The organism is Sphingomonas sp. SUN039 (genome assembly GCF_024758725.1).
GTDB lineage: Bacteria > Pseudomonadota > Alphaproteobacteria > Sphingomonadales > Sphingomonadaceae > Sphingomonas_O.
In genome coordinates this window covers 3,462,702-3,520,372 of sequence record NZ_CP096972.1, presented here as the reverse complement: position 1 = coordinate 3,520,372, position 57,671 = coordinate 3,462,702, and the positions used below count along the sequence as shown (strand labels likewise).

Sequence of the window (57,671 nt, the reverse complement as noted above, 5' to 3'; positions counted from 1 at the left end):
GCTCGAATTGACGATAATCGAAGTCGGAGTGATCAGCTGGGTCAGCGACAGGCTGCCTGCGGTGCTACCCGTGAACTCGTTCACCGTCGCCGTGATCGTGATCGCCTGCCCGACAGTCACCGTCGGCGCAGAACTGGTGAACACGAGGATTCCGTCGGATGTCGCAATGTTGCCGTCGCCGGTCGGGTCCTGCAGGTAGAACGCATTGGTGTCGACCGCTGTCACGATGCCCGATGTCGTCACGACCAAGCCGTTGAACGACGAGCGATGGCCCGCGCCCTGAATGTCATAGATCGCGACTGGACCATTATCGTCGTTGACGATGGTCGCGATCGACTGCGGCGAGGGCAGTGCCACGCCGACCGGGTTCGACAGGTTGAGGAAAAACGTCTCGTTCGCCTCGTTCGCAGTGTCGCCGTTGACGAGCACGGTCACGGTGCGTGCGGTTTCGCCCGGCGCGAAAGTGACAGTGCCCGAGGTGGCAACATAATCGACGCCCGCAATCCCGGTGCCGTTGGCGGTCGCATAGCTGACGCTCGCGCTGCCCGCGCCGTTCGATCGCGTGATCGTGAAGACGGCGTTCGTCGTGCCCGAATTGCCCTCGTTGAAGCTGATATTGGCCGCGTTTGCCGTGACCACGCTGCTGAGGTTCGCATCCACGGTGACATTGTCGATACCGACTTCGTCGCGGTTGCCCGACCCGCCATTGTCGGCATGCTGCCAGCGCAGGTAGAGATAGCCGCCGTCGGCGACCAGCAGGCTGCCGATATTCACCGACCGGGGCGTGTAGGTGAACACCGTCGAATCGGCAGTCAGCGGCGTCGAGAAGGCTGCGCCCGCGACAGCGGTGAAGTTCACGCCGTCGGTCGAATAGAGCAACGAGAGGGCGCTCGAACGCGGCTCGTTATTGCGGGTTGCCCAGTCGAACGTCACGTCGAAACTGGTGGCCGACGCGCCGCTGTTGTTCTGGATGCGCGCCTCGATATATCCATTGGCGGAAAAGTCGGTGCCCGTCGGCTGGACGATGATCGCGCCATTGCCCGTGACCGAATAGATGCCCCCGCCGGTCGGGTTGGCTGCGATAAGGCCCCGCCCGAAGTCGGTGGCCGCTGCGCCGGTAAAGCCATAGGCGGGCGCAGGGTTGTCGCTGAAGCCGACCGGACGCCATATATCCGAATCGAGCTGTCCGGCGGTCGGTGTCGGCGCGAAGCCGCCCGCCGTAAAGCCGGTGAAACTCTCGCTGAAGATGCGGGCCGACGCGGGGATTGCGTCGTCGTTCGAAATGGTGCCGGTCCCCTGCGCGACGGCAATCGTCGCGTTGGTCGGGCTGGACAGGTTGACCAGCACGGTCTCGTCGCGTTCGAATACGGTATCGCCGTTGACGGTGACGCTGAACGTCGTGCTGGTCGCACCTTCCGCAATCGTGCCGGTCGTCGATTGCGCGACATAGTCGGTGCCCGCCGTCGCGGTGCCGTCCGCCGTCGCGATCGAGAAACCGATGCCGCCCGCCGGGGCCACACCATCCGCCGTGATCGTGTAGACGAGCGTGACCGTGCCCGCATCGCCCTCGATCACCGTCGCATTGCCGATCGACAGCGCGGGCAGCGGATCGTCATTGGTGATCGTGCCAATCCCTTGCGCGTCGCCGATGGTCGCGACGCCGACGCTGCTGACGAGGTTCGACAGGTTGACCAGAACGGTCTCGTTGCCCTCGTAAACCACATCGCCGGTAAGCGGCACGGTCACTGTCTGCGTCAGCGCGCCGCCAGCCGTGAAGGTCAGCGTGCCCGAAGCGGACGTGTAGTCGCCCGACGTCGCCGTGCCGTTCGCGGTCGCATAATCGATCGTGAAGGTCCCGTCGTTGGTCGAGCGGGTCACGGTGAAGGTCAGCACATTGGTGCCGCCCGCATTCCCTTCGGCTACCGACACATCGTTGATTGTTACGACGGCGGCGGCGACATCGTCGTTGGTAATGTTGCCGTTGCCGGTCGCGGTCGTAATCGACGCGCCGCCGGTCGCATTGGCGAGGACAATCGAGAAGCTATCGTCGCCCTCGAGCACATAGTCGCCGTTGACGAGCACAGTGATCGTCTTCGTCGTCTCGCCATTGAGGAAGGTGAGCGTCCCGCTGACGGGCGTCAGATCGCCCGCGTCGGCCGTGCCGAGCGTCGTCGCGTAATCGACCGCCACCGTGCCGTCGCTGCCGCCCGACCGCGTCACGGTAAAGGTAAAGGCGGTCGTCCCGGTGTTACCCTCCGCCAGCGTGACATTGTCGATGGCAAGCGTGCCGGGGACGGCGGGATCGTCGTTGGTGATCGTGCCGGTGCCGGTCGCGGTCGTAATCGACCCGCCGCCGGTTGCATTGCTCAGCACGACACTGAATGCCTCGTCGCTCTCGAACGCGGTATCGCCGTTGACCTGCACCGTGATCGTTTTCGAGGTTTCGCCGTCGAGGAAGGTTAGCGTCCCGCTCGCCGCCGTCAGGTCTACGGCATTGGCGTTGGTCGCGCTCGCGGTGCCGAGGCTGGTCGCATAGTCGACCGTCACCGTGCCACTGCTGCCCCCCGTCCGCGTGACGGTGAACGTAAAGGCGGTCGTCCCCGCATTGCCCTCCGCCAAAGTCACGTTGTCGATAGCGAGCGTGCCCGGTGTCGCGACATCGTCGTTGGTGATTGTGCCCACGCCTTGCGCGTCGGCAATCGTCGCGCCCGACGGCGCGGTCAGGTTGACCAGCACCGTCTCATTGCCTTCGACCGTCGTATCGCCGTTGACGACAACGCTGATCGTCGTCGAATTGCTGCCCGCCGCAATCGTGCCTGTGCCGCTCTGCGATACATAGTCGCTGCCTGTCGTTGCCGAGCCGTCAGCGGTCGCAAAGCTGAAACCGATGCCGCCGACGCCCGCAAGCGCACTCGACGTGACCGTGTAGACCAACGTGGTGGTGCCGCTGTTGCCTTCGACCACAGTCGGGTCGCTGATGACGAGCGTCGGCAGGGCGTTCTGCGGCGCGAAGGCGACCCCGCGGAAGGCGGTGTTGGTGGCAGCGGTCGCGATCTGTGTCGCGGCACCGATCGAGATCGTCGCGTTGTACCCGGCCGTATCGGTCAGCGAAAACAGTGCGGCCGCCGATGTCGCGAACAGCGAAACACTCGTCCCCGAAGTCGATCCGGTCAGGCCGCGCACGGTGGACGCCGTCGTCGCGGTGCCGTTGGACACCCAGCTTCCGGCCACGAGCGAGTATTTCTGGATGCCGACGCCCGCGCCGTCGTCGGCGATGTACAACGTGTCCACGCCCGCCACTGCCGCCGTCAGATCGGCCAGATAGAATTGATAGGGCGAGCCTGTCGACACCGGCAGTCCCGGCAGCGTCGTGATGGTCTGGCCGCCCGTCGTCGGTAGTCCGGTCCCGACTGCGCCGATCCGCACGGTAGTACCCGAGCCGGTGCTGACGTAAAGCTGGCTGTCGAAGATTTCGATGGTCCTGAGATTCGCAATGGTCGAGCTCACCAAGGTCGAAGTCGTCGCGCCGAAGGTCGCATAGCGGACGCCGCCTACGGCAGCGTCCACCCAGAACGATGAACCGTCGACACTCACGACCCCGCGCGGACTATTTCCGCTGGAGAAATCCGCAAGTGCCGTAGTCGTGTCGATCGCACCATCGGCGGCGACACGTCCGATAACGCGATTGACCGCACTTCCTGTCGTTCCCGAAACAGTCGCCGTGCCCGGCGCTGCGTCATACCCGCTGAGCACAAGGTAACGCCCATCGACGCTGCGTGTCAGCATTCCTTCTGACGTCGAACTGCCTGCTGCCGTCAGCGTCTGGTTCGGGCCCGAATCCGCCGTCGGCAGCGCGATCGACTGCACCAGCACGCCAGCGGGCGTATATTCGTCGAGGAACACCGCAGTCGCCGCAGAGGAGAGCGCCGCCGAACCGTTTCCGACGCGGTAGATAACAATATTTCCAGGCGTGAAGGCGGCCATTTATGAAACTCCCTGAGCGGCTCGACGCTGTCGCGCCCGACAGATGCCGGTCGCGTCGGTCCTGTGCCGATTCGATACGTCCAACTTGTGACGGTTTCCGGTCTCAGGGCAATGGCGCGGCGACCCTGGCGGCGCAGATCGTTTACGCCGTGACCGTTCGGCCACACAGGCGATGCCACGTGCCCCGATGCGCGCGGCGATATGGCTTTTTGCGCCAGCGGCTCTAGGGACGCTGGCGATGGTTCGATGCGGTATCAGTTTGCCAAAATTGACAATTGTCGCGACCAGCCTGGTCGCGGCAGGCACCGCCATCGCGCAGGTGCCGTCGCGCGCTGCGCCCGACCTGACCGACCGCAGCCCCGTCGCCGCCCTGCCCGCGCCCACCATCGATCCGCTGGCGATCGTCGCTGCGAACGATCCCGTGCTCGGCCTGTCGCGTTCGTCGGTTGCGCCACAGGCCTTTCGCGACACGGTCGGCGCGGCTGTCCGCCGCGCGCCGCTGCTGGGCGAATCGATCGCGCAGCGTCAGGAAAGCGAGGCCGCGCGCAACGAGGCACGGGCGCGGCAATATCCGACGGTCGACCTGTCGCTGACCCATTTCGAGGTCGTCTCACGCGCGTTCTCGAACGATCCGCAGAACATCCTCGAGCGACAGCGCCCGCAATACCGCACCGACGGCTCGTTGCGCCTCACTCAGCCGCTATTCGATTTCGGCGCGAGCAGCGACCGCATTCGCGCGGGCAATGCCCGGCTGCAGGCCGCCAACGCCAATATCGAAGACACCGGCAGCCGCGTCGCGATGCAGGCGATTGCCGTCTGGTACAATGTCTTTGCCTATCGCACGCTGGTTCGCCTCGGCGAAAGCTTTGCCGCGGGACAAGTCCGCATCCGCGAAGATGTCGAGACACGCATTCGCCAGGGCGCGACGGCGCGCGGCGATGCGGCACAGGTCGACAGCTCGATTGCGTCGTCACAAGCGCAGCTTGCCGATTTCCGCCGCGCGCTGGCATCGGCCGAAGCGCAGTTCACCCAGCTGACGGGCGCGCAGCCCCCGCCTTCGCTCGGTCGCGCGCCCACCCCCGATCTCGGCGGGCTGAATGCGGCGAACCTGTCCGAACGGATCGATGCGCTCCCCGCCGTGCGCGCGGCAAAGGCGCTGGCACGGGCGGCAGACGAGGATGCCAAGGCAGTCCGCGCCGACGCTTTCCCCACCGTGTCGGCAGGGGTCGATGCCGGTCGTTACGGCATCCTCCAGAACGCGCGCGATTACGATGTCCGGGCGAGCGTCTCGATGAACTGGCGGCTGTTCGGCGGCGCGACCCAGCGTATCGATCAGGCCGAGGCGCGCGCGTCTGCCGCTGGTGCGCGGCTGCAACGCGCCCGCGAAGAAAGCGAGCGCGACGCGCGGATCGCCCTGGCCGACGTCGGGGCGCTTGAGGATTCGGCGGCGTCGCTGGGCAGTGCTTATCTGGCGAGCCGCCAGTCGCGCGACGTCCTGATCGAGCGTTTCCGGGTCTCGCGCGGGGCGCTTACCGATGTCCTGACCGCCCAGAGCAACTATTTCGGCGTTGCCGCGCGCTATGTTCAGGCGGTGATCGAGCTTGACACCGCACGCTACACGCTCTTGGCGCGGACCGGCAAACTGCTCGAAGCCCTGGCAATCCCGCCTGCCGCACTGGACCCGCGATGAGTGCAGCCAATCTGGTGGAAGAACCGAGACCCCGTTTCGCGGCGTGGCTGATGGAGCCGATGCGGCGCAACCGCGCGACCTATACCAAGGTCGCGCTGGCCGCTGCGATGATCAACATTTTCGGGCTGGTGACGTCGCTGTTCACGATGACCGTGTACGACCGCGTCGTCCCCAACAACGCACTGTCGTCGCTCGTCGCGCTGTCGATCGGGCTGGCGGTGGTCGTCGTGTTCGATTTCGTCCTCCGCATTTTGCGGGCCTATTTCGTCGATCTGGCCGGTGCCGATATCGACCATGACATCGGCGAACGGGTGTTCGACCGGCTCGTCCGGATCAGGCTCGACCTGAAAAGGGGATCGACCGGTGGCCTTGCGAGCATGATGCGCGAGCTGGAAACGCTGCGCGACTTCTTTGCCTCCGCAACGATGACGGCGGTGGTCGATGTGCCCTTCATCCTCGTGACCCTGGTCTTCATCGCGATCATCGGGGGTGCCGTGGTGTGGGTGCCGATAGCCGCGATCCCGCTTGTCGTCGGCGCGGGCTGGCTGACCCGGCCCGCGCTCGACCGCTTGTCGGCACGGTCGATGAACCAGGGCCAACTCAAGCAGACCGTGCTGGTCGAGGCCATCGGCGCGCTCGAAATGGTCAAGGCATCGGGTGCCGCGCCCTTGCTCGGGCGACGCTGGCGGGCAGCCAGCGAAGCGCATACAGACAGCTCGCTCCGCCAGCGACTGGTTTCAACCGTCGCGGTGACAGTTGCGGCCTCGGCCAACACCCTCGCCTATGCCGGTGTCGTCATCGTCGGGGTGCTCCTGATCGCCGACCACAAAATGACGACAGGTGCATTGGTCGCCTGCTCGATCCTTGCGGGGCGCGCCGTGCAACCGCTGGGACAGATCGCCAGCCTACTCGCCCGCCTGTCGGCGACGCAGGCCGCGTATAAGCAGCTCGACGCCATGATGGACCTGCCGCCCGAAGGACCGTCGGGCGATGGGTTGATGCCAGCGCGCTTCGACGGACGGATCGAGCTGCGCGGCATCGAATTCGCCTATCCGGGCGCGGCAGAAAAAACGCTCGACGGGCTGAGTCTCGCTATTCCCGCCGGACAGCGCGTCGCGCTGATCGGGCCGGTCGGCTCGGGCAAATCGACGATCGCGCGGCTGATCCTGGGCCTGTACCCGCCGCAGGAGGGACTCGTCATGATCGACGGGACCGACATCCGCCAGTTCGACCCGCCTGCCATGCGCGCGAAGATCGGGGCGGCGCTTCAGGAAAGTACGCTGTTGAGCGGTACGGTGCGCGAGAACATCGTGCTGGCGCGTGCCGCCGTCGATGACGCCGAGCTGCTGCGCGTCGCCGAACTGTCGGGCACTCATAGCTTCATGGGGCAGATCGCCAACGGCTACGACCTGATCCTTGCCGACCGTGGCGAAGGCCTGTCGGGCGGGCAGCGTCAGTCGATCTCCATCGCCCGCGCGCTCGCTGGCAGCCCGCAGATCGTCGTGTTCGACGAGCCGACGAGTGCCATGGACGCAGGAACCGAGGCACAGCTGATCGACCGGCTCGAACGCGAACTCAAGGGCCGGACCTTCGTGCTAATCACGCATCGCCCCGCGCTGCTCCGCCTGGTCGAGCGCGTCGTGATCATCGAAGCCGGCAAGATCAGCGCCGACGGCCCGCGCGACGCGGTGCTCAAGCAACTCCAGCGCCCGAGGGTCGCCGCATGAGGATGACCCCATGAGTCTGGCCGACCCGCATCTCGAAGATCTGGCCGACCGGATCGAGCCGCGTTCGGCCTCGAGCGTCCTGCTGTGGACGATTCTCGGCTTCTTCATCGCGTTCATCCTGTGGGCGAGCTTCGTCCAGATCGACCGCACGGTCCGCGCGCCCGGCCGCATCGTGCCGAGCGCGCGGTTGCAGGTCGTCTCGCATCTGGAAGGCGGCATCGTCGCCGCCATTCTCGTGCGAGCAGGCGATCTGGTCCGGCAGGGGCAGGCATTGGTGAAGCTCGACCCGACACAAAGCGGTGCGGAGCTGGGCAGCAGCGAAGTGCAGGTCGTGGCACTGCAAGCCAAGATCGCGCGGCTCGAAGCCGAAGTGGCGGGACGCGAACCGATGTACCCGGTGCCGCGCGATGCGGCCGGTGCCGATCAGGTCGCCATCGAACGCGCGCTGCACCAGTCGCGGATGAGCGACCTCGCCGCGCTGGTCTCGGCCAACAGTGCGCGCGAGGGTCAGGCGATGTCGGCAGTTGCCGAAGCGCAGGCGGCATACCGTGCCCGTGTTTCCGCCCGCGATGCCGCCGCGCGCCAGCTGGCAATGATGCGTCCGCTGGTCGAACGCGGGATCGAACCGCAGATGACATTGGTCCAGCTTCAGAACAGCGCATCGGTCGCCGCCAGCGAAGCCGCGCAGGCCGCCGCTTCCATCGGTCGCGCCCAGTCCGCCGTTGCCGAAGCGCGCGCCACGGCGTCGCAGGTCCGCCAGAACTGGCGCGCGCAGGCCGGTACCGAACTCGCCGCGGCACAGGCGGAGATGGCGGCGCGTAGCCGCACGGTGCCCGCGCTTGCCGCACGCCTCGGCCGCTCGACCGTTGCCGCACCCGTCACCGGTCGCGTCAATCGTGTGCTCGTCTCGACCGTTGGCAGCAGCATCGCCCCCGGCCAGCCCATTGTCGAAGTCGTACCCAGCAACGACACGCTGACTGTCGAGGCGCTGGTGACCCCCAAAGACATCGGCTTCGTCCGCATCGGTCAAAAGGCGAAGGTCAACGTGTCTGCCTATGACTCCGCGATCTACGGTGGCATGGACGGCGAAGTCGTGACGATCTCCCCCGATGCGACCGTCGAGGAACGCACCGGGGAGAGCCATTACACCGTCCGCATCCGCGCCGACGCCAAAAGCCTGCGCGACAGCAATGGCAAACCGCTGACCATCGGCCCCGGCATGACCACCGACGTCAGCCTGCTCGGCGACAAGCGCTCGATCATGGCCTATATCCTGACTCCGATCGCGCGGCTCGGCGAGACCGCGTTCCGCGAGTGAACGCGACCGGTTTTTCGCCCGAATTTCTGCTGGTGGCGGCCTGTTGCCGACTCCGGACCTTTGCCGATTTCGACGAGGCCGTCAGGCGCGCCGCATCGGACCGCTGGGATGCGACTGCCGTCGTAACGAGTGCACGCGCACACCGGGTCGAAGGGTCCGTCGATGAAGGACTGAAGCGCGCGGGACTTCCCTCGAACTTCACACCTCATTGATCGAGGCCAACGGGCTGCTACGCGGCGTCGGGGCGGAATCTCCGAGACAGATGTGGCGGTTGCGAGGGAGAGCACTATCGCCACGCTCGCCGCTGAACAGTTGCTGGCCAATGAAACCCCCGAATCGATGTCGGGCCTGACGGTCGCGCAGCTGGTCGACAGGTTCCGGGCGCAATGGCTGCAAGCCGATGGCCTGCGCGCGCGCCTGTCGGTGATCGGGAGCCTACTCGACTATTCGCCGACCGCCGCGCGCCTTGCCGTACCGGATTGGGCAGTGCGCGCCCACATGCTGGTGTGGCTGCCGTGGCGTCTGCTCAAGCGCCGGTGGCGCTACCCGTCGTCGCGTCCCGGGAACGCCGCCAGCAAGCCATAGGCTTCCACGTCCTCGCAACCGATCACATCCGCATTACCCGACCGTACCCAGACATGCGCAACCAGCTTGCCATTTTCGTCATGGCGCGCGCCGTAATAGAGCGTGGCGGCACGACCCCGGCGACGCAGCATGAGTTGGGCGGCCAGCCCCTGCTGGAAACACACCGCCCGCCAAGGCACCCGCCGGCCCCAAGCCGCCAGCACCCAGCCGATTTCGCGGGCAGCTGCAGTCGAAGCAATGGGCGCATCTTTCCGTCCCCGTGCCGAAATCGTCGCAATCCGACGAAAACTGAACAGGCCGATCAGCGCCGAAGCAAGCGCCAGTGCCGCCACGGCTTCGGCCAGCAGGAGCCATCGGCGCATCAGTTCGTCCGCGCCACTTTACGCAGGAAATGCCCCGCTGCGACACCGCGCAGCATCGCGTGGCGATAGAGCAGGCTGACCGTTTCGTCGTTCCACCCTTCCTCGGGCCAATCTTCCAGCGCGCGGCGCAGGCGATCCGCATCGATCAGCCGGTCGGCCCCGGCGCAGCGTTCGAAACTGTCGAGTTCGGCAGCAATCTCGCCGCGCGCGGCATCCATGCCGACATGCCAGTCGGCCGCCTGAAACCCGCGCCGGTGTTCGCCGATGACTTGCGGCGGCAACCGGTCGGCAAAGGCGCGCCGCGCGAGCGAGCGCGGCACACCGTCGAGGATATACTGCGCCTCGGGCACGCGCAGCGCGAACTCGATCAGCCGCCGGTCGGCCGTCGGATCGCGCAGGTCGAGGCCCCAGCCCGCCAGCGTCCCCTTGTTATACACGCCCAGATCGACCCGCTTCATGCCCCAGAGCCGCATCGCCGCGCTGTCGGCCCAAGGGCGGTAGGACAGGTCGAGGTCGCGCGCCTGTGCACGTCCACCGATGTCGAGCTCGTCGAATGCGGCAGTCCGCAGCGCGCTGTAGCTGCCGAGCGCAAGTTCGCGTCCGGCGAGGCGGGATACCCAATTCCAGACACCGGGAGACACAAATGGCCCCAACGTCGTCGCTAACAGCCCCTTGATGCTCAATCCACGCCGCGACAGGCGGCGCACGAGCCGGAACAACCGGCCCCACTCGAATCCGCGCAGCAGCATCGGTAACTGCTGGTACCCATCATGGCTGAGCGTAAAATTGCCCATCTGGCCGGTCAACAGAACGCCGATCCCGCGCGCCTGCGCCGCATCGTTGATGGCTTCGCTCCAGACCGCGTTCGACGGGTTCAATACCGGACGTTCGAACAGCTGGAACTGGCGATCCATCAACGCGACCGGCGAACCACTGGCTGAGGCAACCCGGACATGATCGATATTGCCATGGAAATCGGCGGTCGCGGCGGCGAGCGGCCCTTCGTCGGCGATGGTGCCCGGCGGTACCGCGACATCGGTCAAGGGAATGGCGGTAAAAGCGGTCAGCCGTCCGGACCGTAGCTGGCGCGCGGCAGTCGCCGCCACGATGCTGCTGTCGAGCCCAGCACTCAAATGCGCGCCGACGCGTCCGTCGATCCGGCGCAAACGGCAGGCGACGGCGCGGTCGAGTTCGTCGCGCATCGCCCCGGCATAGGCGTCGTCGCTGGCGAGGCGTAGCGGCGTCGTATCGGGGTTCCAGTACCGCCGCGTCTCGACCGACGACCGGTCGAGGGTCACAATATGCCCGGGCAGCACGCGCTCGACGCCGGCAAAAAAGCTTTCGTCCCCTGTTTCGGGCAGCAGCGCGAGAAAATCCGCCGTCATCGCGACATCGGCCGCATAGGCAATGGCGGGATGGGCGTGCAGCCCCTTGGGCATCGATGCCACCGCGACGAACCCGTCGCCGCGATGATAATGCAACGGCCGCTCGCCGACGGCATCGCGGGCGAGCACGAGCAGTTGCTGCGGTACGTTCCAGCAGGCCAACGCGAACGGCCCTATGAGGCGCTCGATCCCGGCCACGCCCCATCGCTCGATAGCTGCGAGCACCACCTCGGGGTCACTCATCCCGGACAGTGCACCGGACGAAAGGCCGAGCGCCGCCGCAAGCTCCGCGCGGTTATCGATCCGTGCATCGGCGACGAGCAGCCACACGCCATCTTTGCTCGCCACCGGTCCCCGATCGAACGCATCTTCGGGCGTCAGCGGCCACAGCCGTCGCCCCAGCGCGACCGGTCCTGTCGTCCGCGCGGCATCATGACGTCCATAGATTGCTTGCGCGGCGAGCATCCGGTCGAGGATCGGGCCGGGATTGCCGTCGCCGAAATCCCACAGCCCGGCCAGCGCGGTCATCGGGTGGTCATCGGGCGGTCATGCCGCGCGCAGGGCTACCAGTTGCTCGTCCGCCATGACGCGCAATACGGCGGCGGTGTCGGCAAGGCAGGTGGCGCGATCCACCTCGTGTTCGGCCATCAATGCATCGCACAGCGTGCCAAGGCTTTGCGGCGTCCCAACCAGATGCCAGATACGTGTCGCGGTCGCGTTGAAGCCGAAGCAACTGCCACGTTCGATATCCAGCCCGACGAGTTCCCCCCCGACCTCGGCTTCAACCATCCCGTCGATACGTTCGATGATCGTGTTCGGGTCCATCGGGTTCCATCCTCGCGCGCGTAACCGACATCCGCTAGGGCCAGCGGCATGGTGCACAACGCGATCCCCTATCGAGCCTTTGGCGTGGATTTTCAATCGGCGCTGGCGCTTCCCGAAATGCGCGAGGGCAATGAGGGGACCGACGATCCGGTCAGCATTGTCCGCGCGGCGGCTGCCCGCCCCTTCGGCGCAACGGAGATCGAGCACGGTGTTGTGGCGGGTCCGCAAGTCTTTTGGATGGATGTGCCGGACGTCGTGCGGCTGTGCGTGACCAACGGGCACGAGATCGCCGTCGAGATCGCCGAACATGCGCCCGAGAGCGATGTGCGCGCCTATTTGCTCGGTTCGGCGCTGGGCGCGTTGCTGCACCAGCGCGGCCTGTTGCCGCTGCACGCCAGTGCCGTCGTGATCGACGGGCAGGCCATTGCCTTTGCCGGCACATCGGGCGCAGGCAAATCGACGATAGCGCTGCACCTCAACCGTCGCGGCCATCCGCTGCTGTGCGACGATATCTGTGCGGTCGACACCTCGGGATCCATACCGATGGTTTGGCCGGGGCTGTGCAACCTGAAGCTCTGGGGCAAGACGCTGGCGGCTGTAGGGTGCGGGTCCGACGGCCTGGAGCAGGTTTTGCCGACACTCGACAAGTACCGGCTGCCCGTGGCGGGCGTTGCGCCTTACCGCCCCTATCCGTTGGGCAAACTTTTCTGCCTCCAAGCCGGACCCGAGGGGACAGCGGCGCGCATCGAACCGCTAGGGGGCGCGGACGCAGCGGCGACGCTGATCGCCAATAGTTTTCGCGGACAGCTGGTTTCGCCGATGGGGCGCAACCGCCAACATTTCGATCAGTGTATGGCCGTCGCCCGGCACTGCGGCGTCTCGCGGCTCACGCGTCCTTGGTCGCTCGACGGGATCGACGCGAGTTGCGCTCGTGTCGAGGATGCGCTCAGGACGTCGTAAACGCCCCGTCGCCGGTGGCGCGGGTGCCGATTTCGGCCTGTCCGGCGTCGATCCGCGCAACCCGAGGCGGGGTCCAGGGCATGCGCGGTGTCTTGGCCGCGGGGTTCGGAGTCGGAGTCTTGGTCATTGTCGTCGGTCCTGACTTGTTGCGCCCAAGGGCTGCCGTTCCAGATACAGCCGCTCTGGGTTAAAGGATGAAATCGGTGGCGACCGGCGGTGCCGCCGTCGTCACCAGAATGGCGAAATCGGCCACGCCGTTGCCGTCGACGTCCCCCTCGACGGTCATCGTACCATTGCCATTGTCGATATAGTGCAACTGCCCCGCGACGTTCGTGAAGGCACCGCCGCCGATAAAGGTAAAGGCGTCGTCGGCCCCGCCGTTGATCGCGTCGATCCGCGACAGGTCGATCTTGTCGCTCCCCGAAGTGAAGTCGAGAATGCGGTCGCGCGTCGCGTTGGTGCTACCATTCGAATCTGTGACGCTATCGTAGCGGAAAATGTCCGCGCCGCCGTTGCCACGCAATGCATCGCCGCCGCCGCCGCCCGAGATCGTGTCGGCACCCCCACCGCCGGTCAGCGTATCCGACGCTGAACCGCCGAAGAAAGTCAGATTGCCATTGGTGTCCGCCGATCCGTCGATCGTCATCGCAGTGGTGACCTGCGCGCCCCACACCGTCTTGTTCGCCGCCGCCGCCGTCCAGGCATCGAGCAAGGTGATATTGAACGTGTTGGGCGTGCCCACCGGTCCCGCCAGCAGCGCCAGTGTCTCGACATCGGCGTTTGCCCCGACCGAAACGGTGTAGTTGCCGTCGAGCGCGAGTTGGTCGTTGGCGCCACCGCCGCCGACCACCGTGTCGTTGACATTGTCCCATTTGCCGGGACCGAAATAGAAACCGTCGTCGAGCGCACCGCCGGTGAAATTATCGTTGCCCAACCCGCCATACATGCGAAACTGGCCGTCGGTCTCGGCGCTGCCGTTGAACGTGAAGTTCTGGCCGACGGCCAGGCTGCCGCCGAATACCGACAAGGTCTGGCCCGCCGCGACATTGGCGTCGATCGAGGTGATCGAATAGCTGAACCCCGGCAGGACCGCGAGCGCCTCGATGTTGACGAGCGATCCTGCGCCGAGTGTCAGCCCGGCCGAGTAATTGCCCTGCAATCCGACCTGGTCGTTGATCCCCGGGCCGCCGTCGACGATGTCGAGCGCAGTGAACGCCGCGCCGAAGAAAAACGCGTCATTGCCATTGCCGCCGGTCGCGGTGTCGTTGCCGCCCTGCGACAGGTTGAAATAATCGTCGAGCGCGGTGCCGTTGGTCGTGTTGTTCCCGCCATCGCCGCGCAGCTCCGAACCCGCCCCGTCGACACCGTTCACAGTGATCGTGACTGTCGCCGAACTGCCGCCGTTAGCCGTATAAGTGAAGCTGTCTGTCGCGCTCGAATTGACCGCCCCGGTGGCGGCTGCCGTTGCCGCCGAAACCAGATAGTTGAATTGCCCGTTGGGGTCGTAGGACAGCGAGCCATTGGCGTTGAGCGTAACTCTGGCCCCCGATGCCAGGGTCACCAGAGTCCCGACATTGACGGCACTGCCGTTGATGGTCGCGACCGTTTTCGGCCCGCCGTCGATATCGGTGTCGTTCGCCAGCACGCCGACATTGGGCGCGACGTTCAGGACGACATTCTCGTTGACCGAATAGGAATCCGCCACCGCCACCGGCGTGTCGTCGGTCGCGGCAACGGTGACAGTGCTCGTGATCGTCACTGTGTCCGCGCCGCCGTTTGCGGTGCCGCTGCCGTCGGTCAGCGTCGTCGTGATCGTCCGCACGCCCGCAGTGGGATTATCGTTACCCGTATTGGCGTAATAAACGGCGCGCACGACGCTTTGGAGCAGCGCGGGCGTCGCATTGGCGGTCAGCGCGATCACAAGATCGCCGCCGCCCGCGCCGCCGCCCGACCGCGTGCCGATCGCCGTACCGCCGACCGACACGACATTGCCCGCGATCGTCACCGTGCCGGTCGTGTTGATCAGCAACTGGTCTTCAACGGCCTGTTTGCCCGCCGTAATCGCCACGCGCAGCGTGCCGCCGTTGAAATTGGCATTATCGACATCGGCAAAGGTCATGTTGCCGCCCGCGTCGATGTTGACGTTGGGCATCGTCGAACCCAGACCCGCAGGCTCGGTCGCCGTGACGCTGTCGCCCGCCAAACCGGTCGAGGTCGGCGCGTCGTTGACCGGGGTGACGGTGAAATTGAAGGTCCGGCCGGTGAAGTTCGTCGTGCCGTCGGTCACCGAGAAGCCGAAGCTGGCGCTGGTCGTCTCGCTGCCGTTGTGCGTGTAGACGACCAGGTTCGAATTGATGTCGGCCTGGGTGAACGTGCCGTTCAGGGCAAGCGTCGTACCGTTGCGGGTCAGCGTGCCGTTGGTGGCGAGACTGGTCAGCGTGTAGACGATCGCCGAAGCCGCGCTATCGGAGTCGGTCGTCGACAGTTCGCTGGAAGTGATCGTGTCGGCTGCGCCCTCCGCCGCCGTAGAACCTGTGTTGGCGACGATCACCGGTGCCCCGTAGAGCAGGGTCAGGCGGACAGTGTACGTGCCGGTGCTGTTGGGGCCGGTCCCGTCGGCGCTGTTCGCATCGATGTAATAGGTGCCCGAGGTCGGGGCTGTATAATCGACCTGCGCATTTTGCCCGCCACCCGAATCGTCGTCGCCGGTGAGAGTGATGCCGATCGAATTGCGCAGCGTGAAGCGCGGATCGGGGAGTGTGCCGATTTCCTGACGGATGCGATAGATGGATCCGGCGGACAGAGCGACCGCGAACCAGTCATGATCGCCGCCGTAATTGATCAGGCCGGTGCTCGACGAACCCACCACGACGCTGCCGAGATTGCCTGCGCCCACCTGCGAGCCGTAATCGTCGGTCGGCGGCGGTGGGGGGTTGCCATTGACAGCCGCCGTTACGCGGTACGTGCCGATACCTGCCGCATTGCCGGCATCGGCGGTATTGCCTTCGAGATAATAGACCCCGGTTGTCACCGCAGTGTACGTAATCTGCGAGTTCAAGGTTCCGCCAAAGTCGTCGTTGCCGCTGATGAGGATGCCGTTGCCGTCACGCAATCTCAGGAACGGGTCAGCGAGCGTGATGCCCTCCTGCCGGAACGTGTACGACGTGCCAGCCGTCAGGGTGATGGCGAACCAGTCCCTGTCGTTGAGCGTTTCCAGATTGCCGTTCGTCGAGCCGCCGACAGCGACTGCCCCCACATTGGGCGAGCCGGCCTGCGCGCCGTAATCGTCGGTCGAGGCCGGTGGCGAGGGATCGATCGCCGCGCGGACGGTGTAGGTGCCGATATCGGTGCCGTCGGAGCTGAACGCCGCGAGATAATAGGTGCCGGAAACCGTCGCCGTAAATCTGATCTGCGAGTTGAAGTTGACGTTGGTGACGATGTCGTCATTGCCGACGATGTCCACACCGTTCTGGTCGTACAGGACGAGGAACGGATCGAGCAGCGTGCCCCGGTCGAGGTTGAAAATATAGGATTGGCCCGCCACCAGCGTGATACGGAACCAGTCGCGATCGGCACCGACCTCGATCGTGCCGGTGGCCGAACCGCCGACGGTGACCGCGCCGGTCGTGGCTGTCGTAGCGGCGAAATCGTCTGCCATAGCTAATGCCCTTCTGCGGCGACCCGTCGCCGTAGATGTCACGCGCCGAACGCGCGTTAACGACCGCTACCTGCGAGTCGCGGCTGCACACCGCGCTTGCTTGGTACTTTCGTATCATCTTTGAAGGCAGGAAAGGAAGCAAATACCGTGCATTAGAGGGTCCGAGCCGATCCGATGGCTGTGCAAAAATTGGACGGATAAGCAGCAGTTGGGTAAAGTGGATGATGGCCGACCATCCTTAGCAGGAGCGGCTGGGCCGCCGGTCGGGCGGAGCTTCCCCCGGTGCATGGGCCTGCGGTCAGCCCGAACGGCTGCCGCTTCGCGCTGGCGACGCAAGTATCAGCTCCAGTGGCTCGACAGTGCCCTGCCGCCGGGTCACGCGACCGATACCGGCTACGATGCGCTCGATATGCCGCATATCGCGGGGACTGCGGGCGATCTCGATGCCCAAGACACCGTCTTCGGCCCGCCACTGCGGCCGATCTTCGTCGATAGTCTGTTCGGCTGCATCCGGCGGCCGGCGATGGTCACAGCTTCAAACCGCCGTAGCGGCCGCCTTACGACGTCGTAAACGCCCCGTCGCCGGTGGCGCGGGTGCCGATTTCGGCCTGTCCGGCGTCGATCCGCGCAACCCGAGGCGGGGTCCAGGGCATGCGCGGTGTCTTGGCCGCGGGGTTCGGAGTCGGAGTCTTGGTCATTGTCGTCGGTCCTGACTTGTTGCGCCCAAGGGCTGCCGTTCCAGATACGGCGGCCCTGGGCTAAAGGATGAAATCGGTGGCGACCGGCGGTGCGGCCGGCGTGGTGGTGACGCTGACCGTGAAGTCGGCGATGCCATCGCCGTTCACATCGCCCTCGACGATGTAGATGCCGCCGCCTGCATCGGTGTAGCGCAATTGCCCGGCGACATTGCTGAACGCCGAACTGCCGATGAAGCTGAACGCATCGTCGGCCCCGCCGTTGATCGCGTCGATGCGCGACAGGTCGATCTTGTCGCTCCCCGAGGTGAAGCCGAGAATGCGGTCACGCGTGGCGTTGGTCGATCCATTCGAGTCGGTGATGCTGTCGTAGCGGAAAGTGTCAGCTCCCGCCCCGCCGGTCAGCGCATCGCCGCCGCCGCCGCCTGAGATGGTGTCGGCCCCCGAACCACCGGTCAGCGTGTCCGACGCCGACCCGCCGAAGAACACCAGATTGCCGTTGGTCTCCGCCGACCCGTTGATCGTCAGGGCGGTCGTTACTTGCGCGCCCCACACCGTCTTGGTCGCCGCCGCGCCGGTCCACACATCGAGCAGCGTGATATTGAACGTATTGGGCGTTGCGACCGGTCCGGCGAGCAGTGCCAGTGTTTCGACACCGGCGTTGGCGCCGATCGACAGCGTATAGTTGCCGTCGAGCGCCAACTGGTCGTTTGTCCCGCCGCCGCCGACCACCGTGTCGTTCACATTGTCCCATTTGCCGGGACCGAAATAGAAACCGTCGTCGAGCGCACCGCCGGTGAAATTATCGTTACCCAGCCCGCCGTACATACGGAACTGGCCGTCGGTCTCTGCCGACCCGTTGAAAGTGAAGTTGTTCCCCGCAAGCAGCCCGCCGCCGAACACCGAGAGCGTCTGCCCCGCCGCGACGTTGCCGTCGTTGCTGACAATGCTGTAGCTGAACCCGGGCTGGACCGCGAGCGCCTCGATATTCGTCATGGTCGTGGCGCCCAGTGTCAGGCCGCCCGAATAGTTGCCCTGCAAACCGATCTGGTCGTTCGTGCCCGCACCGCCATCGACCGTGTCCGCTGCCGTGAACGCCGCGCCGAAGAAAAACGCGTCATTGCCGGTCCCGCCGTTCGCGGTGTCGTTGCCACCCTGCGACAGGTTGAAATAATCGTCCAGCGCGGTGCCGTTGATTGTATTGTTCCCGCCATCGCCGCGCAATTCCGATCCTGCGCCGTCGACCCCGTTGATCGTGACCGTGACCGTCGCCGAACTGCCGCCATTGGCGGCATAGGTGAAGCTGTCGGTCGCGCTTGCATTGAGCGCGCCCGTGGCTGCCGCCGTCGCCGCCGAAACCAGATAGTTGAACTGGCCGTTGGGGTCGTAGGACAGCGAGCCATCGGCGTTCAGCGTGACCTTGGCACCCGACGCCAGCGTGACTGGAATGCCGACATTGACCACGGAGCCGTTAATGCTCGCTACCGTCTTGGTACCGCCGTCGGGATCGGTATCGTTGGAGAGGACGCCGGAAGCGGCATTGACATTCAGAACCGCATTCTCGTTGGTCGAATAGGAATCAGCGACCGCCGTCGGCGCATCGTCGACGGCGACGACCGTCACTGTGCTGGTGATCACCAGCGTATCGTTGCCGCCGTTTGCCGTGCCGCTGCCGTCGTTCAACGTCGTCGTGATCGTGCGCGCGCCCGCCGTCGGGTTGTCGCCGCCCGAACTGCCGAAGAACACGAAGCGAACGACGCTCTGGAGCAGCGCAGGGGTCGCATTGGCGTTGAGCGCGATAACGAGGTCGTTGCCGCCCGCGCCGCCGCCGGAAACGGTGCCGATGGCCGTACCGCTGACTGAAACGACACCGCCCGCAATCGTCACGATGCCGGTCGTATCGATGAGCAGCTGGTCTTGCGTCGCGTCCTTGCCTGCGGTGATCGCGAAACGCAGCGAGCCGCCGCTGAAATTGGCGTTGTCGACATCGGCGAAGGTCATGTTCCCGCCCGAATCGATGTTGACGCCGGACATGATCGACCCCAAACCCGCAGGCTCGGTCGTCGTCACGCTGTCGCCCTGCAGCAAAGTCGAGGTCGGCGCGTCGTTGACCGCCGTCACAGCCTGACTGAGTGCAACCGACGCGGACGAGAAGCGCGTCGTCCCGCCCGTTGTCGCCGCATTCACGCTGGCATTGTTGGTCAGCGCGCCGCCCGAATCGTCGACAAGAGTTGCAGTCAACACGGGTGCCGCGCCGTTGAAATTCGTCGTCGGCAGAAACCGGATCAGCGTGGCTGCCGAAATGGTGGCGGCAGTAGCCGCCGTCACGCCTGTGGTAATGTTTACCCAGATCGCGCCGTTGAAATACTGCCAGGCTCCGTTGGCGCTCGCGGCGTTCGACGTAATCGCGATGCCGGCAAGCGCGTTCGCCGACGAACCGCCGGTAACCTGGTCGGTCGCATCCGAGAAGTTGCCGCCGAAGAGCGCCGAAACGGTTTGCCCCGCAGGCGTCGCATCCTCGAGAATCGTGGTCATCGTCGCCGAACCGCTCGCGACCGGTGCATCGTTGACGGCGGTCACGCTGATCGCCTTGTTATCGCTGTCGGTCAGCGTCCCGCCGGTGCCGGTCGCACCGGCATCGCTCGTCAGGATTGTCAGCGCATCGGCACCGTTGACGTTCGCGGTCGGTGTGTAGGTCAGGCCGGTGGCATTCGCGAGCGTCGCGTTGATCGCGTTGAGCGTCGCGGTGACGGTGATCGTCGTGGTGCCGTTCGCGCCGGCCGTGATCTGCCCCGCTCCCACGCCGCCTGCAACGCCAGTGTTGAGCGTGATGATGCCGCGCCCGACGGTGAACTGGACCGTCATCAGCGCGGTGGCCGGATCGGCATCGACATCGGCGATCGAAATGCCGGTGAAGGCGGTGGCGCTCGCATCCTCGTTAAGCGTCAGCGTGCCGCCGGTGGTGTTAACCGGATTGTCGTTGACCCCGACGACGGTGACCGACGCGGTGACTTCGTCCGAATACAACGCCCCGTCGAACGTCGAGATCGAGAACGTCCGCGTCGTGTTCGCGCCGAAGTTGGTCGGATTGTCGCCCTGCACGGTAAAGCGGACCAGCCCGAGCGCCGTCTGGTAGTTGGCAAAGGTCGAAATGCCGCTCAGCGTCAGGACGCCCGTGGTGGCATTGTAGCTCGCGGTGATGCCGCCAGGCAGACCGGTGGCACTCAACACGTCCTGATGCCCCGCGCCCGACTGGAAGCCAGACGAAATACGCACCTGCGCGCCCGCAAGCTGGTCGGTCGGCGAGTTGGAGCTGTCGCTGTCTGTCGCGGTGAACGCGTTCGCGATCGCAACCGCCGTAGGATCGGCGGAGGGATTGCCCGCCGTCTCGGTGATCGTCGGAGCCAGATTGGTCCCCGTCAGCGTCGGCGCATGCGCGATCTCCAAACCGAGACCGCTAAGGCCGTTGAAATTGGCGACGGTGGCCAGGAAGGTCGGCGTGCCCGGTACGGTCAGGCTGCCCGACCAGACGCTGGCATCGTCGTTCGCCGAATTCAGCGCGGTGGTATCGACGACATAATATTTGCCGGTCGCGGCATCGACTTCGACATAATAGAGCAGCCCGCGCGGCCCCGTTCCTGCCGCGCCCGGCGTGCCTGTCTGCTGGTACAGCGTCGTGTACGTGCCGGTCGGATTGCTGTCGAGCGCGTAGCGGTAGATCCCGCCGTTGTAGGTCGTCAGGCCGTTGCCGTCATTGTCGAGAATGACCGACCCCGTCACGATCACCAGTGCATGGGTGACCGGATCGACATCCAGCCCCTTTACATTCCCGCGCTCGACCGGGAACGCATTGCCGGCCAGTGGCCCGCCTTCCCCGGTCAGAACAGTATCGTTCGGGCTGAACGGCAGCGTCGCAAAGGTCAGCGTGGCCGCAGCTGCCAGCCCCGCCGCCGTCCCGCCAGCCGCCGTCGCGCGATAAATGTAGTTGTTATCGATGAAATCGGACCCGAATCCCGACGTGATCTGGCTGACCGCCACGAACACCTCGCCGCGCGTGTAATCGATCGCCATCTGCGTGACATATTGGCCGGTGCCCAGCGTCGCGAGCACGGTCGGCGCTTGGTTGGCGGTGTTGTAGTTGATCCGGTTGATCGTCGACCCGCCGTTCGCCGTAAGGCCGACATCGAAATAGATTTTGTTATTGACCGTATCGACCGACAGCGAATCGATAATCCCGTTCGCGTTCGATCCCGCGTTCGAATAAAGCACCGTGAACGTCATCGCCGCACCGGGGCTGGACAGCAGCTGGCTGATGCTGCCCTGAATGATGCGATTGTGGCCACCGGCATCCGAATCGACAAAGAAGAATTTGTCCTCGACCGTGTCGAGCGTGATGTCGCTGGGGTGGAAGGTCGCGGTTGCGTTCTGGTTCTGGAACGCCTGTACGATCTGGTAGCCGAGCGAACCCGCGTTGTACGTTCCGTCGAGGTTAATCGTGACAATGGCGCTGCCGGCGCCCGAACCCGCGATCCACAGCTGGGCATCGGGCGCAGTCGATGCCGGCGTTCCGTCCGCCGTGCCGTCCTGCGGGCTGTTGCTGTTCTGTGTCCACGACGATGCGGTGTTGATGCGGGCGAACAGGTCGGCCGCCTGAATATTGTGCGTGCGGCCGCCGAATTCGGCATTGTCGATGTCGCCGATCCCCGCGTTGTTGCCGCCGCTGCCGAACGCCACTGCGGACGTGCCGTCGACGAGGCCGGTGTTGGTCAACGCACCTGCGGGAAAACCGGTAACGCCGTCACCGATATCGACGGCGTGGAGAAAACGCGTCGGCGCATCGGCCGTCGTGCCCTGATAGGCATAGATGGTGTCGCCCGCTTCGGACAGGTTGATCCCTGCCGCCGTCAGCTGCGTCTGCGTGATCGTAATGACTGTTCCGGCAGGCAGATCGGCCCCGGCCGTATAAGTGAACGTACCGTCGCCGCCGCCGGGCGCCGCAAAAACGGTGCCGTTCCACGCGCGGTCTGTAAAATAGATGACCGTACCGCTACCAATGGGTTTCAGCAGGATGAAGCTGATCAGATCCTTCAGCGGAGCACCGGTATCTTCGGTATTCGCGCCAATAATCGCGACGTCACCGACACTCATCACAGTGGCTGTCATTGTCCCCGACTCCCCTAAATCATGCCGCTTCTTATGCCACGCGTTCCGCCAACGCCAAATGTTTTACACTTGGCAGTTTCTCACAATAACGGAGGGCACCGGTCACGGGGTGGAATCTTCAGGATTGCCGCACCGCCGGGGAGAATAACGTTCTGAAAAACAAGCACAAACTATCCTTCTGCCTGGCTGACACATCCCGACGGTTCAGTATTTGACAACCCCGAAACGAATCTTCACATTGTAAATCGAGAGGGGGAAGTGCGGCATGGTTGTGTCTAGGTCGCTCGTCTGCGGTTCGCCCTTCGCTAAACCGCTGCGTCGCCCGTCCGATTTCGGTCGCGCGCCTCGTTTTCCCGCGTGCGCCCGAAGGGGCGTGCCAACCGTGCAGGAGTAGCCCATGTCGCAACCCTATGTCGGCGAGATTCGCCTGTTCGGCGGCAATTTTGCCCCCGCTGGTTGGGGGTTCTGCGACGGATCGCTTCAGGCGATTTCGGAGCAGGAAACACTGTTCCAGTTGATCGGCACGACATATGGCGGCGACGGGCAAAACACCTTTGCGCTCCCCGATTTGCGCGGGCGCGTGCCGGTGCATCAGGGCACTTTGGCCGGGGGCAGTAGCTATACGATCGGCCAGTTCGCCGGTGTCGAGTCCGTTACGGTGACGACGAACCAATTACCGTCGCACTCGCACGGCATGGCGGCGACCGCTTCGGGGCAGCAGGCCTCTCCGCAAGGTGCTTTTTTCGCCACCGTATCGAGTACACAGGCCGGAGCGAATGCCTATGACGTCTCGCCGGTATCGACGCCGCTGGTAGCCGCCAGCCTGCTGCCCTTTGTCGGCGGCGCCCAGCCGCATAACAACATACAGCCGACGCTGTTCGTCAATTACATCATTGCGTTCTTCGGCATTTTTCCGTCGCCGAACTGATCCGATCTTCACTTCAATCCGTCGAGGATACCCGCGATGTCCAGTCCGTTCGTAGCCGAAATCCGCCTTATGGGGTTCAACTTTGCCCCGCGAGGCTGGGCGCAGTGTAACGGCCAGTTGCTGCCGATTTCCCAGAATACCGCGCTGTTTTCGCTGCTCGGCACGACATATGGCGGCAATGGCACGAGCACCTTCGGGCTCCCCAATCTGCAGGGCAATCTTGCCGGAGGCCCGGGTCAGGGGCCGGGTCTGAGCCAGCGCTTTATCGGCGAGCAGGACGGATCGGCGACGGTGACATTGCTGTCGACCGAAATTCCGTCGCACACCCACAATCTTCAGGCCAAGAACAGCACGGCCTCTTCCCCCACTGCGGCGGGCAATGCGCTGGCCAAGGGTGCCTATCCCAATGGCGCGACGAACGGGTCGATCGCCTTGTACCAGACCGCTGCGCCCGATGTTCAGATGAACGCACAAGCGGTTCAGCTTCAGGGCGGCAACCAGCCGCACAACAACCTGATGCCGTATCTGACGCTCAATTACTGCATCGCGCTGCAGGGGGTTTTCCCGCCGCGCGGCTGACTTCGAACACGTCGGTCATCTAACCGGCTCTAAAGAGCATTTTGGGAGTTTCGAACATGGGTACACCCTTTCTCGGCGAACTCAGGTTGATGTCATTCAACTTCGCGCCAAAGGGCTGGGCGTTTTGCAACGGCCAGTTGTTGCCGATCAACCAGAATCAGGCGCTGTTTTCGCTGCTTGGCACAATGTATGGTGGCAACGGCGTGCAAAATTTTGCGCTGCCCAACCTTCAGGGGCGGTCGCCGATTCATGTCGGCAACGGCTTCACTCAGGGTCAGGCCGGCGGCGAAGAAGCGCACACGTTGCTGATCACCGAAATGCCGTCGCACAACCATGTCGCACAGGCCAGCAATGCGGTCGCACTGGCAAATCCTGCCGGAATCATCCCGACCAATACCAAAGCGGTCGCGCAGGGGCTGGTGGCGCTGGCCGGCGGTGCAACGACACCGGCGCAGATTTACGGCACGGGTGTGCCCAGCGGTACCATGTCGGCTGATACGATCAGCAATACCGGCGGAAGCCAGGGACACGAGAACCGACAGCCGTTTACCGTGCTCAGCTGGTGCATCGCGTTGCAGGGCGTTTTCCCCTCGCGGAACTAACGCTTGGGCGGCTGCCACGTCATCGAGTTATAGAGGGTGCCGGTTTCGGTCGTCACGAAACCCAACCGCTCGTACAATCGCCGCGCCGGGTTGTCGGCGATGACCGATAGCTTCACCGGTTTTTCCACGCGCGCTGCATAGGCCAACAGATCGGTCAGGATCGCGCGGCCCATCCCCTGTCCCCGCGCCGTCGGCATCAGGGCAATGTCGATCAAATGGCACGCATCACCCGTCAGGTCGACATAGACGCGCCCGACTGCCGCGCCGCGCTGTTCGACGATACGCCGCTCCATGCCCGGGTAATTGCGCGCATAATCGCCATGCTGCGCGGCAAATTGCTGCACCACGAACAGCGCTTTGGTCGCTTCCGGCCAGCCCGTCACGCTCAGCTCGTCCGCGCGTGTCGACGCATAGAGTGCCGACAGGAACGGCATGTCGGCGTCGGTGACGGCACGAAAGCTCAGCCCCAGCGCCGCCGCCGCGTCGAGCGTGAACGGCACCGTCAGGCAGTCGGGCGGATCAGGTATTTCTCGCCCGTCCGTTTGGCATTGTAACCCGCAATGACGTCGAGGTTCAGCGCCTCGGCCAGGGTCACTTCATGGCTGTAGTGGCTTTTGAACGTTGTGGTCAGCTCGGCGACGACCCGCGCGCGCATCCGCGCCGCCGTCTCCGCCCCGGCCTTGGCAAGGAACGGTGTCAGCAGGAACCCGCCCAGGTTCCACGAAAAACCGAAGCTACGATTGAGGATCGTCGGCCCGACATCGAGCGCGCCATAGATGTAGAGCTGCTTGAACGTGTCGGAGCCATAGCGGCTGTACGTCGTCATGCGCTTGACCGCCGCGCTCTCCATGCACGCCAGAATCTGCCCCGCGAGCTTGCCGCCGCCGATGGCGTCGAAGCCGATGGTCGCGCCGGTCTCGACCAGCGCATCGGTCAGGTCCGCCATGAAGCTTTCCGCGCTCGAATCGACGACATGCACCGCGCCGATGCCCTTGAGCAGGTCGGCCTGCGCCGCGCTCCGCACAATGTTGACCAGCGGAATACCGTCCTTCGCGCAAATCTTGACGAGCATCTGGCCAAGGTTCGACGCCGCCGCCGTGTGGACGATGGCCGAATGCCCCTCCATCTTCATCGTCTCGGCGAACGCCAGCGAAGTCAGCGGATTGACGAAGCACGACGCGCCGTCCTTCGGATCGGTCCCGTCGGGGAGCGGCATGCACATCTGCACCGGCAGACAGCGGTATTCGGCATAGATCGACCCGCCAAGCAGCGCGACCGTTTTACCCATCAGGGCCTGTGCTTCGGGCGACGCGCCTGCCTTCACGACCACGCCGCAGCCCTCGTTACCGATCGGCATCGCTTCGTTCAGCCGTCCGCCCATCGCGCGCATGCCCGCCGCCGGAATGTCGGCGGTCACCACCGGCAAGCCGTCGCGGGTCGTGGCCCGTGCCGTGCTCATGTCGGCAGCACCGAACAACAGCCCCAGATCGGACGGGTTGATCGGCGTCGCCTGCACGCGCACCAGGACCTCATGGTCTTTGGGTTCGGGCATCGGCAGTGCGGCGAGCGAGACCTCGAGCGTGCCGTCGTCCTTCGCCAGGGTCAGCATCGTGGTGTTGGTGGCGGGCAGATCGGTCATGTCGGACTCTCCAAATCGGGGCGCGGTTTAGGTTGCCGCTTGCAACGAATACTATCGCATCGCCACACCGCGTTCAACGCCCGAAGGCACCTGCCGCGCGCAATCCGGCAATCCGCGCAGCGTCATAACCCAGCGCCGCCATCACTGACGCCGTGTCGCTGCCAACCACCGGCGCAGGTCGCGGCGCGTCGGTCGCCGTGCCCGAATAGCGCGGCGCGGGCATCGGCTGGGTCGCGCCGCCGATTTCAGCGAACGTGTCGCGCGCGACGTTGTGCGGGTGCGTCACCGCCTCGCGCATCGACAGGACGGGCGCGAAACAGACATCGGTCCCCGCCAGCAGCGCGTCCCATTCGTCGCGGGTCTTGCCCGCAAAGATCGCTGCCAGCTTCGCTTTCAGCGCAGGCCACCCCGACTTGTCGTGCTGCGCGTCGAAGGCGGGATCGTCGGCCACGCCCGCATGCTGGCGGAGCAACGCATAGAATTGCGGTTCGATCGACCCGATCGACACGAATTTCCCGTCGGCACACGCATAGGTGTCGTAGAAATGCGCCGCGCCGTCGAGCATGTTCGTTCCCGGCGCATCGATGTTCGCGCCCGCCGCGAGCAAGTGCCAGCTCATCCCCGCGATCAGCGCCGAGCCATCGGTCATGGCACAATCGATCACCTGGCCAGCCGCGCCGTTCTTCACCGCGAGCAGCGCGCTGACCATCCCGAACGCGAGCATCATCCCGCCCCCGCCGAAATCGCCGACATAATTGACCGGCGGCACCGGCCGCTCGCCCGCGCGGCCGATGGTGTGCAGCACCCCCGACAGCGCGATATAGTTGATGTCGTGTCCCGCCGCATGGGCATAGGGGCCGAACTGCCCCCAGCCGGTCATCCGTCCGTAAACGAGCTTCGGATTGTCGGCGAGCAGCTCGTCGGGGCCCAAGCCAAGGCGTTCCATGACGCCTGGCCGATACCCCTCGACCAGCCCGTCGGCGCTACGGCACAGGTCGCGCGCGACCGCTTTGCCCTCCGCTGTCTTCGTATCGAGCACGATCGAGGTGCGGTTGCGCGACAGCGGATCTCGCGGGTCGAGCACACCGCCCGGCCGCTCGATGCGGATCACCTCGGCGCCGTGATCGCCCAGCATCATCGCCGCGAACGGCCCCGGCCCGATTCCGGCGAATTCGACGATTCTGATCCCCGCCAGCGGTCCCGCCATGTCCTGCTCCCGTGTGTTATGGACAGCCCTTGTCCAATCGCTGCTATAGGGCGGCAACAAGCAATTGGGAGAGCCGCGTGTCGGGCGTTATCGACAGCATCGTTACCACGATCACCGGCGTCCTGTCGCCGCACGGACCGCCCATGCCTGCGTCGCCGACAAGCTTTGCGCCCGGCGACTATAGCGTCCATTTCTTCCTGCAGCTCGGCGTCATCCTGCTGACCTGCCGCGTCGTGGGAAAGCTCGGCCAGAAGTTCCTCGGCCAGCCGCAAGTTGTGGGCGAGATGATTGCGGGCGTCCTGCTCGGCCCGTCGCTGCTCGGGCTGTTCTTTCCCGACATCCAGGGCGCGATTTTCCCCAAGGAGACCAAGTCCGTCCTCTACGCCGGGTCGCAGCTCGGCGTCGGGCTATACATGTTCCTTGTCGGGACCACGCTTCAGATCGACCATTTCAAGGCAAAAGCGAAAAGCGCGGTCGGCGTTTCGCTCGCCGGCATCCTCGCCCCCTTTGCCATCGCGATTGCGCTCACCCCGTGGCTGCTGACGATCCCCGGCCTGTTCGCCCCCGGCATATCGCAGGTCAACGCCACCTTGTTCATGGGCGCGTGCATCGCGCTCACCGCCTTTCCGATGCTCGCGCGGATCATCAACGAGCGGGGCTTGAGCAATTCCTCGCTCGGCACGCTCTCGCTGACGGCGGGCGCGTTCGATGACGCGGTGTCGTGGTGCGTGCTTGCGGTCGTGCTCGCGACCTTCGGCGGCGGTCCCGGGGTCGCGGTGCTCGCGATCGGCGGCGGAATTGCCTATGCGCTGTTCATTACCCTGCTCGGCCCGCGCCTGCTCGCCCCGCTAGGCCGCATTGTCGAGCGCGAGGGCGAGATGAGCATGACCGTGCTCGCCATCGTCGTCGCGCTGTTCTGCCTGTCGGCCTTCGTCATGGACGCGGTCGGCATCCATGCGATTTTCGGCGGGTTCATTCTCGGCACCGTCATGCCGCGAGGGACTTTCACTGCCGAGATCAAGCGCAAGGTCGAGCCGCTGGCGGTCGTCCTGCTGCTGCCGATGTTCTTTACCTATTCGGGGCTGAACACGCGGATGGACATGGTCAATTCCGCCGAATTGCTGCTGATCGCGCTGGTCGTCCTGCTTGCCTCGATCGCGGCAAAGGGCGGCGCGTGCTACCTCGCCGCGCGACTGTCGGGCGAGGATAATCCTACGGCGTTGGGCATCGGAGCGCTGATGAATTCGCGCGGCCTGATGGAACTCATCATCATCAACATCGGCCTGCAAAAGGGGATCATCGGCCCCACTCTGTTCGCGATGCTGGTGTTGATGGCGATCGTGACCACAATGATGGCGGGGCCTTTGTTCGAAGCGTTCTACGGTCGCAAGGCGCGCGAAAGCGGCGAACTCGGGGCGCTCGATGCAAAGGCGGTGGCGGGGTAGTGTCCGATGACATCAGGCTATTCTTCGCCGAGCGCCAGCGAGGTGCTCATTCGAGCGCTAGCGAGAACACCTACTTGCGGTGGGAGACCTCGCTGGCGCTCGGCCGGGCTCCTCGCTAACGCTCGGAGACAAGCTCAATCTAGCGTCAAACGACTTATTCCAGCCTACATCACCGCGCCCAGCGTCCAGGGTACGAATTCATCGACACCGAACCCATGGGCTTCGCTGCGGCTTTGCGCGCCCGACGCCGTGTCGAGCATGAGCCGGAAAATCGCCTCGCCGGCCGTATCGACGGACAGTTCCCCTTCGATGATGGCCCCCGCGTTGAAATCCATATCGTCGGCCATTGCGGCATACATGCGGCTGTTGGTCGCGATCTTGAGCGACGGTGTCGGCTTGCAGCCGTAAACCGACCCGCGCCCCGTGGTGAAGCAGATGAGGTTCGCCCCGCCCGCGACCTGACCTGTCGCCGATACCGGATCGTAACCCGGCGTATCCATGAAAACGAGGCCGCGCGTGGTCGCCGGCTCGGCATATTCCACGACATCCATCAGGGTCGAACTGCCACCTTTGGCGACCGCACCCAGCGATTTTTCGAGTATGGTCGTCAGTCCGCCCGCCTTGTTTCCGGGCGACGGATTATTGTCCATCTCGCCCCCGTTGCGCGCGGCATAATCCTCCCACCAGGCGATCCGCGCCGCAAGCTTGGCGGCGACCCCGGACGAGGCCGCACGCGACGTCAACAAATGTTCGGCCCCGTAAATCTCCGGCGTTTCGGAAAGGATCGCGGTGCCGCCATGTGCCACCAGCCGGTCGACGGCCGCACCCAGCGCCGGATTGGCGGTGATCCCCGAATAGCCGTCGGAGCCGCCGCATTGCAGCCCGACGGTCAGATGCGCCGCGCTGACCGTCGTGCGGCGGTCGGCGTTCACGACGGGGAGCAATTCGGCAATCAGTTCCTCGCCGCGCTTGACCGTCGCGACCGTGCCGCCCTCGTCCTGGATCGTCATCGTTTTCAGGCGCGGTCCCGGCACTAACCCCTCGACCTCGAGCATCCCCGATATCTGGTTCGCCTCGCAACCCAGCCCGATCAGCAACACCCCGCCGAAATTAGGATGCCGCGCATAGCCGCCGAGCGTGCGGCGCAGCACCGTCATCCCCTCGCCCGCCGTATCCATGCCGCAGCCCGAGCTGTGCGTGATCGGCACGATGCCGTCGATGTTCGGAAACGCGCCCAGCCGGTCGCGAAACCGGTCGGCAATCGCGCGACACACCATCGCCGAACAATTTACCGAAGCGATGATGCCGATATAATTGCGCGTCCCCACGCGACCGTCGGGACGGACATAGCCCTCGAATGTCGCGGGGTCCGCGACCGCAGTACGCGCGGCCGCCACCGGTGCGGCATCGTGCCGGTCGAACGCGCGATATTCGAGATTGTGGCTGTGGACATGGTCGCCCCCCGCAATATCCCGGGTCGCAAAACCGATGATCTGGCCATAGCGGCGCACCGGCGCATCACGCGCGATGGAGTGACGCGCGACCTTGTGACCCGATGCCACCGCACCATGGTCGCCGATAGCGATGGCGACATCGTCGGCGGGATCGAGAACCAGCAATCGGCCCATATCGTCGTGCATCGCTCCCTCTTTGACACCGATGTCATAGCGCCAATCCGGCCAACGAGAAAGGGCATGGCGCGCACCCTTGTCAGACCGGTCATTCGGGTTCTATGCTGCATCGCAGCACCAGCAGGATTGCCGAAGGGACTGGATTGCGGATCGCGGTCGTCGATGAAAGTGCCGCGCGCGCGGCGGTGATCGAGGAGGGTCTGCACGACGCAGGTCTGACCGACGTCACCGTGTTCGCCGACCGTCATGGCATCGCCGCGCGGCTGGAAGCGCTGTCGCCCGATGTCGTCCTGATCAACCTCGCCAACCCGCACCGCGACGAGCTGGAAGAGCTATTCGCGCTGTCGAAGGCAATGGCGCGGCCGGTGGCGATGTTTGTCGATCAAAGCGATTCAGCGGGGATCGAGGCTGCCATCGATGCGGGCGTCTCGGCCTATGTCGTCGACGGCATGAAGAAGGAGCGGATCAAGCCGGTGCTCGAACTGGCGATCCGTCGCTTCAATGCCTTCACCCGGCTGCGCGTCGAACTCGATGAAGCCCGTTCCGCCTTGGCCGAACGCGAAACCGTCGATGCGGCCAAGCGGCTGTTGATGAAGAAGCGCGGGATCGACGAGCCCGCTGCCTATGCGCTGCTGCGCAAGGCAGCGATGGACAGCGGGCGGCGCATCGGCGACGTCGCCGACGCTCTTGTCACCGCCGACCGCCTGATGGGGGATCTATGACTGACACCGTCCGTCTGGGCTTCCTGCCGCTGGTCGATGCCGCACTGCCCATCCTCGCGCGCGAGTTCGGCTTTGCCGAGGATGAGGGGATCGACCTGACGCTCATCCGCGACATGAGCTGGGCGACCGTCAGCGACCGGCTTCTCTACGGGCACAGCGACGCCGCGCACTTGATCGCACCGCTGGCGATTGCGACCACGCTCGGCCTGGGACGTCCGGCGACACCGCTGTCGGTGCCGTTCGTGCTCGGTTTGAACGGCAATGCCGTCACCTTGCGCCCCGATCTGGCCGCGCAGGTTACGACGCCGGGGGCACCGGGCGATGTTGCCGACATCGGGGCGCGGTTGGCCGACGTGGTCAAGGCTGCCGATCGCAAGCTGCGCTTCGCCGTCGTGCATCGCTATTCGAGCCATAATTACATGCTGCGCTATTGGCTGCGCGGTTGCGGCATCGACCCCGACACCGATGTCGAGATCGTCACCGTCGCGCCGCCCTTCGCCGCGCAGGCGCTGGCGGACGGCGAAGTCGACGGGATTTGCGTCGGCGAACCGTGGAACAGCGTCGCGGTGGATCGCGGCGCGGGCGTCATCGTCGCGGTCACCTCGCAAATCTGGCTGCGTGGTGTCGAAAAGGTGCTGGCGATGCGGACCGGCGTCATGGAGGACAACCGCGACCGCACCCACCGCCTGGTCCGCGCGCTGTACCGGGCGGGCGAAGCGTTCGTCGATCCAGCGCGGCTCGATACTGTGGCAGGCGTATTGGCACGGCCCGAATATCTCGACGGATCGGCTGCGCGAATTGCGCGCGCGGTGTCCGACCGAATCCTGTTCGCACGCGCGCATAACCCGCTCCATGTGCCAGATTTCATGTTCCAGCACCGTGAAGCGGCGAACTTCCCCTGGGTCAGTCAGGCCGCTTGGCTCTACGCGCAAATGTGCCTTGCTGGGCATACGCCGCCCGACGACCATGATTATGCGGCGGCGCAGCGCGTGTTCCGCCCCGATATCTATCGCGCCGCACTGCGTCCGCTCGGGGTTGCGCTGCCGGGAGCGAGCTCCAAACTCGAAGGTGGGATTGCCGAGCCGCTCGCGGTGGGCACGACGCAAGGACGGCTGATCCTCTCCGCCGACCAGTTTTTTGACGGTCGCAGTTTCGACCCCGAAACGCTTTCGACCTACCTCGCCGAAAGCACGATTTCGTGATTTTTATGCTGCGTTGCAAAAAAGACACTTGCTTCAACTTCGAATCGACGTCAGCTTTGTGACACGCTGAAAGTTGCAACGGGGCAGACTTCAGCGATCCAGACAATCAGGCAAAGTCGCCGCCATGGCCGTGCATCCGCGCGTGTCGCGGCGGCTTTTTTGCGTTTGCTCGAAGGGGATCGGCAAATGACGCAGGCAGCAGTAATGGACGGAGGCGCGGCAATGGCCGCACCCGTTGCGAAGCACGACAAGAGTGGTTTCTGGCAAGCGGGGCACAAGCCCACGCTGTTCGCCGCGTTCCTCTATTTCGACCTCGCCTTCATGGTGTGGGTGATGCTCGGGCCGCTCGCGCCGATCATTTCCAAGGAAATGGGGCTGAGCCCCGCGCAAAAAGGCCTGATGGTCGCGGTGCCGACCCTGGCGGGTGCGATTTTGCGCCTCGTCAACGGGCTGCTCGTCGACCGCATCGGGCCGAAGAAGACGGGGGCGATCGGCCAGATCATCGTGATCGTCGGGCTGATGTGCGGCTATCTGCTCGGTGTCGATAGCTATGGCGGGACGCTCGCCATCGGCGTTGTGCTCGGCTTTGCCGGCGCAAGCTTTGCGGTCGCCTTGCCGCTCGCGAGCCGCTGGTACGGCCCCGAGCATCAGGGCACGGCGATGGGCATCGCTGGCATGGGCAATTCGGGCACGGTGCTTGCCGCGCTGTTCGCGCCCATCCTCGCCAAGACGTTCGGCTGGAACGCCGTGCTCGGCCTCGCCTGCATTCCGCTCGCCATCGTCTTCGTGGCCTACATGATCATGGCCAAGGACTCGCCGAACCAGCCCGCGCCCAAGCCGCTGACTGCCTATTTCGAGGTGTTGAAGCATCAGGACGCGTGGTGGTTCATGCTGTTCTACGGCGTCACCTTCGGCGGCTTCGTCGGCCTTTCCGCGAGCCTGTCGATCTGGTTCACCGACCAGTTCGCGCTGACCCCGGTGATGGCAGGCTACTGCACGGCGGCGTGCGTGTTCGCCGGATCGCTCGTCCGTCCATTCGGCGGCGCCACAGCGGACCGGATCGGCGGCATCAAGACGCTGACCGGCGTGTATATCCTCGCCGCCGCGACGCTGGTCGCGATCAGCACCAACCCGACCGCGCTGCCGGTCGCGCTCGGCCTGTTCCTGCTGGTGATGGCGACACTCGGCTTCGGCAATGGCGCGGTTTTCCAGATCGTGCCGCAGCGTTTCCAAAAGGAAATCGGCATCATGACCGGGCTTGTCGGCTTCGGGGGCGGGGTCGGCGGCTTCTACCTCGCCTCCTCGCTCGGCTTTGCCAAGCAGCTGACGGGGAGCACGCAATACGGGTTCCTGATCTTCGCTGGCCTCGCACTTGTGGCGCTGGCAGGCCTCACCGTCGTCAAGCGTCGCTGGCGTTCGACCTGGGGTGCCGAACTCGTCGGCGCGAAAATCTGATGCGGGCGGCAATCCTCATGGCAGGGCTGGTGGCAACACCGGCCCTCGCCGAGCCCATCAAACTGAAACCGCTCATCGACGCCCGCCTCCGCTACGAGGGCGTCGACCAAGCGGGCATCGCCAACCGTGCCGACGCGGTGACCGCGCGGGTGCGGGCCGGGTTCGAGGCCAAGGCGGGGGACTTTGCTTTCCTCGCCGAGACCGAAGCCACGCTGGCGATCTCGGAAAACTACAACAGCGGCGTCAACGGCAAGACGGCCTTCCCGCTGGTCGGCGACCCGCAAAACATCGAACTCAACCGGCTGCAACTCCAGTATCGCGGCCTGCCCAAGACCGTCGTCACCGTTGGGCGACAGCGGATCAATCTCGACGACCAGCGTTTCGTCGGGGCGGCAGGCTGGCGCGACAATGAGCAGACCTTCGACGCGGCGCGGATCGAATGGACAGGCGTGAAGAACCTCAAGGCCGACCTGACCTATGCCTGGGGCGTCCGCACGATCTGGGGGATCAACGGCGGCAATCGCTTCGGCCCGGCGCGGCTGCAATCAGTTGGCGGCAACAACATCTTCGCCAATCTGGCGCTGACGACAAAGGTCGGAACGCTGACCGGCTTTGCCTATCTGGTCGATCAGGACGAACCGCTGACCCTTGCCAACAGCAGCGCAACCTATGGCGCGCGGTTCGCGGGGGCCTATGCGTTCCCGTCGAAAGCCAAGCTCAGCTATGCGCTGAGCTACGCACGGCAGAACGACTATCGTCGCAACCCTAACCGCTACTCGGCGAATTATGCGGCGGGCGAACTCGGGCTGGCGGTGAAGGCGTTTAGCGTCGCAGCCGGGTTCGAAATCCTAGGCGCCAGCAATGGCGTCGCACTCACCAGCTTCCAGGCGCCGCTCGCAACGCTGCACAAGTTCAACGGCTGGGCCGACAAGTTTCTGGTCACGCCCGCAAACGGCCTGCGCGATGCCTATGGCTCGGTCGGCTATGGCTGGAAGAAGCTCGGCAGGATCGACACGTTGGCACTGACGGCCGTCTATCACCGCTACAACAGCGACCGCGCGGGGCAATATTACGGCGACGAGATCGACCTGTCGGCGGCCGCCAAGGTCAAGCGGACCACCTTCACGCTGAAATACGCCGACTACCGCGCGTCGGGTTTTGCAACCGATACCAAGAAATTCTGGGCCTCTGTGGAATGGGCAATATGACCGAAAAGCCGCATTTGATCGTCATCGGCAACGGCATGGCCGGGTGCCGCGCGGTCGAGGAAATCCTCGCGCGTGACGCGGGCAAGTTTCGCATCGCGATTTTTGGGGCCGAGCCGCGCGTCAATTATAACCGGATCATGCTGTCGCCGCTGCTCGCGGGTGAGAAGTCGTTCGACGACATCGTGATCAATGATCAGGCCTGGTACGACGACAATGGTATCGCGCTGGTTTCGGGCGATCCGGTGGTCGCGATCGACCGCAAAATCCAGACCGTCACCGCTCGCTCGGGCCGCGTCGAGAGTTATGACAAGCTGATCCTCGCCACCGGCAGCGACCCGTTCATCATTCCGGTCCCGGGGCATGATCTGCAGGGCGTCGTCACCTTCCGCGACATGGACGATGTCGGGTCGATGCTGCGCGCGGCGGATGCGGGCGGGGATGCCGTGGTGATCGGCGGCGGGCTGCTCGGGCTCGAGGCGGCGCACGGGCTGTCGCTGCGTGGCTTGAAAGTCACCGTGCTGCACATCATGCCGACCTTGATGGAACGCCAGCTCGACGAAGCGGCAGGGTGGCTGCTCAAGGAAGCGCTCGAAGGGCGCGGGCAGACGATCCTGACCGGGGCCGACACTGCCGAAATCTACGGACAGGGCAAGGTCGAGGGCGTCCGGCTGAAGGACGGGCGCGATATACCCGCATCGCTGGTCGTCATGGCAGTCGGCATCCGCCCGAACGTGAAGCTGGCGCGTGCGGCCGATCTCGCCATCGGGCGCGGCATCCATGTCGACGACCATCTCGTCACGTCGGACGCCAACATCCTCGCGGTCGGGGAATGCGTCGAGCACAACGGGTCGGTTTACGGGCTGGTCGCGCCCTTGTGGGATATGTGCCGCAGCCTTGCCGACGGGCTGGTTGCGACGCCCAATGGCTATACCGGCTCGGTTACCTCGACCAAGCTGAAGGTGTCGGGGATCGACGTGTTCTCGGCGGGCGATTTCAGCGGCGGCGAGGGCTGCGAAGATATCGTCATGCGCGACGCCTCGCGCGGCGTGTACAAGCGCGTCATCGTGAAGGACGACCGCGTCATAGGGGCGGTGCTCTATGGCGATACCGGCGACGGCAACTGGTATTTCGACCTGCTCAAACGGCAGGAGGACGTGTCCGATATCCGCGACGCGCTGATCTTCGGACAGGCTTTCGCGAGCGGAGGAGGGGCATCGGCAAACCCTAATGCGGCAGTCGCAGCCATGGCGGACGACGCCGAAATCTGCGGCTGCAACGGGGTGTCGAAGGGCAAGGTCGTCGCGGCGATCACCGGCGGCGCGGTTACGCTCGATGCCGTACGCGCCGGGTGCAAGGCGTCGGCAAGCTGCGGGTCGTGCACCGGCCTCGTCGAGAGCCTGCTCGCGGTCACGCTCGGCGACGAGTTCGCGGGCACGCGCGATGTACCGACGGTGTGCAAATGCACCAGCTTCACGCATGAGGACGTGCGGCGGAACATCGTCGAAAAGGGGCTGAAGGCCATCCCGCAAGTCATGCAGGAGCTGCACTGGACCACGCCCGACGGCTGCGCCTCGTGCCGCCCCGCGCTCAATTATTATCTGCTCTGCGCCTGGCCGGGCGAGTTCGTCGACGACAACCAGTCGCGCTTCGTCAACGAACGCATGCACGCCAACATCCAGAAGGACGGCACCTACTCGGTCGTGCCGCGCATGTGGGGCGGGGTGACCAACCCCAAAGAGCTGCGTGCCATCGCCGATGTCGCCGAGAAGTTCGGCGCGCGGATGGTGAAGGTCACTGGCGGGCAGCGGCTCGACATCTTCGGGATCAAGAAAGAGGATTTGCCCGCCGTCTGGGCGGATCTCAACGCCGCCGGGATGGTCAGCGGACACGCTTATGCCAAGGCGCTGCGCACGGTAAAAACCTGTGTCGGCTCCGAATGGTGCCGCTTCGGCACGCAGGATTCGACCGGGCTCGGCATCAAGACCGAGCAGATGACCTGGGGCAGCTTCATGCCGCACAAATTCAAGATCGCGGTCAGCGGCTGCCCGCGCAATTGCGCCGAGGCGACGATCAAGGACTTCGGCGTGATCTGCGTCGACAGCGGTTACGAGCTCTCGGTCGGCGGTAATGGCGGCATCAAGCTGCGCGGCACCGATTTCCTGTGCAAAGTCGCGACCGAACAAGAGGCGCTCGATTATTGCGCCGCCTTCATCCAGCTCTACCGCGAGGAAGCCCGCTATCTCGACCGCACCGCGCCCTGGGTCGAGCGCGTCGGAATGGATTACATCAAGGCGAGGATCGTCGAGGACGATGTCGGGCGCGAGGCGCTACGGTCGCGGTTCCTCTTCTCGCAATCGTTCATGCAGGACGACCCCTGGGCAAAGCGCGCGGCGGGCGAGGACGAGAAGCTGCATCAGCATATGGCCGAAATCCGGCCGTTGGTGATGGCATGAGCGGCGACACAGCCGTCGCCCCGGCGGACGCCGGGGCCGCTATCGATAAAGCACTTAAGTCGCCAGCGGCCCCGGCCTCCGCCGGGGCGACGCCAGCCCAACCCCAATGGCTCGACATCGGCCCGGTCGATCAACTCCCCGCACTCGGCGCCCGCACCCTGCCCGTGCGCGGCGGTGACGAGATCGCGATTTTCCACACCGCGAATGGCGACGTTTATGCGCTGGTCAACAAATGCCCGCACAAGGCCGGGCCGTTGTCGCAGGGGATCGTCCACGACACGACCGTGACGTGCCCGCTGCACAACTGGCGGATTTCGCTGGTGACGGGCAAGGCACTGGGCGCGGATGAGGGCTGCGTCCCCGTCATCCCGGTCAAGATCGACGGCGGACGCATCCTGATCGGCCGCGCCGAGGCGCTTGCGAGTGTCGGTTAAAACCACCTGCGCTTATTGCGGGGTCGGGTGCGGCATTGTCGCGACACCGACCGGCGAACGGAACGCGACCATCGCGGGCGACCCCGACCACCCCGCCAACCGGGGCAGACTGTGTTCGAAGGGCACGCACCTCGGCGAAACCATCGGCCTCGAAGGGCGGTTGCTGCATCCCATGATCGGGTCGGAGAGGGTCGGCTGGCCCGAGGCGCTAGACCTCGTCGCCAGCCGCTTCGCCAAAACCATTGCCGAACACGGTCCCGACAGCGTCGCCTTCTACGTCTCGGGCCAGTTGCTGACCGAGGATTATTATGTCGCCAACAAGCTGATGAAGGGGTTCATCGGCAGCGCGAACATCGACACCAACAGCCGGTTGTGCATGTCGAGCGCGGTTGCCGCGCACGTCCGGGCGTTCGGCGAGGACGTCGTGCCGTGCAGCTACAGCGATCTCGACGAGGCCGATCTGATCGTGCTGGTCGGCTCGAACACCGCTTGGTGCCACCCGGTCGTCTGGCAGCAGATCGAAGCCGCCCGAGAGAAGCGCGGCACCAAGCTTGTCGTCATCGACCCGCGCCGCACCGAAACCGCCGAGCGCGCCGACCTCCACCTCGCCATCGCGCCCGACAGCGACATTGCCCTATGGACCGGATTGTTGCGCGAACTCCGCACCGGATTCCGGCTCGACGGCGGGTTCATGGCGGGCCGCGTCTCGGTGCCGAAGGACTTCTGGAGCACCCTGCCCGACCTCGACGTTGCCAAGGCATGCGACATCCCACGCGCCGATCTGCAAGCCTTTTACGACCTGTTCATCGACCACCCGCGTACCGTCACCCTGTTCAGCCAGGGCGTGAACCAGTCGACCAGCGGCACCGACAAGGCGAACGCGATCCTCAACGTCCACCTCGCCACGGGCCGCATCGGCAAGCCCGGCGCGGGTCCGTTTTCGATCACCGGCCAGCCCAATGCGATGGGCGGACGCGAAGTCGGCGGACTCGCGACGATGCTGGCCGCGCATATGGGCTTCAGCGAGGCGGAACGCGACCGCGCCCAACGCTTCTGGCAATCGCCGACGATCTGCCCAGGGCCGGGCCTGAAAGCGGTCGAAATGTTCGACGCCATGGCAAGGGGCAAGATCAAGGCAGTGTGGATCATGGCCACCAATCCCGCCGTATCGATGCCCGACGCGCGGATGGCGCGGGTGGCGCTTGCCAATTGTCCGTTCGTCGTCGTGTCGGACTGCATCGCGGCGACCGATACCGGTCGCTACGCCCAGGTCCGCCTCCCCGCGCTCGGCTGGGGCGAGAAGGACGGGACGGTCACCAATTCGGAGCGCATGGTCTCGCGCCAGCGCGGGTTTCTGGGCACGCCGGGCGACGCGAAGCCGGATTGGTGGATTATCGCCGAAGTGGCCAAGCGAATGGGCTGGGGCGAGGCTTTCGACTATGCCCACCAGTCCGAAATCTTTGGCGAATTCGCCGCGCAGACGCGGTTCGAAAATGACGGGGCGCGGGTGCTCTCTCTCCCGTCATTCCCGCGAAGGCGGGAACCCAACTCCCCCTCCCAGCGGCAGGAGTTGGGTTCCCGCCTTCGCGGGAATGACGAGGATTGGTACGACGATCTAATCCCCTTCCAATGGGGCGGCACCTCGCCCTTCGCCGATCACGCTTTCCCAACCCCCGACGGCAGGGCCAACCTCGTCCCCGTCGCCTTTACCCCCCGCGCCGACAGCACGCGCCAGTTCGCGCTGCGGCTCAACACCGGGCGCTACCGCGACCAGTGGCACACGATGACGCGCACCGGCCTGTCGCCCAAGCTATCGCAGCACCGCCGCGAACCCTTGGTCGAGGTCCACCCCGATACTGTCCAGCGCCTCGGGCTGACCGACGGCGGGCTCGCCAAAGTCGAAACCGCGCACGGCCACAGCATCTTTCGCGTCGAAAGCACCCCCAACCAGCGGCGGCAGGAGCTGTTCGTGCCGATCCACTGGACCGACCAGACCAGCGGCGGCGGTCGCGCGGGATTGTTGCCGGGACAGGATCGCGATCCAGTGTCAGGGCAGCCGGGCTTCAAGAACACGCCGGTGCGGATTGCACCGTGGCGGCCCGACTGGACCGGATTTCTGGTGACGACCGACCTGCCCGTGCTGCCCGATTGCGAGTACTGGACGCGCGTCCGCTGCGCCCAGGGCTGGCTGATCGAAGTCGCCGGAAACGGCGACGCGGCCGCACTCTCGCAGCTGCTCCCGGCCGGCGACCGGCTCGAAATGAGCGACCCGAAGCGCGGGACGATCCGCGCGGCGGTACGGTCCGGCGGTCGCCTCGACGCCGCACTGTTCGTGTCGCGCGGCGGCGGCCTCCCCCCGCGCGACTGGCTCATCGCGCAGCTGGGCGGCAGCGACGCCGCACCCAATGAATTGCTTGCCGGACGCCCCGCCGCGCCCGCGCCGGACCGTGGTCCCATCGTCTGTGTCTGCTTCGATGTGGGCATGCGGACGATCCTTGGCGCAATCGCCGAACGGGCACTGGCGAGCGTCGAGGCGGTCGGCGCGGCGCTTGGCGCGGGCACCAATTGCGGATCGTGCCGCCCCGCCATCGCGCGAATGCTCGAGGACCATAAGGAGGCCGTTCATGCCTGATCTCATTGCGCCCGGCGACGTCTGGCTGGTCGGGGCCGGACCCGGCGACCCAGAGCTGCTGACCCTGAAGGCCGTCCGCCTGATCGAAGCCGCCAGCATCGTGTTCCACGACGCCTTGGTCGGTCCCGCGATCCTCGACCTGATCCCGGCACATGTCGTCCGCGTCCCCGTCGGCAAACGCGCCGGTCGCCACTCGCAGAGCCAGACGATGATCGACGCCCTGCTCGTTCGCGCGGCGCTCAACGGCGAACGGGTGGTGCGGCTGAAAGGCGGCGACCCCTCGATCTTCGGACGCTCGGCCGAGGAGATCGACGCGTTGGCGGCACACGGCATTCCCTGCCGTATCTGCCCCGGCATCACGACAGCGAGCGCCGCCGCCGCCAGCGCCCTGGTGTCGCTGACCCTGCGCGGTGTGGCGCGGCAAGTCCGCTTCCTGACCGCGCAAAGCTGTGACGACGACATCTCCAGTCCCGATTGGGCCGCGCTCGCCGATCCGGCGACCACGCTCGCCGTCTATATGGGTCGCAGTGCCGCCGCGCGTATCGCCCGCAATCTGATCGCCCATGGCTTGTCCGCGGCCACGCCGGTGCTGGTCGCCAGCAATGTCAGCCTGCCCGACGAAAAGCTTGTCCGCACGCGCCTCGACCTGCTGCCGCTCGCTATCGACCGGACCCCGGGGGCAGCGCCTGCGCTGATTTTGATTGGCGATGCCGTCGGGGTGCGCGACACCGGCGCGATGAACCCGGCCCGCGCACGCCCCAGCCATGTCACCGGCTGACCGCATCCTCGGCGCAGTGATCGCGGGCGGGGCGTCGCGACGCTTCGGCAGCGACAAGGCGTTGGCCCTGATCGACGGCCGCCCGATGCTGGCGCACGTCGCCGACGCCTTGCGCCCGCAAGTCGCGGCGCTGGTGGTGTGCGGACGTGGCTGGCCGCACGAATGCACGCTGCCCGATTTGCGCGATGGGGGTTTGGGGCCGCTGGCGGGGCTGGAGGCAGCACTTGCCCATGCGGCGCGGCAGAGCTTCGACGCGGTACTGGCCGTTCCCGTCGATACGCTGCCCTTGCCCGACGATCTGGTCGAGCGCCTGCACGGCAACGGTCCGGCAGTGTTCGAGCACCAGCATCTGATCGGCTATTGGCCCGCGAGTCTCGCCATGATGCTCGGCAGATATATCGATGCTGGCGGGCGCTCGGTCGCTGCCTGGAACCGCCACGCGCATGCCCGCATCGTCGAGGAGCCGGCAACGATCGGCAACATCAACACACCGGCAGAACTCGACGCGCTCGACATCGGCATCCCCGCCTGATCCGTCAGGGGCGCAGCACCCAGCCGCCGTCGACGTTGATCGTCTGCCCGGTGATCCACGCCCCCGCAGGCGAGCAGAGTAGCAACAACGTGCCGACCAGTTCATCGGGTGCCCCCTGCGCGCGGGTGCACACATTCATCGCGAGGAACTGCGCGAACGGCGACCCCTCGGGGACCAGTGTGCTGCCCGCCTCGCTGGTAACGTTGCCGGGCGCGATGGCGTTGACGGTGATGTTGTCGCGGCCGAGTTGCTTGGCCATCGTCGTGGTGAGACCCGTCAGCGCGAGCTTGCTGACGCCGTAGACCGAGATCGCGGGGAACGCGCCGCCCGACACCTGGTTGACGATACTACCGCCGCCCCGCGCCCGCATCGACGGGATCACCGCCTGCGCGCAGATCAGGGCACCGGTGAGGTTGACGTTCATGATCCGGTTCCACTGGTCGAGCGGCACATCGGCGACGTTGATCTGCCCGAGTTCGAGCATCAGCGCCGCATTGTTGACGAGGATATCGACGCCGCCGAACGCCTCGGTCGCCTGCGCGGTCATCGCCGCAACCTGGTCGACATTGGTAATGTCCATGCCGACCGCAATCGCCTTGCCGCCCGTCGCGACGATTTCGTCAGCCACCGCCTGCGCGCCTTCGGCATTGAGATCGGCGACGACGACTGCCGCGCCCGCCGTCGCCAGCCCCAGCGCATAGGCACGCCCGATGCTGTTGCCGCGCCCGCCCGCGCCGGTGACGACGGCGACTTTGCCGTCGAGGCGAAACTGGTCGGTGGTGAAGGTCATGACGGCGTCTCCGTGGTCAGATCGAGAAAGGGGCGAGCGACATCGCGCAGGGCGGCGAAGGCGGGATCGTCGCCGAGCAACGCGCCGAGCAAGCCGACATCCTTGGCTAGCAGCTTGCCGCCATGGCCGAAGGCCTGCGGGGTTGGCAGGCGGGCGTAAACCTCGAGGCCGAAGCTGCGCCCGCTACTCGCCTTGACCAGGTCGGCGAGCGCCGTGCGGTCGATCCCCAGAGCCTCCCCGCTCGCCAGCGCGTGATGCGCGAGCGCCATGTTCGCCGCCATCAGCGTGTTGTTGACCAGCTTTGCGGTCTGCCCCGCCCCGACATCGCCGAGGTGCACGATCAGCCCCGCGAACGTCTCGAGCACCGGACGCGCCGTCGCCAGCGCGTCGGCATCTCCGCCGACCATCACGGTCAGCGTCCCCGCCGCTGCGCCCGGCCCGCCGCCCGACACCGGTGCATCGAGCAGGGCGACGCCGCGCGCCGCCGCTTGTGCGGCCAATGCCTTGCAACTGTCAGGATGGATCGTCGAGTGAATGACAATCACGCTTCCCGGCTTCATCGCGGGGAGTAGCTCGTCCATCACCGCCCGCACGCCCGCATCGTCGACAACGCAGATACCGACATGGTCGCACACCGCGCCGAGCGCCGCGATGCTCTCCGCCGTTGCCGCCGCCGTATCGGCATAGGGAGACAGGCTTTCCGCTCGCCGCGCCCAGAGCGTCAGCGGAAAGCCCGCCTCCACGATGCGCCGCGCCATCGAGCCGCCCTGACTGCCCAAGCCGATGAATCCGACACACGTCATCCCGCCGTAATCCCCTTGTCCATCTGGATGTCCGCGCCGTGGAAACCGCTGGCGGCGTCGGAGGCGAGATAGGCGATCATCCGTGCCATATCCTCGACCTCGACCAGCCCGCGCATCGGCCGGAAGCGCGCAAGCAGCGCCATGTCTGCGCCCTCGGGCGGCACGAAGCTCGCGCCGATGGGGGTTGCCATGCCGCCGGGCGAGATCGCGTTGATGCGGATCGGCTGCATCATATACTCCATCGCCAGCGCCTTGGTCATCTGGCTGAGGCCGCCTTTCGACGCGCAATAGGCGGCGGCATAGGCCTCGCCGATGTGGGCTGCGAGCGAGCTGACATTGACGATGGAACCGTTCGTTTTCAGCAGATGCGGGATTGCCGCCTGACACAGCAGGAATGGCGCAGTCAGGTTGACCGCGATCACGAGGTTCCAGTCGGCAAGCGCCATCTGGTGCGCATTGGCGAGCTTGAGCACGCCCGCGACATTGCACAGCGCATCGAGCCGCCCGAACCGCGCGACCGCCGCCGCGACTGCGGGCGCACAGGTCTCGGGGCGGCTAAGGTCGGCGACATGGACGAACGCCCCGTCGCCGATGGTCGCAGCGGTTTCCGCCAGCCCGTCCGCATTGAGATCGACAATACAGACCTGCGCGCCCGCTTCGGCCAGCGCGATGGCCGTCGCCCTACCGAGTCCGCCCGCTGCGCCGGTGACCAGCGCGACCTTGCCCGTCATGTCGCCCGGCATGCCCATGCTACTTCCCGTCCCAGTCCAGCCCGGCGGCGACGTTTTTCGCCATCGCAAACACCGCGCCCTGAATGCGCGAGGCACGCGGCCATCCCGCGTGGATGCCGTATTGCAGGACGAATTCGTGGAGCTCGTCGGCCGTGCAATTGCCGCTGATCATCGCCGAATGAATGTGCGAGGCGATGGGCGTATCGGCGCAGGATTCGCAGACGCCGACAAGGGTGAGCCAGCGCCGCGAGCGCTGATCGAGGCCTGGGCGGCACCACATTTCGGCGAAGACGAAACTGCGGATGCCCGCCTCGAAATAGGGCGTCACCGGCGGCGGACCGCCGAATTTCATCACCTCGACGAACCCCGCCGCCCCGCGCTCGCTGCGTTCGGCGGCATCCCAAGGCTCGGCACAAATCGGCGGCGTGTCGGCGGGCGACAGGCCGAGGTCGTCGGCGACCTTACCGACTTCAGCGTCGAACAGGCTCCCCGCGCTCCAGCCGCCATAGACCGCGACGTGCAGCGCCGCCTCGCGCAGTTCGGCGAGCGTAATCTCGCCCGTCGTCAGCGCGCCGCGCGCATAGGCGTTGACCGCATGGCCGTGTCCGACAATCGCCGCGCCGGCGAGCGAGATCAGGAAGCGGGCACGCCGGTCGAGGCCGGGCCGCGACCAGACTTCGGCATAGACGAAATCGCGCCAGCTCTGCTCCATCGGCGTCGCGGCGGACCGCTCGGGTGCGCCGGTCAGCTCGGACTGTAGCCGCGCGCCGAGCGCGCTGCGCTCGGCAGGATCGCCCATCGTCACGCCGCTACCGGCCGCGACAGATTCATCCAGACATTCTTGACGCGCAGGAATTCATGCAGCCCCGCCTCGCCGCCCAGTCGGCCATAGCCGCTCTGCTTCATGCCGCCGAAGGGGACGCACGGGGTCATGCCCTCGCCCGATCCGTTGACCTGCACCATTCCCGCATCCATCGCCGCCGCCATCGTGTGCGCACGGGCGAGGTTCGATGTGTGAATATACGCGCCGAGGCCGTATTCGGTGCCGTTGGCAATCGCGATGGCTTCGTCCTCGCTGTCGAACGGCGTTACCGCGAGGACCGGCCCGAACACCTCTTCACGCGCGAGGGTGCTTCCCTGTTCGACATCCGCGAGCACCGTCAGCCCCATGAAATAGCCGTCAGCATGATCACCGCCCAGCCGCGCCCCGCCACTCACCAGCCGCGCGCCTTCGGTCTGCGCTTGTGTTGTGACACCGAGGATGCGCGCCAATGCCACATCCGAAATCACCGGCCCCATTGTCGTCGTCGGGTCCATCGGATCGCCGACCTTCACATGCCCCGCCATCGCGCCAAGCATCTGGAGATAGGGTTCGTAGATCGACCGTTCGACCAGCAGCCGCGTGCCGTTGACACAGCCCTGCCCGTTGGCGCTCACCGCCCCCGACAGGCCGCGCTTCGCCGCCTCCTGCAAATCGGCATCGGCGAACACGATCACCGCCGATTTGCCGCCGAGTTCGAGACCGCAGAGCTTCAGCGTGTCGGCGGCACTCGTCAGCACCTTTTTCGCCGTCGCGCCGCTGCCGACGAACTGGATCTTGTCGATGCCCGGATGCGCGACCATCGCCGCCCCGACATCGCCTGCGCCGGTCACGACGTTGACGACCCCAGCCGGAAAACCTGCCTCGGCGAACAGCGCGGCCAGCCCCATCACCGAAAACGGCGCGAGTTCAGGCGATTTGATCACCACGGTATTTCCCGCCGCGAGTGCCGGTGCGATTACCATCGTCACGGCAAACAGCGGCCCGTTCCACGGGATGATCGCGCCGATGACGCCATAGGGCTCATAGGCGACATAGTCGTGTGCGGGACCGCCCCAGGTCGCGACCGTGCGCCCTTGGATCTTGTCGGCCCAGCCGCCGAAATAGCGGAACTTCTGCGCGGCATCGTACGCCATATACGGCGCAGCCATGCTGATCGAGCCGTTCTCGGCGGTCACGAGCTGGCCCAAGGCTTGCGCGTTAGCCTCGCAGAGTGTCGCCAGCTTGAAAAACAGGTCGCGCCGCTTGTCGCCGTTCATCGCGCGCCATGCCGGGGCGGCAGCGCGAGCGGCGGCAACGGCGGTATCGACGTCGGCCGGAGTCGCGAGCCGCACTTCCTTCGTCACGCGCGCGGTGCCGGGATAAATGTGCGGATGCGCGGCACCGCCGCCTTGGCCGCTTTCCCCACCGATGATGAGCGAGGCGGTCGGGAGGTCGGCGGCTTGGGGAGTGGGGAACATCGCGTGGGCTTTCCTGATTAAACGCAGAGGGCACGCGCGGCGGCCACGACCCGCGCGGCATGGTCGCGCGGCGAACCACCACGCAGCGCAGCTAGGTTCGGCACTTCGAGGCTGATCGGCACATCGGCAGGCAGCGCGGCGAGCCAGTCGGCGAGCGGGAACTCGCCCTCCCCCGGCACGCGGCGTTCGAACATGGCCTCTTGCATATAGGTCTTCCCCTCAGGCGCGCGCATCGGCGCGTCGCACAGCTGGGCATAACCGATCAGTGCCGGATCGAGCGCTTTCAACTCGGCGACGGTCGCGCCCGAACGGAAGAAGTGCATCGCATCGAAAAGAATCGCCGCGCGCCCCTGCCCGACCTGTTCGACCGCCGCCAGCGCGCCCGCCAGCGTATTGATCGCATTGGGCGGCGCGAATTCGATGGTGAAGACCATGCCGCGCGCAATGACCATATCGGCGAGGTGGCCGAGCTGGTCATAGGTGCGCGCCAGATCGTCCTCCATGCTGACTGCGTTGATCCGCACCGCGCCGAGTTCGGCCATCAGGTCGAGCCCCGCCGCGCGGTCCCGGACATCGCCGTCGGCGCGAACCCGGAAGCCTTCGCCGAGGCCAATGCCGACGCCGGTATCACGCATCGCCGCTTTGAGCTCGCGGACCAGCACCGCATCGGTCTCGAGCGACCATTCGGGGTAGAGCGCACCGCCCTCGATCATCGATCCGGGCAGGTTGGTCAGGCCAGTCGAGATCGACACGCACCCGAGTTCGGCGGCGAGCCGGACATGCTCGACCGGCGGCATGCCGAGCAGGGTGAGCATTTCGATACCGAGGCGATTGTTCGTCATGCCGGTACATCCTCTCCACGCACAATGGCTTCGGGTACGATCGGGCGTCCGCTGTCGCCGCGTTCGAATTCGGCATGTTTCGTGCGAATGAAATCGTCGATCCCTGCGCCGCGCTCGGCGAGCATCGGCCACAGCAGTTCGTCGGTGGAGATGATGATCCGCCCTGCCTCCATCCCGTCGGCGAGCGCCCGCGCGGCCTGCCCCTGTGACTTCAGCGTCAGATGGCTACCCGGCGCGCGCATCACGCAATCGTCCGTGAATTGCTTCATCGTCAGGTTGGAGGTCGTCATCACCGGCCCCGGGCACAGGCAGCTGACCTGCACACCCGTGCCCATCAGATGGAGCGCGAGGTTCTCCGACATCGACACCACCGCCGCCTTCGACGCGGCATAATGGATGCGGCTGGTCGCGAAGGGATAGAGTCCGGCGAACGAGCCGGTATTGACGATATAGCCGCTGCCGCGCGCGATCATGCGGGGCAGTACGGCCTCGATGCTGCGGACCATGCCGAAGAAATTGACGTCCATCATCCGCTGCCATTCGGCGACGGGGATGTCCTCCGGATTGCCGCCGCTGATGATACCCGCGTTGTTCATCACCACATCGAGCGGGCCGAGCGCCGCTTCCGCCGCATCGATGGCGGCGGCGACCGAGGCGTCGCTCGCGACATCGCAATATATCGAGACTGCACCTTTGCCGACCAGTGTTGCGGTCTCCTGCGCGGCGGCAAGATCGACGTCCGCTACCGCCAGCCGCGCACCGCGCGTGGCGAACTCCAGCGCTACGGCACGCCCGATGTTCAGTCCTGCCCCGATAATCAGCGCGTTCTTGCCCCCGAAATCGAACACTTGCCGCTCTCCATACGCGTGCCACCATTGGGGGCGAGTCGCGTTTATGGATACTCTTTGTCATATCGCGGGCATTTACTCACGGCCAATGTCGTTTAGAGTATCCTCTTTAAGCGCATATCGCGGGGCCGATGCCCGTCGGGATTGTAAAGTGATGGCCAACCGCAAGACCCGTTCACCCTCGACCCTCGATGCCGCCGCTGCCCGCTTACGGGCGCTCGTGCTCGCCAGGCCGGAGGGCACATTGCTTGGCAGCGAGGAAAATCTGCAAACCGCGCTGGCGGTCTCTCGCGCAACCGTCCGTCAAGCGGCACGGCTGCTCGAACGCGAAGGGCTGCTGCGGGTCAGGCGCGGCATATCGGGCGGCTATTTCGGGTCGCGGCCCGATGTCGGCACGATCGTCGCCTCGGTCGGCACTTATCTGGAAATGCTCGCGGTCGAAGTCGAAGATCTGTCGATGGTTGCAACGACATTGTGGATCGAGGTCGTCCGCAAGGCGTGCGCCGCCCCCCGACCCGCCGCCCGCGCCCTCAGCGAACGCTATGCTACCGAAGTCGCTGCGCTCCCCGACGCCGCGACGTTTCACGACGTAAGCATGCTGGAGGCCGCATGCCGCGATGCGATCTTCGACCTGCTCGACAGCCGCTACATCGAACTCATTTTCCAGATCAATGTCGCCTTTTCTTCCCGCCGGATCGACCGCCCCCCGTCGGACCGGAACGACACCTCCGAACACCGCGACTTCGTGCGCGCCTGGCGCAAGGCCAAGGCGATGGAACTCGACGCGATTGCCGACGGCGACCCCGAAATGGGCGCGCTTGCCGCGCGGCACAACCGCAACCTGCTGCACCGGCGGCTATGGAGCGACAGCGCGGGCGCGATACCCGCAGCAGGTGCGACGGCCACTGCTTGACCCCCGGCCGACCCCGATTAGGTCGGAAGCCATGAAAATCGGTGCCTCCTACCCCACGACCGAAGTCCCCGCCGACCCCGATACCGTACGCAAGTTCGTCCGCGCGATCGAGGCGATGGGCTATACCCATATGATGGCGTACGACCATGTCCTGACCGGCCCGCACGAGGGACGCGATGGCAAGCTTGCCGGCCCCTATACCGACGCGCACAGCTTCCACGATCCGTTCGTACTCTTCGCATTCGCCGCTGCGGTCAGCGACACGCTCGGGTTCGCGACCGGTGTGCTTGTCCTGCCGCAACGGCAGACCGCACTCGTCGCGCAACAAGCCGCAGGCATCGATCGCCTGTCGCGCGGACGCTTGCGGCTCGGGGTCGGGATCGGCTGGAATTTTCCCGAATACGAAGCGCTGGGGCAGAATTTCAAGACGCGCGGGCGGCGGATCGACGAGCAAATCGGGTTGTTGCGCCGCCTATGGACCGAGCCGCTCGTCAGCTTCGAGGGCCAATTCGATCGCATCGACCGTCTGGGTCTCAATCCGAGGCCGTGCCGCCCCGTACCGTTGTGGCTGGGCGGCTATTCGGAACCGGCGTATCAGCGCGGGGCAACGCTGGGCGACGGATTCGTCTTCGCCGCGCCCGGTGAAGGTGCCGTCGAGGCATGGGGGCGGGTCAAGGCGTTGCTTGCCGAAGCGGGGCGCAGCGAAGACGGCTACGGCCGCGAACTGCTCGCGCTGTTTGCCAAAGACGCGCAGGGCGCTGCGGACGACCTCAGGCTCTTCCGCGACGCGGGCGGCACGCACGGCTGTGTGCCGTCGATGGACAAGGGGTTGGGTAACGATATCGACGCACACATCGATTATCTGGCCAAGGCCAAGCACCTGATCGACGCGGGCTAGATAATCCCCGCCGCGCGTAGTTCCGCGATCCGCGCATCGTCATAACCCGGCAACGCACCGAGCACTTTATCGGTGTGCTCGCCCAACAGCGGCGGCGGCATGCGGATCGTCGCGGGGCTGGCGGACATCTGCGCGAGGGGACTGGCGATCAGGTCGACCGATCCCGCCTCGGCATGGGGGTGCGGTGTCGTCGCGCGCAGCCCGCGATGCACGACCTGCGGCTCCTCCCACACTTCGGGCAGTTCGTTGTATTTCGCTGCCGGAATGCCGACCTCGTCGAGCTTCGCGAGCAGTTCGGCAACCGAAAGCTGGCGGCTCCATGCGTTGATGATTCCGATCAATTCGGCCTGCCCGGTTCGCCCGCGCTTGAAATTGCTGTCGAAACGCGGGTCGGTGAACAGTTCGGGCTGGTCCATCAGCACGGTCAGCCGCCGGTAATGTTCGTCGGTCCCGGCGGTGATGTAGACGATGCCGTCGCTGGCTTCGATCAGGTCGGCCGGGCCGCCGCCGTTGCCGCCATTGCCGAGGCGCGGCGGCGGGAAGCCGCTGATAAGATAATCCTGCATGATATGGCTGACCATCGCGACCGACGTGTCGAGCAGCGCGATGTCGATATACTGCCCCTCGCCCGTCGCATGACGGTGCAACAGCGCGGCAATGATAGCCAGTGCGGTGTTATGCCCGGTGACGAAATCGACGAGGCTCGGCCCCGCCTTCAACGGTCCCGCACCCGGCTTGCCGTCAGGGATGCCGGTGACCGCCATCATCCCGCCGGTCGCCTGGAACAGCCCGTCATAGCCCGGCAGCGACGCCATCGGCCCGGTCTGTCCGAAACCTGTCACCGAACAATAGATCAGGCGCGGATTGATCGCCTTCAAGCTCTCGTAATCGAGGCCATAGCGCTTCAGATCGCCGACCTTGAAATTCTCGATCAGAACATCGGCGTCGGCGGCGAGCGCGCGGATGATGTCCTGTCCCTCGGGCTTGGCATGATTGACCGTAATCGACCTTTTGTTGCGGTTCGACACCGTGAAGAAACTCGACTGGCGCGTTTCGATCCCGTCCTTGCCCTTGATCCACGCCGTCCCGTACCCGCGCCCGTCATCGCCGACGCCCGGCCGCTCGACCTTGATCACATCGGCCCCGAGATCGCCGAGAATCTGCGCGCCGACGGGCGCGGCAAAGACGCGGGACATGTCAATGACGCGGATACCGTCGAGGGCGGAGGGCATGGAGACTGGTCCTGTGGTTTTGCGCGCGGATTGACGCGTCGTAACCTGCGGCGCGCGACGGGGCGAGGCACGGCGGGACATATTGCTTCGGCGATGGATTGGGGTGGGTGTGCGACGTGAAAATGGGGCTGAAAGTTTTTGATGACGGTTACAAAGGTCGAGAGATCCACACCTGCGTCAGTTTACTGAAGCGTTGTCGGCATGATTCGTCTATAAAAGCTGCATGTCAGCTCTAGGGCAGAACTCCAAGCCGTCGGCCTTCTTCAGGGATAAGGAGGCGGTGACGCTCGTGGCCGCACTTTTGATGGCGGTTACGCCCGCATCTGCGACACAAGCCGATAGGAGTCTGCACACGCTCACAATACGATCGAGCCAGAAACTTGAGATTAGACCAAAGGCGGAAGAAGCCTGGTACCAGAGCGGTAATTGGCCGCTTATCGGCACGGGCATCACGTTGATAATTACCAACGGGATTGCGATTGGCCTCATCTATCTTCAGTCATCTCGCTCTTTTAACGCCCTACTTAGACAGCGAAAAATAGAGAGGTTATCTGCATCATTGAACGATTTTTACAATCCGCTTTTGGCACTTCTTGATGTTAACAAGGAGATTTTCGATCAGACAGGCCCATCTAGTTTTCCTCTCGACGAGAATGGTCGAACAGCCGCAGCTATGGTTTGGAAACATACAAAAAAGAGGATACTTGCGAACAACCTCCAGATCGAATCCATATTGAGTACCAAGACGCACCTTATGGACGAAACTGACTCGCTTGAGCATTATCATCGCTTGCTCGTTCATGTCGCGATGTATGAGACGTTTCAGACGGTGCGTACGGACTTATATCAGCGCTTCTTTTTTCCTCCCGAAGCACGCACTCATATCGTTGCCAAACGCAATTTGGTTTTAGAAAAATACAACAGCGCCGTTGGAGAGCAGATTTGAGCACATACTGGCTGCGAGGGGAGCTTGCCCGGGGTACCGACGCGACAACCGACGATGGAGACCCGATTCTTACCGTGTATCTCGACGGTGGAAAAGAAGCGCGAATTTACTGCCCTGAGCCGGATGAGTACCAAGTGTGCGCCGACGTTGTGCAAAAAGCATCCGATCTTGGCGCGACGATAGTCGCATACGGATCGTGGTGTGACGCGTCCGTGGAAGGAAAAATGCACGCCAAGGAAATTGGCCTCTCGGTCGTGCCGTATGCAGGTTTGTTCGCCTTTCTTCGTCGCAACGGCGTCTCGTTCAGCGGGTGATATCTTGGCTGGCAGCCGAATTGCGAAAGGCCGGCAACGATCTCTCGGAAGCCTATCTTTTCGGATCAGCGCTCGACCCACAAGCAACGCCGCGCGACATTGACCTCGTGATCGTCACCGCTCATTCGGCAGGAACGCCCGGATGGCACAGAATGAGGGCGACTCGAGACGAACTCGTTGCGCGTTTCGCCGAAGACTTTGAAATTCCACTGTCTGTGTTGCTTGTCACTCCGTCCGAGTGGGCGGAAGTTGACGGGACAATTGTTCGAGAGCGCCAGCGGTTGCGATAATTTCCTTTGAACTGACGCCCCCTACCCGCCTGTCGCCATCTCGAAACTCCGCCCCAGATGCTCGCCGAACCCACCCGGGACAGGCTCCAGCGTCCATGCCCCTGCCGGATTGCGGATTTCGGCGATGCGGGCGCCGACCTGATCAGGGGTCCAGTCGGGCTGGAACACGCCCGCCGTCTCGTTGATGTATGCCCGCGCGACACGACCTGCGGTCGAGACGTACATCTCCGCCGTCACCGAACAGCTTTCATGTGCCAGCCAGCCGACCACCGCCGCGACCAGTTCGGGCGGCATCGGCGGGAATTGGGTGATGTCGATCCCTTCGGACATGCGCGTTACGGCACCCGGCAGGATGATGTTGCTCTTGATATTCCTGTCCGCGCCTTCGAGGCCGATGACGTTGTTGAGGCCGATCATCGCCGCTTTGGCCATCGCGTAGTTCACGCTCGTCGCATTGCCGTAAATCCCGCCGATCGACGAGGTCAGCACGACGCGTCCGTAGCCCGCCTTGGCCATGATCTCGTAACCGGTGCGGACGAGGTTCCACGCACCCTGCATATGGACGTCGATGACCGACTGGAAATCCTCATGGCTGATCAGGTCGATCTCGCCGCGCCGGACGTTGCCGGCATTGGGGATGAGGATGTCGAGGCGACCCCAAGTGTCCATCGCGGCGTCTATGATCGCTTTGCCGCCCGCGACTGTCGCGACCGTATCGGTGACCGCGACCGCTTCGCCGCCCGCCGCCACGATCTCCGCAACGACGTCGGCGGCGGGGTTCTCGATCACTTCGTCGCCACGGATATTGCCGCCGACATCGTTGACCACGACCTTCGCGCCCCGCGCCGCCAGCAGCAGCGCATAGGCGCGGCCCAGCCCCCGGCCTCCGCCGGTCACAATGGCAACGCGGTCGTCGTAGCGCAGTTCGGCCATGCGGCATTCCTCTCGTCGGTCGTTGCGCCGGTATTTGCCCCAATGCGGCAAGGCTGCCCATCACCCCGCCAATCCATCGCCCGAGCGACGCGACACGCCGCACACCCCGCGTTAGATCGGCATCATGCAAGTTGCGATCATCACAGGGGCGGGGAGCGGGATCGGCCTCGCGACCGCGAAACTGCTCCATGACGCGGGGATGGCGGTTGTCGGCGTCGGACGCGATCCGGCAAAGCTGGCGACGCTGGCGGAGGCGCTCGGCGGGATCGAACGGCTCGCCACGCTGTCCGTCGATGTCACCGCCGCCGATGCGCCGCAGCGGATCGTCAAGCTCGCGCTCGACCGGTTCGGGCGGATCGATTTCCTGATTAACAATGCCGGGATCGGCAGCCCCAAGCCGCTCGACGAGACCGACGATGCGACGCTCGACCATTTCCTCGACATCATGCTGCGCGCGCCGTTCCGGCTCTGCCGCGATGTCATCCCGCACATGGGGCCGGGATCGGGCGTGGTGAACGTCACCTCGACTTTCGCAATGATCGGCGGCAAGCGCGGCGGTGCCTATTCGGCGGCGAAGGGCGGTCTGAAGTCGCTGACCGAACATATGGCGTGCGAATACGGCCCGCGCGGCATCCGCTCGAATTGTGTCGCGCCCGGCGTCACGATGACCGACATGGTCCGTCACCGCTTCGAGGACGAGACGTTCAAGCGCGTCAATGTCGAGACGACGCCCTATCCGCGCCTTGCCGAAGCGGAGGACATTGCCGCGACTATCGCCTTTCTGTGTTCGCCCGGCGGCGAGATGATCAACGGCCAGTCGATCGTCGTCGATGGCGGCTGGACGCGGACGAAATATTTGAGCCCCCGCGCGCTGACCTCCGAGTGGGTCGGCGGCGCGTAACGGAGAACACAATGCCTCTGGTTACCTATGTCGAAGCCGGCGGCATCCCGCACACCGTCGATGTGGCGGTCGGCGAGAATGTCATGCGCGGCGCGCTCAACAACGACCTGCCCGGCATCGTCGGCGAATGCGGGGGCGGCCTCGCCTGCGCGACATGCCATTGCTATGTCGACGAAGCGTGGCTCGCGAAAACCGGCGGCCCGTCGTCGCAGGACGAGACCGACATGCTCGATTCGACCTCTGCCGAGGTCAAGCCCTCCAGCCGACTGTCATGCCAGATCGTGCTTTCGGCAGAGCTTGACGGCCTGATCGTCCACCTTCCCGAAACCCAGTATTGAGGACGGCTGCGATGCGTATCGACCCCGCCAATCCGGTGCCACCGACAGGCATCGTCCGCCGTTTCGGGATGGATCAGGTGCCCGATCACGTCCCGCCCGAATTGATCCGCTCCGCCGGAATTATCTACAGCCCCGAGTTCCTCGGCGATCCGTATAAATTCTTCGCCGACATGCACGAGAAATTCCCGCCGGTGTTTTACGACGTCGGGCCGTTCGGCAATGCCTGGGTGATGACCAAGCATGAGGACGCGCTGTTCGCGCTGCGCCATGCCGAATATTTCTCGAACGAGGACGCGACGCCCTTCCCGCGCGATCCGGAGAACTGGTTCTACTTCATTCCCATCGAAATCGATCCGCCGGACCACCGCAAATACCGCAATATCGTCGATGGCATCGTGTCGCCGCAGGGGGTGCTGAAGCTCGAAGATCGCATCCGCGCGCTTGCCAACGAGCTGATCGATGACCTTATCGATAAGGGCGAGTGCGACTTCGACGAGGCGTTCGGGCGGCCCTTGCCGGTGCTTGTCTTCCTCGACCTGATGGGGCTGCCACGCGACATGTGCGACACCTTCGTCAGCTGGGCGATGGCGCTGTTGCACAGCAACGACCGCCAGATCATGGGCGACACGCTGAAAACGATCTGCGACTATCTGAGCATCGCGATTGCCGAGAAGCAGGCGAACCCCGACGACGGGCTCGTCAGCCGTATCGCCAATGCCGAATTCGAGGGGAAACCGATTTCGGAACGCGAGGCGCACGGCTTCGTTGTGTTCCTGTTCATTGCCGGCCTCGACACGGTGTTTGCGACGCTCAACAACATGTGGGTGTGGCTCGCCGAAAACCCCGAGCGGCGGCAGGAGATCATCGACAATCCCGACAACATCAACGCGCAGGTCGAGGAACTGCTGCGCGTCCGGTCGGTCACCTTTTCGGGACGGACGGTGGCGCAGGACATCGAGATCCGCGGCGTCAAGCTGAAGAAGGGCGACAAGGTCACCAGCATCCTGCCCGCGTGCAATTTCGACCCCGATGTCTTTCCCAATCCGACCGAGGTCGATTTCTCGCGCCCCAAGAAGATCATCCTCGCCTTCACCGTCGGCGTGCACAGCTGCATGGGGGCTCACCTTGCGCGGCTGGAGATCAAGATTGCGTTGCAGGAATGGCTGCGGCGCATTCCCGATTTCAAGCTGAAGCCGGGGACAAAGATCGAATACCGGCCGGGCGGCGTGATCGGGCCGGAGCACGTGCCACTGGTCTGGTAACGGCCGGGCGTCGACTATCGGTTGCTTGTCTGAACGCCTTCGGTCCAAGCTGTAACCAGCGCCGCCGCTCTGGCACCGACGGTGCCGGCATCGTCACCCGGGCGGTAGAGCGCACCGCCGACGCCCAGCCCTTCGGCGCCCGCCGACAACCAGGCCGACAGGTTGGTCGCGTCGGTCCCACCGACCGCCCACAGGCCGATGTCGCGGGCGATGACTTCGCGCAGTGCCTTGAGATAGGCGGGCGACATGGCCGAGGCCGGGAACAGTTTCAGCCGTCTCGCGCCCGCACGGATTGCGGCAAAGGCTTCGCTGGCGGTGAGGAAGCCCGGCATGACCTCGAGCCCAGAGGCGACGCCGTGCGCGATGACCTGTGGGTCGGTGTTCGGGGTCACCATTAGTCTGGCCCCTGTCGCGGCGAGCCGATCGACCGATGTCACGTCGAGCACCGTGCCTGCGCCGATCGCTGCCGTTTCGCCGAACGCCGCCTGCATCGCGGCGATACTGGCGAAGGGATCGGGCGAGTTTAGCGGCACCTCGATCATCCGGATCCCCGCCGCCACCAGCGCTTCGGTCACCGGCAAGGCCTCGGCGGGGGTCAGCCCGCGCAGGATCGCGACCAGCGGCGGCGCACCGCCCGCAAGGAGCTCATCAACCGTTTGCATCGATCAACTCCAATCCACGCAAGACCGTAATATCGCCATCGATTTCCCGCGACGCGATACCAAAACGCGCCAGCGCCGTCGCATAGCGGGCGGTGAGCGCGGCCGCACCGATCATTAGCGCGTTGTCGGGCAAGCCATCAGCGTCCCGCATATCGGCAATCTCGTTGCCGATGATCAGCCCCGAGAGGAAACCCGCTGCCCAACCCGGCGATTTCCCGGCGCGCAACTGGCTTGCCCGTGCCTCGAACAGGCTGCCAAGCAAGCCGCCGCCGCTGGCTGCCCGGTCGAGGCCGTCAGCAAATCCCGCCGGTTCGTCCGCGGAGTCGTATGAACCACCGGGCAGGAGCGTCGAACGGTCACGCAGCAGCGCGAAGAGCTCACCGGTCGGAAAGGTGCGGAATCCCGTGACCCGGCCCCCCTCGACCGTCACCCATTTGCTGTGGGTACCGGGAAGGACAAAGCAGGAGCTGCCCTGTCCGAGCGCCGCTTCGAGCGCGATGGCGCCGAAAATCTGGGCTTCCTCGCCACGCATCACATCGGGCCGACCCGTCGCATCGACACAGGCAAGCCCCGGGGCGATCCGCAACGGGATGTCGTCGAAGGCGAGCATCGGTGCCGCGCTCGACCAGTCGCGGACGTCCGCCGGACAATCGACATAGGCAATCTCGTGCAGGCCGCCGCGCGACCCCGCCATGCCGCACAGGTAGATCGCAGTCGGGCGGGACATGCCGCACCAAGGCGCAAGCGTTGCGCGCAAGGTCTCCTCGGGGCTGGTGGTCAGCATCCCGATCCCCGGCCCTTCGCAGCGGTCGGTTACTTCGCCGTCTTCGACCCGGTAGAGACGCAAGCGGCTTGTTCCCCAGTCCCCCAGAACGCGCCAGCTCATACC

At 65.2% G+C, this 57,671-nt stretch carries 50 protein-coding genes (2 of these 50 cut by a window edge); 26 read left to right on the top strand and 24 right to left on the bottom strand.

Going from position 1 to position 57,671, the window contains the following annotated elements:
* Positions 1–3,984, bottom strand: partial view of a Calx-beta domain-containing protein gene (locus tag M0209_RS17350; RefSeq protein WP_258889519.1) — the 5' portion only. The gene continues 2,844 nt to the left of window position 1, outside the view; 3,984 of the gene's 6,828 nt are visible here — the first part of the coding sequence; the start codon lies at positions 3,982–3,984; the stop codon falls past the left edge of the window.
* A gap of 268 nt (positions 3,985–4,252) precedes the next feature.
* Here M0209_RS17350 and M0209_RS17345 point away from each other — a divergent pair, with 268 nt between their 5' ends.
* The 4 genes from M0209_RS17345 (at position 4,253) to M0209_RS17330 (ending at position 9,304) form a co-directional block, all read left to right on the top strand.
* Positions 4,253–5,674, top strand: coding sequence for a TolC family protein (locus tag M0209_RS17345; protein WP_258889518.1), 1,422 nt, complete (start codon positions 4,253–4,255; stop codon positions 5,672–5,674).
* Positions 5,671–7,401, top strand: a complete 1,731-nt coding sequence (locus M0209_RS17340) for a type I secretion system permease/ATPase (RefSeq protein WP_258889517.1) — start codon at positions 5,671–5,673, stop codon at positions 7,399–7,401. Before M0209_RS17345 ends, M0209_RS17340 begins: the two co-directional genes overlap by 4 nt.
* A gap of 10 nt (positions 7,402–7,411) precedes the next feature.
* Positions 7,412–8,719 carry an HlyD family type I secretion periplasmic adaptor subunit gene (locus M0209_RS17335; RefSeq protein ID WP_258889516.1) on the top strand — a complete coding sequence of 436 codons (1,308 nt, stop codon included), beginning with the start codon at positions 7,412–7,414 and terminating at the stop codon, positions 8,717–8,719.
* A 264-nt stretch (positions 8,720–8,983) separates the two neighbouring features.
* Positions 8,984–9,304, top strand: coding sequence for a hypothetical protein (locus M0209_RS17330; protein WP_258889515.1), 321 nt, complete (start codon positions 8,984–8,986; stop codon positions 9,302–9,304).
* Here the strand turns inward: M0209_RS17330 and M0209_RS17325 are convergent.
* From M0209_RS17325 to M0209_RS17315, 3 genes are read right to left on the bottom strand one after another with little or no spacing between them, the layout of a single operon-like run.
* Entirely contained in the window at positions 9,262–9,666 is a 405-nt protein-coding gene (locus tag M0209_RS17325; protein ID WP_258889514.1) for a lasso peptide biosynthesis B2 protein, read from the bottom strand. The two genes, M0209_RS17330 and M0209_RS17325, sit on opposite strands and share 43 nt — an antisense overlap.
* Complete coding sequence (locus M0209_RS17320; protein WP_258889513.1) at positions 9,666–11,579, bottom strand: asparagine synthetase B; 1,914 nt, start codon at positions 11,577–11,579, stop codon at positions 9,666–9,668. The genes M0209_RS17325 and M0209_RS17320 overlap by 1 nt, the downstream gene beginning before the upstream one ends.
* Before the next feature lie 18 nt (positions 11,580–11,597).
* Positions 11,598–11,876, bottom strand: coding sequence for a PqqD family protein (locus M0209_RS17315; RefSeq protein WP_258889512.1), 279 nt, complete (start codon positions 11,874–11,876; stop codon positions 11,598–11,600).
* 48 nt (positions 11,877–11,924) lie between these two features.
* On the opposite strand from M0209_RS17315, the gene M0209_RS17310 reads away from it, so the two are divergent.
* The gene (locus M0209_RS17310; RefSeq protein WP_258889511.1) at positions 11,925–12,836 is read left to right on the top strand and encodes a hypothetical protein; all 912 of its coding nucleotides are present in this window, start codon (positions 11,925–11,927) and stop codon (positions 12,834–12,836) included.
* Here the strand turns inward: M0209_RS17310 and M0209_RS17305 are convergent.
* Complete coding sequence (locus M0209_RS17305; RefSeq protein WP_258889508.1) at positions 12,823–12,963, bottom strand: hypothetical protein; 141 nt, start codon at positions 12,961–12,963, stop codon at positions 12,823–12,825. The genes M0209_RS17310 and M0209_RS17305 overlap by 14 nt on opposite strands.
* Before the next feature lie 60 nt (positions 12,964–13,023).
* A complete protein-coding gene (locus tag M0209_RS17300) occupies positions 13,024–16,494 on the bottom strand; it encodes a cadherin-like domain-containing protein (RefSeq protein WP_258889510.1) in 3,471 nt (1,156 codons plus the stop codon).
* A gap of 286 nt (positions 16,495–16,780) precedes the next feature.
* Between M0209_RS17300 and M0209_RS17295 the strand changes: the two genes are divergently transcribed.
* Complete coding sequence (locus M0209_RS17295; RefSeq protein WP_258889509.1) at positions 16,781–17,065, top strand: TIGR03032 family protein; 285 nt, start codon at positions 16,781–16,783, stop codon at positions 17,063–17,065.
* On the opposite strand, the gene M0209_RS17290 is transcribed toward M0209_RS17295, so the two are convergent.
* Both M0209_RS17290 and M0209_RS17285 read right to left on the bottom strand, forming a co-directional pair.
* The gene (locus M0209_RS17290) at positions 17,052–17,192 is read right to left on the bottom strand and encodes a hypothetical protein (protein ID WP_258889508.1); all 141 of its coding nucleotides are present in this window, start codon (positions 17,190–17,192) and stop codon (positions 17,052–17,054) included. The two genes, M0209_RS17295 and M0209_RS17290, sit on opposite strands and share 14 nt — an antisense overlap.
* A 60-nt stretch (positions 17,193–17,252) precedes the next feature.
* On the bottom strand, positions 17,253–22,352 hold the full coding sequence (locus tag M0209_RS17285; RefSeq protein WP_258889507.1) for an S-layer family protein: 5,100 nt from the start codon (positions 22,350–22,352) through the stop codon (positions 17,253–17,255).
* A 397-nt stretch (positions 22,353–22,749) separates the two neighbouring features.
* On the opposite strand from M0209_RS17285, the gene M0209_RS17280 reads away from it, so the two are divergent.
* From M0209_RS17280 to M0209_RS17270, 3 genes are read left to right on the top strand one after another with little or no spacing between them, the layout of a single operon-like run.
* The gene (locus M0209_RS17280; protein WP_258889506.1) at positions 22,750–23,280 is read left to right on the top strand and encodes a phage tail protein; all 531 of its coding nucleotides are present in this window, start codon (positions 22,750–22,752) and stop codon (positions 23,278–23,280) included.
* Positions 23,281–23,316: 36 nt separating this feature from the next.
* On the top strand, positions 23,317–23,859 hold the full coding sequence (locus M0209_RS17275) for a phage tail protein (protein WP_258889505.1): 543 nt from the start codon (positions 23,317–23,319) through the stop codon (positions 23,857–23,859).
* Positions 23,860–23,915: 56 nt separating this feature from the next.
* Positions 23,916–24,461 carry a phage tail protein gene (locus tag M0209_RS17270; protein WP_258889504.1) on the top strand — a complete coding sequence of 182 codons (546 nt, stop codon included), beginning with the start codon at positions 23,916–23,918 and terminating at the stop codon, positions 24,459–24,461.
* Here M0209_RS17270 and M0209_RS17265 read toward each other — a convergent pair.
* The 3 genes from M0209_RS17265 to M0209_RS17255 form a co-directional block, all read right to left on the bottom strand.
* Positions 24,458–24,961 (bottom strand): GNAT family N-acetyltransferase, encoded by a 504-nt coding sequence (locus M0209_RS17265; RefSeq protein ID WP_258889503.1) that lies wholly within the window; start codon positions 24,959–24,961, stop codon positions 24,458–24,460. The genes M0209_RS17270 and M0209_RS17265 overlap by 4 nt on opposite strands.
* 2 nt (positions 24,962–24,963) lie before the next feature.
* Positions 24,964–26,100 carry a zinc-binding dehydrogenase gene (locus M0209_RS17260; protein WP_258889502.1) on the bottom strand — a complete coding sequence of 379 codons (1,137 nt, stop codon included), beginning with the start codon at positions 26,098–26,100 and terminating at the stop codon, positions 24,964–24,966.
* 73 nt (positions 26,101–26,173) lie between these two features.
* A complete protein-coding gene (locus M0209_RS17255) occupies positions 26,174–27,307 on the bottom strand; it encodes a CaiB/BaiF CoA-transferase family protein (protein ID WP_258889501.1) in 1,134 nt (377 codons plus the stop codon).
* A gap of 143 nt (positions 27,308–27,450) precedes the next feature.
* Here M0209_RS17255 and M0209_RS17250 point away from each other — a divergent pair, with 143 nt between their 5' ends.
* Positions 27,451–28,752 (top strand): cation:proton antiporter, encoded by a 1,302-nt coding sequence (locus M0209_RS17250; protein WP_258889699.1) that lies wholly within the window; start codon positions 27,451–27,453, stop codon positions 28,750–28,752.
* A gap of 164 nt (positions 28,753–28,916) precedes the next feature.
* Here M0209_RS17250 and M0209_RS17245 read toward each other — a convergent pair whose 3' ends face one another.
* Positions 28,917–30,392 carry a UxaA family hydrolase gene (locus M0209_RS17245; RefSeq protein ID WP_258889500.1) on the bottom strand — a complete coding sequence of 492 codons (1,476 nt, stop codon included), beginning with the start codon at positions 30,390–30,392 and terminating at the stop codon, positions 28,917–28,919.
* A 134-nt stretch (positions 30,393–30,526) separates the two neighbouring features.
* Here M0209_RS17245 and M0209_RS17240 point away from each other — a divergent pair, with 134 nt between their 5' ends.
* From M0209_RS17240 to M0209_RS17200, 9 genes are all read left to right on the top strand, one after another.
* The gene (locus tag M0209_RS17240) at positions 30,527–31,105 is read left to right on the top strand and encodes an ANTAR domain-containing response regulator (RefSeq protein ID WP_258889698.1); all 579 of its coding nucleotides are present in this window, start codon (positions 30,527–30,529) and stop codon (positions 31,103–31,105) included.
* Positions 31,102–32,307 carry an ABC transporter substrate-binding protein gene (locus M0209_RS17235; protein WP_258889499.1) on the top strand — a complete coding sequence of 402 codons (1,206 nt, stop codon included), beginning with the start codon at positions 31,102–31,104 and terminating at the stop codon, positions 32,305–32,307. Before M0209_RS17240 ends, M0209_RS17235 begins: the two co-directional genes overlap by 4 nt.
* A 204-nt stretch (positions 32,308–32,511) precedes the next feature.
* Positions 32,512–33,762, top strand: a complete 1,251-nt coding sequence (locus M0209_RS17230; RefSeq protein WP_258889697.1) for a NarK/NasA family nitrate transporter — start codon at positions 32,512–32,514, stop codon at positions 33,760–33,762.
* Positions 33,762–34,970, top strand: coding sequence for an alginate export family protein (locus tag M0209_RS17225; RefSeq protein WP_258889498.1), 1,209 nt, complete (start codon positions 33,762–33,764; stop codon positions 34,968–34,970). The genes M0209_RS17230 and M0209_RS17225 overlap by 1 nt, the downstream gene beginning before the upstream one ends.
* Positions 34,967–37,423, top strand: a complete 2,457-nt coding sequence (nirB, locus tag M0209_RS17220) for a nitrite reductase large subunit NirB (protein ID WP_408988220.1) — start codon at positions 34,967–34,969, stop codon at positions 37,421–37,423. Before M0209_RS17225 ends, nirB begins: the two co-directional genes overlap by 4 nt.
* Positions 37,424–37,539: 116 nt before the next feature.
* Positions 37,540–37,857 (top strand): nitrite reductase small subunit NirD, encoded by a 318-nt coding sequence (gene nirD, locus M0209_RS17215; RefSeq protein WP_258889696.1) that lies wholly within the window; start codon positions 37,540–37,542, stop codon positions 37,855–37,857.
* Positions 37,841–40,489: a nitrate reductase gene (locus M0209_RS17210; RefSeq protein WP_258889496.1), complete on the top strand. Its 2,649-nt coding sequence runs from the start codon at positions 37,841–37,843 to the stop codon at positions 40,487–40,489. Before nirD ends, M0209_RS17210 begins: the two co-directional genes overlap by 17 nt.
* Complete coding sequence (gene cobA, locus M0209_RS17205) at positions 40,482–41,267, top strand: uroporphyrinogen-III C-methyltransferase (protein WP_258889495.1); 786 nt, start codon at positions 40,482–40,484, stop codon at positions 41,265–41,267. Before M0209_RS17210 ends, cobA begins: the two co-directional genes overlap by 8 nt.
* On the top strand, positions 41,254–41,799 hold the full coding sequence (locus M0209_RS17200; protein ID WP_258889494.1) for a molybdenum cofactor guanylyltransferase: 546 nt from the start codon (positions 41,254–41,256) through the stop codon (positions 41,797–41,799). The genes cobA and M0209_RS17200 overlap by 14 nt, the downstream gene beginning before the upstream one ends.
* Positions 41,800–41,803: 4 nt before the next feature.
* Here the strand turns inward: M0209_RS17200 and M0209_RS17195 are convergent, their stop codons facing one another.
* The 7 genes from M0209_RS17195 to M0209_RS17165 are packed head-to-tail and all read right to left on the bottom strand — an operon-like array spanning position 41,804 to position 48,093.
* A complete protein-coding gene (locus M0209_RS17195; protein ID WP_258889493.1) occupies positions 41,804–42,589 on the bottom strand; it encodes an SDR family oxidoreductase in 786 nt (261 codons plus the stop codon).
* Entirely contained in the window at positions 42,586–43,392 is an 807-nt protein-coding gene (locus M0209_RS17190) for an NAD(P)-dependent oxidoreductase (protein WP_258889492.1), read from the bottom strand. Before M0209_RS17190 ends, M0209_RS17195 begins: the two co-directional genes overlap by 4 nt.
* A complete protein-coding gene (locus M0209_RS17185; protein ID WP_258889491.1) occupies positions 43,389–44,141 on the bottom strand; it encodes an SDR family NAD(P)-dependent oxidoreductase in 753 nt (250 codons plus the stop codon). The genes M0209_RS17190 and M0209_RS17185 overlap by 4 nt, the downstream gene beginning before the upstream one ends.
* A gap of 1 nt (position 44,142) precedes the next feature.
* Complete coding sequence (locus M0209_RS17180; protein WP_258889490.1) at positions 44,143–44,922, bottom strand: carboxymuconolactone decarboxylase family protein; 780 nt, start codon at positions 44,920–44,922, stop codon at positions 44,143–44,145.
* A gap of 2 nt (positions 44,923–44,924) precedes the next feature.
* Positions 44,925–46,403 carry an aldehyde dehydrogenase gene (locus M0209_RS17175; protein WP_258889489.1) on the bottom strand — a complete coding sequence of 493 codons (1,479 nt, stop codon included), beginning with the start codon at positions 46,401–46,403 and terminating at the stop codon, positions 44,925–44,927.
* Between the two features lie 17 nt (positions 46,404–46,420).
* Complete coding sequence (locus M0209_RS17170) at positions 46,421–47,245, bottom strand: sugar phosphate isomerase/epimerase (RefSeq protein ID WP_258889488.1); 825 nt, start codon at positions 47,243–47,245, stop codon at positions 46,421–46,423.
* Positions 47,242–48,093 carry an SDR family oxidoreductase gene (locus tag M0209_RS17165; RefSeq protein ID WP_258889487.1) on the bottom strand — a complete coding sequence of 284 codons (852 nt, stop codon included), beginning with the start codon at positions 48,091–48,093 and terminating at the stop codon, positions 47,242–47,244. The genes M0209_RS17170 and M0209_RS17165 overlap by 4 nt, the downstream gene beginning before the upstream one ends.
* A gap of 154 nt (positions 48,094–48,247) precedes the next feature.
* Between M0209_RS17165 and M0209_RS17160 the strand changes: the two genes are divergently transcribed.
* Positions 48,248–49,006 carry a GntR family transcriptional regulator gene (locus M0209_RS17160; protein ID WP_258889486.1) on the top strand — a complete coding sequence of 253 codons (759 nt, stop codon included), beginning with the start codon at positions 48,248–48,250 and terminating at the stop codon, positions 49,004–49,006.
* Between the two features lie 31 nt (positions 49,007–49,037).
* Positions 49,038–49,904, top strand: a complete 867-nt coding sequence (locus M0209_RS17155) for an LLM class F420-dependent oxidoreductase (RefSeq protein WP_258889485.1) — start codon at positions 49,038–49,040, stop codon at positions 49,902–49,904.
* On the opposite strand, the gene M0209_RS17150 is transcribed toward M0209_RS17155, so the two are convergent.
* The gene (locus M0209_RS17150; protein WP_258889484.1) at positions 49,901–51,136 is read right to left on the bottom strand and encodes a CaiB/BaiF CoA-transferase family protein; all 1,236 of its coding nucleotides are present in this window, start codon (positions 51,134–51,136) and stop codon (positions 49,901–49,903) included. The genes M0209_RS17155 and M0209_RS17150 overlap by 4 nt on opposite strands.
* A 289-nt stretch (positions 51,137–51,425) precedes the next feature.
* Here M0209_RS17150 and M0209_RS17145 point away from each other — a divergent pair, with 289 nt between their 5' ends.
* Both M0209_RS17145 and M0209_RS17140 read left to right on the top strand, forming a co-directional pair.
* Positions 51,426–52,082 carry a hypothetical protein gene (locus tag M0209_RS17145; RefSeq protein ID WP_258889483.1) on the top strand — a complete coding sequence of 219 codons (657 nt, stop codon included), beginning with the start codon at positions 51,426–51,428 and terminating at the stop codon, positions 52,080–52,082.
* Complete coding sequence (locus tag M0209_RS17140; RefSeq protein ID WP_258889482.1) at positions 52,079–52,396, top strand: hypothetical protein; 318 nt, start codon at positions 52,079–52,081, stop codon at positions 52,394–52,396. The genes M0209_RS17145 and M0209_RS17140 overlap by 4 nt, the downstream gene beginning before the upstream one ends.
* A 311-nt stretch (positions 52,397–52,707) precedes the next feature.
* Here M0209_RS17140 and M0209_RS17135 read toward each other — a convergent pair whose 3' ends face one another.
* Positions 52,708–53,619 carry an SDR family NAD(P)-dependent oxidoreductase gene (locus tag M0209_RS17135; protein WP_258889481.1) on the bottom strand — a complete coding sequence of 304 codons (912 nt, stop codon included), beginning with the start codon at positions 53,617–53,619 and terminating at the stop codon, positions 52,708–52,710.
* Positions 53,620–53,743: 124 nt separating this feature from the next.
* On the opposite strand from M0209_RS17135, the gene M0209_RS17130 reads away from it, so the two are divergent.
* From M0209_RS17130 to M0209_RS17120, 3 genes are read left to right on the top strand one after another with little or no spacing between them, the layout of a single operon-like run.
* Complete coding sequence (locus tag M0209_RS17130; RefSeq protein WP_258889480.1) at positions 53,744–54,520, top strand: SDR family NAD(P)-dependent oxidoreductase; 777 nt, start codon at positions 53,744–53,746, stop codon at positions 54,518–54,520.
* Positions 54,521–54,531: 11 nt separating this feature from the next.
* Entirely contained in the window at positions 54,532–54,858 is a 327-nt protein-coding gene (locus tag M0209_RS17125; protein WP_258889479.1) for a 2Fe-2S iron-sulfur cluster-binding protein, read from the top strand.
* Between the two features lie 11 nt (positions 54,859–54,869).
* Positions 54,870–56,120 carry a cytochrome P450 gene (locus tag M0209_RS17120; RefSeq protein WP_258889478.1) on the top strand — a complete coding sequence of 417 codons (1,251 nt, stop codon included), beginning with the start codon at positions 54,870–54,872 and terminating at the stop codon, positions 56,118–56,120.
* A gap of 14 nt (positions 56,121–56,134) precedes the next feature.
* Here the strand turns inward: M0209_RS17120 and M0209_RS17115 are convergent, their stop codons facing one another.
* The 3 genes in view from M0209_RS17115 to M0209_RS17105 are tightly spaced (each overlapping or abutting the next) and all read right to left on the bottom strand, a layout consistent with a single transcriptional unit that may run on beyond the window.
* Positions 56,135–56,782: a 2-dehydro-3-deoxy-6-phosphogalactonate aldolase gene (locus M0209_RS17115; RefSeq protein WP_258889477.1), complete on the bottom strand. Its 648-nt coding sequence runs from the start codon at positions 56,780–56,782 to the stop codon at positions 56,135–56,137.
* A complete protein-coding gene (locus M0209_RS17110) occupies positions 56,769–57,668 on the bottom strand; it encodes a 2-dehydro-3-deoxygalactonokinase (protein WP_258889476.1) in 900 nt (299 codons plus the stop codon). The genes M0209_RS17115 and M0209_RS17110 overlap by 14 nt, the downstream gene beginning before the upstream one ends.
* Positions 57,665–57,671, bottom strand: the end of a protein-coding gene (locus M0209_RS17105) for an SMP-30/gluconolactonase/LRE family protein (RefSeq protein ID WP_258889475.1). The gene runs 866 nt beyond the window's last position; the window shows 7 of its 873 coding nt (coding positions 867–873); the start codon falls outside the window, past its right edge — the gene reads right to left on this strand; it ends in the stop codon at positions 57,665–57,667. Before M0209_RS17105 ends, M0209_RS17110 begins: the two co-directional genes overlap by 4 nt.

Bases quoted from the DNA above. Each gene is read 5' to 3' on its own strand.
- M0209_RS17230 (WP_258889697.1), top strand. From the start codon at position 32,512: ATGGACGGAGGCGCGGCAATGGCCGCACCCGTTGCGAAGCACGACAAG.
- M0209_RS17315 (WP_258889512.1), bottom strand. From the start codon at position 11,876: ATGGACCCGAACACGATCATCGAACGTATCGACGGGATGGTTGAAGCC.
- M0209_RS17270 (WP_258889504.1), top strand. From the start codon at position 23,916: ATGGGTACACCCTTTCTCGGCGAACTCAGGTTGATGTCATTCAACTTC.
- M0209_RS17130 (WP_258889480.1), top strand. From the start codon at position 53,744: ATGCAAGTTGCGATCATCACAGGGGCGGGGAGCGGGATCGGCCTCGCG.
- M0209_RS17125 (WP_258889479.1), top strand. From the start codon at position 54,532: ATGCCTCTGGTTACCTATGTCGAAGCCGGCGGCATCCCGCACACCGTC.
- M0209_RS17185 (WP_258889491.1), bottom strand. From the start codon at position 44,141: ATGGGCATGCCGGGCGACATGACGGGCAAGGTCGCGCTGGTCACCGGC.
- cobA (WP_258889495.1), top strand. From the start codon at position 40,482: ATGCCTGATCTCATTGCGCCCGGCGACGTCTGGCTGGTCGGGGCCGGA.
- M0209_RS17110 (WP_258889476.1), bottom strand. From the start codon at position 57,668: ATGAGCTGGCGCGTTCTGGGGGACTGGGGAACAAGCCGCTTGCGTCTC.
- M0209_RS17155 (WP_258889485.1), top strand. From the start codon at position 49,038: ATGAAAATCGGTGCCTCCTACCCCACGACCGAAGTCCCCGCCGACCCC.
- M0209_RS17235 (WP_258889499.1), top strand. From the start codon at position 31,102: ATGACTGACACCGTCCGTCTGGGCTTCCTGCCGCTGGTCGATGCCGCA.
- M0209_RS17170 (WP_258889488.1), bottom strand. From the start codon at position 47,245: ATGACGAACAATCGCCTCGGTATCGAAATGCTCACCCTGCTCGGCATG.
- M0209_RS17340 (WP_258889517.1), top strand. From the start codon at position 5,671: ATGAGTGCAGCCAATCTGGTGGAAGAACCGAGACCCCGTTTCGCGGCG.
- M0209_RS17285 (WP_258889507.1), bottom strand. From the start codon at position 22,352: ATGACAGCCACTGTGATGAGTGTCGGTGACGTCGCGATTATTGGCGCG.
- M0209_RS17335 (WP_258889516.1), top strand. From the start codon at position 7,412: ATGAGTCTGGCCGACCCGCATCTCGAAGATCTGGCCGACCGGATCGAG.
- M0209_RS17310 (WP_258889511.1), top strand. From the start codon at position 11,925: ATGGTGCACAACGCGATCCCCTATCGAGCCTTTGGCGTGGATTTTCAA.
- M0209_RS17280 (WP_258889506.1), top strand. From the start codon at position 22,750: ATGTCGCAACCCTATGTCGGCGAGATTCGCCTGTTCGGCGGCAATTTT.
- M0209_RS17150 (WP_258889484.1), bottom strand. From the start codon at position 51,136: ATGCCCTCCGCCCTCGACGGTATCCGCGTCATTGACATGTCCCGCGTC.
- M0209_RS17175 (WP_258889489.1), bottom strand. From the start codon at position 46,403: ATGTTCCCCACTCCCCAAGCCGCCGACCTCCCGACCGCCTCGCTCATC.
- M0209_RS17255 (WP_258889501.1), bottom strand. From the start codon at position 27,307: ATGGCGGGACCGCTGGCGGGGATCAGAATCGTCGAATTCGCCGGAATC.
- M0209_RS17190 (WP_258889492.1), bottom strand. From the start codon at position 43,392: ATGACGTGTGTCGGATTCATCGGCTTGGGCAGTCAGGGCGGCTCGATG.
- nirB (WP_408988220.1), top strand. From the start codon at position 34,967: ATGACCGAAAAGCCGCATTTGATCGTCATCGGCAACGGCATGGCCGGG.
- M0209_RS17300 (WP_258889510.1), bottom strand. From the start codon at position 16,494: ATGGCAGACGATTTCGCCGCTACGACAGCCACGACCGGCGCGGTCACC.
- M0209_RS17275 (WP_258889505.1), top strand. From the start codon at position 23,317: ATGTCCAGTCCGTTCGTAGCCGAAATCCGCCTTATGGGGTTCAACTTT.
- M0209_RS17250 (WP_258889699.1), top strand. From the start codon at position 27,451: ATGCCTGCGTCGCCGACAAGCTTTGCGCCCGGCGACTATAGCGTCCAT.
- M0209_RS17225 (WP_258889498.1), top strand. From the start codon at position 33,762: ATGCGGGCGGCAATCCTCATGGCAGGGCTGGTGGCAACACCGGCCCTC.
- M0209_RS17325 (WP_258889514.1), bottom strand. From the start codon at position 9,666: ATGCGCCGATGGCTCCTGCTGGCCGAAGCCGTGGCGGCACTGGCGCTT.
- M0209_RS17120 (WP_258889478.1), top strand. From the start codon at position 54,870: ATGCGTATCGACCCCGCCAATCCGGTGCCACCGACAGGCATCGTCCGC.
- M0209_RS17245 (WP_258889500.1), bottom strand. From the start codon at position 30,392: ATGCACGACGATATGGGCCGATTGCTGGTTCTCGATCCCGCCGACGAT.
- M0209_RS17200 (WP_258889494.1), top strand. From the start codon at position 41,254: ATGTCACCGGCTGACCGCATCCTCGGCGCAGTGATCGCGGGCGGGGCG.
- M0209_RS17180 (WP_258889490.1), bottom strand. From the start codon at position 44,922: ATGGGCGATCCTGCCGAGCGCAGCGCGCTCGGCGCGCGGCTACAGTCC.
- M0209_RS17135 (WP_258889481.1), bottom strand. From the start codon at position 53,619: ATGGCCGAACTGCGCTACGACGACCGCGTTGCCATTGTGACCGGCGGA.
- M0209_RS17195 (WP_258889493.1), bottom strand. From the start codon at position 42,589: ATGACCTTCACCACCGACCAGTTTCGCCTCGACGGCAAAGTCGCCGTC.
- M0209_RS17160 (WP_258889486.1), top strand. From the start codon at position 48,248: ATGGCCAACCGCAAGACCCGTTCACCCTCGACCCTCGATGCCGCCGCT.
- M0209_RS17115 (WP_258889477.1), bottom strand. From the start codon at position 56,782: ATGCAAACGGTTGATGAGCTCCTTGCGGGCGGTGCGCCGCCGCTGGTC.
- M0209_RS17295 (WP_258889509.1), top strand. From the start codon at position 16,781: ATGGGCCTGCGGTCAGCCCGAACGGCTGCCGCTTCGCGCTGGCGACGC.
- M0209_RS17305 (WP_258889508.1), bottom strand. From the start codon at position 12,963: ATGACCAAGACTCCGACTCCGAACCCCGCGGCCAAGACACCGCGCATG.
- M0209_RS17290 (WP_258889508.1), bottom strand. From the start codon at position 17,192: ATGACCAAGACTCCGACTCCGAACCCCGCGGCCAAGACACCGCGCATG.
- M0209_RS17320 (WP_258889513.1), bottom strand. From the start codon at position 11,579: ATGACCGCGCTGGCCGGGCTGTGGGATTTCGGCGACGGCAATCCCGGC.
- M0209_RS17260 (WP_258889502.1), bottom strand. From the start codon at position 26,100: ATGACCGATCTGCCCGCCACCAACACCACGATGCTGACCCTGGCGAAG.